The sequence below is a fragment of the Selenomonas sp. GACV-9 genome (genome assembly GCA_900116485.1).
Classification (GTDB): Bacteria; Bacillota; Negativicutes; order Selenomonadales; family Selenomonadaceae; genus Selenomonas_A; species Selenomonas_A ruminantium_G.
This window is the reverse complement of the sequence record FPAX01000001.1, coordinates 519,043-576,713: the sequence shown is the minus strand read 5'-3', so window position 1 is coordinate 576,713 and position 57,671 is coordinate 519,043. Positions and strand designations below refer to the sequence as shown.

Here is a 57,671-nt window from a genome sequence, read left to right as displayed (position 1 = left end):
AAAGGGCATCCCTGAGGCTATTGGGAAAGCAGCCCTCAACAAGGCCGCCAATCCTGAGCAGCATCTGCAGCTCATCATCACGGGGAACAAGCTCGGCAATATCAGCGAGGCGACGGAAACCTTGCGTGGCCTCGCTGGCGTCAATAACGTCTTTGTCCGCAGCACGAGCTTTGGCAATATGACCGTTGACATTGACTTTAACGGCACGGCCCATGACTTTGCGACCGTGCTGGAGGGAAATGGCTGGCAGGTTCTGGCGATGGGCGCCGAGTATATAAAAATATAAGAAGGAAAAAGAAAATCTATGTGCCAAGGAAAAATGCTTGACAGGTTATGGCTGCTTAGGTATAATAGCAATGTCAAGGAGAAAGCCTTGGCACATATTTTTGTAAAACAGGTGATAGGAATGATGGAGCAGCTTTTATATCTGTCGGCTTTGTTTGACCTGTATGGGGCGCTTTTGACTGAAAAGCAGCAGGAATGCCTGCGCATGCATCTGTTTGAAGATTTCTCTTTATCGGAGATTGGCGAAGAACTGGGGATTTCCCGGCAGGCCGTCTACGATAACATCCATCGGTCACAGAAGGCTATGGAAGCTTATGAGGAAAAGCTGGGACTGGCGCAGCGCTATCAAGAGGAGCGTCAGGAACTGGCGAAAATATATGAATCCATCGAAGGACTCAGACAGCCCAGCAACGAGGCGGCTGTCGCTGAGGTTCTCGACCGGCTCGCGCCATTCTTGGGGCGTAGTCAGGAGGTATCGCTTTGATTTTTGAGAGTTTATCCGATCGCCTGCAGGAGACATTCAAGAAGCTCCGCGGCCATGGCAAGCTGACAGAAGATGATGTCAACGAAGCCATGCGTGAGGTGCGTATGGCCCTTCTCGAGGCCGACGTCAACTTCAAGGTAGTCAAACAGTTCATAAAGACCGTCAAGGAGCGGGCTATCGGCCAGGATATCCTGGAGACGCTGACGCCGGCTCAGGTCGTTATCAAGATTGTTGATGAAGAGCTCACGAACCTCATGGGAGGTACGCAGAGCCGTATCAATATGAGCCCGAATCCGCCGACTGTCATCATGATGGTTGGTTTGCAGGGCGCCGGTAAGACGACGTCTGCCGGTAAACTCGGCCTTGCCTTGAAGAAACAGGGCAAGCGTCCGTTGCTCGTTGCCTGCGACATTTACCGTCCGGCGGCTATCAAACAGTTGCAGGTCGTCGGCAAGCAGCTCGAGCTTCCGGTATTCACGATGGAGCAGGGCACTGATGCCGTAACGATTGCCAAGAATTCGATTGCTTACTCCCAGTCCCATGCGAATGATGTCATCATCATCGATACCGCTGGCCGCCTGCAGATTGACGAAAAGCTCATGCAGGAGCTGCGTGATATCAAGGCTGAGGTCAAGCCTCATGAGATCCTGCTGGTCGTTGATGCGATGACTGGTCAGGAATCGGTCAATGTGGCGCAGGCCTTCAACGATTCTCTCGGCCTTGACGGTGTCGTCATGACGAAGCTCGACGGTGATGCCCGCGGTGGTGCGGCCCTTTCCGTCAAAGCTGTCACGAGCGTACCAATCAAGTTCGTTGGTATGGGTGAAAAGCTGGAGGCTCTGCAGCCCTTCCATCCGGATCGCATGGCATCGCGTATCCTCGGCATGGGCGATGTGCTCTCGCTGGTGGAGAAGGCACAGCAGACCTTCGACATGGAAGAGGCCAAGAAGATGGAGCGCAAGCTCCGCAAGGATGAGTTTACCCTTGATGATTTCCTCTCGCAGATGCAGCAAGTCAAGAAACTGGGCTCGCTGGAGAGTATCCTCGGCATGATTCCTGGCATGGGCGGTCTCAAGAAGCAGCTTGAAGGTCAGGATATCGATCTCGACGGCAAGGAGATGCGCCAGATTGAGGCCATCATCAAGTCGATGACGCCGGCCGAGCGTGCCAATATCGATATCATCAACGGCAGCCGCCGCAAGCGTATCGCCATGGGCTCCGGTACTCGCGTCCAGGACGTCAATAAGCTCTTGAAGCAGTTCGGCGAGATGAAGAAGATGATGAAGAAAATGAAAAAGATGCAGAAGGGCAAGAAAGGGTTCCCAGGTATGGGAGCACTTGGCGGCCTGGGCGGCGGTTTCCCAAAACTTCCGTTCATGCATTAATTTTTATAGATTTACTTTTCCTACGAAAGGTGGTGAAATTTCATGGCAGTAAAGATTCGTTTGAACCGTATGGGTGCAAAAAAGAACCCGTTCTATCGCATCGTTGTAGCTGATTCCCGTGCTCCGCGTGATGGTCGTTTCATCGAGATTCTCGGTAACTACGATCCGAACAAGCAGCCGGCAGCAGTCAGCATCGACGAGGCTAAGGTTCTTGATTGGATGAACAAAGGCGCTCAGCCGACGGATACCGTTAAAAATCTCCTCAGCAAGCAGGGCATCATGGCTAAGTTTGCTGAAGCAAAAGCTAAGAAATAATTGGGAGGCTCAACATGAAAGAACTTGTTGAAGTTATCGCCAAATCCTTAGTGGATCATCCCGAGGCCGTCCGTGTGGACGAAAGACAGGAAGATGGGCAGACCGTGCTCGAACTTCGTGTTGCTGAGGATGATATGGGTAAGGTCATCGGGCGTCAGGGTCGCATCGCGAAAGCTATGCGCACCGTGGTCAAAGCCGCGGCCACCCGGGAGAATACCAAAGTCACGGTTGAGATTATTTAGATGAAACAGCGGCAGGCTCATGATTTCATGGGCTTAGCCGCTATTTCTATGTAGGAGGAACTGTCATGGATATGATTTCACTGAAAATGCCGGTAACCATTAAGGCAAAACTTACGGAAAAGCTCAAGGCTAAGATCATCGGCGATCTCGAAGAGGGCATCAACCGCGCGGAGCTCGAAGTTCAGCAGCTCAACATCCAGGAAAAACGCGTGATGCAGGAGAACCAGCCGCAGGATGCGGAGAACCCGACGCCGGAGGAGATTCAGCGTTTGCAGTCCATCCAGGCGCATTTCGGCCAGGAGCGCCAGAAGCGCTTGCAGTACCGTGAGGAAGCACTGGCCCGCAAAGAAGAGACGGAGAAACTCGTTCTCGGTGCTGAGATCGTACAGGGAACGCTGGAGCGCCAGGTTGACGTCCATGTGGGCGATGACATGCGCGAACTCATGAATGTGGAAGTGCTGGTGGAAGATGACAAGATTATCGCCATCCGCAGCTAAGAAGCGCGTCACCATCGGCAAGGTCGGTGCGGCCCATGGCATCCATGGCGAGATGCGCATCATCCCGCTGACGGATTTCACCGAGCGTTTTGCGTCGATGAAGGAAGTCATGGTGGGCGATGAGCTGCTGCATGTGGAAAGCTGCAAGTATCATAAGCAGTACGTGCTGATGAAGTTCCGCGAGTATCCGGTCCGCGAAGACGCTATGCGCCTGACGGGGAAGCTGCTCACGGTGGACCGCAGTGAGGCGGCGCCGCTCTCTGAGGGCGAGTTCTACACCTTCGACATCATCGGCCTTACGGTCTATGACAGCGAAGGCAGGGAGCTTGGTCAAGTGGAGAATGTCCTGCGCACGGGCAGCAACGATGTGTATCAGGCGCGCCGCACCGATGGCGGGGAGCTTTTGATACCGGCGCTCAAGGCTGTTGTCAAGGAAATCGACGTGGCTGGCGGCCGCATGGTTGTCGATATGCCGGAGGAGATTTCCGATGCGCATTGATATGGTGACGATTTTTCCGGAGATGTTTGCCGGGCCATTCGGCGACAGCATCACGAAGCGTGCGGTGGACAATGGCATCCTCGACATCCACTTCACGAATTTTCGTGATTATACGGAAGACAAGCACCATCACGTCGATGACACGCCGTTTGGCGGTGGTGCGGGCATGGTCATAAAGCCTGAGCCGATGTACAAGGCTGTGCGTGATGTGCTGGCAAAGACGGAGGAGTTTGCCGCCAGCCGCCGCGTGCTGATCATGGACCCGTCGGGGCCGACCTTCACGCAGGAAAAGGCCAAGGAGCTAGCCGGTTACGATCAGCTCGTCTTTATCTGCGGCCATTACGAGGGGTTCGATGCGCGCATCTATAAGCTCGCCGATGAAGCCATCTCGATTGGCGACTTCATCCTGACGGGCGGCGAGCTGCCAGCTATGGTCATCACCGATGCGGTGTCGCGCATGCTGCCGGGCGTACTCGGTGCGCCGGATTCGGCGCCGACCGATTCGTTTTACGACGGTCTGCTGGAGTTTCCGCAGTACACGCGGCCGCGCGAATTTGAAGGCATGGCCGTACCGGAGGTGCTGCTGTCCGGCAATCATGCCAGAATCCGGCAGTGGCGCCGTGAGCAGTCGCTCTTGGTGACGAAAAAATACCGGCCGGATCTGCTGGAAAAGGCCGAGCTTAGTGAAAAAGACCGTATTTTCCTGAACCGTCAGGAAAGCGGTACAGACTGTTAGCAACAAATTCCAACCCATAGGCAATAGCGGCTGTCAGCCGCTGGCCCATGGGTTTGCTTCTTTGTGGGAAAAAGATGGAGGGGCAGAAGGAATTTTGTACATGATTGTCGTATAAAAGAGGTATCGTAGGATTATACTGGCATTTGGCCGGTGTAAGATTTGGGGTCTCGATGAAAGAATAAGGAGATGATAGGATGGAAGAACTTCTGGCACGTTTCAGTGTCAAACAGAAAATCATGGTTCTTGTTTCGGTGGTATTTGTAGCGACGATGCTGGTATTGGGCATTGTCCTCGATCGCATCATCACGAATCATGAGATGGAAAACTTTGTTGAGGAGACGGATTTGCAGGCAACGCAGGTAGATACGTCGATGGATCTTTTCCTGCGCGGTCTGCGCGATGGCCTTGTCAATATGGCCAACGATCCAATCCTCAGAAACGGTGGCGGCGTCACGGTGTATATCGATGGTGAGGCTGGCGCCGATGGCATGATTGCCATGGATCCGCAGGCCAAGGGCGGCTTTGAGTTGCAGGCCTATCAGCTGTTCCAGCGTATGGCGGAGGCCAATAAGGGCGTCATTTCCGTTGTCAGCTATGGTACGACCGATGGCGGCTACCTGCAGTATCCGGCCGTAAAGCGCAAGAAGGGCTATGATTCCCGTAAGCGTGACTGGTTCAAGGAGAGCATGGCTGACACGAATGCTGTGCGCATCACGAAGCCGTTCAAGACTTCGAAGGGTACGCCGACGGTCGGCATCTTCGCTACGGTCAAGGATATGTCGGGGCAGCCGCTTGGTGTCCTGGGCTTAAACATTGACCTGCCGGTAGTCACGGACATGATTTCGCAGATCAAGGTCGGCGAGACGGGCTATCTGATGATGCTCGATGCGGACAATGTCATCATTGCCGATCCGAAACATCCAGATGCAGCCTTCAAGAAGCTCGAAGAGTCTGAGCTTGGCGATATCGCGTCAATCAACATGAGCGCTAAAGGTTTGCAGGAAATCGAGCTGGATGGTTCGAAGAAATTTGTCAATATTTATGTATCCGATAAGACGGGCTACAAGTATCTGACGATTGTCGATAGGAGCCAGCTTATGTCGAGCGTCAACAGCATGCGCATGACGCTGGCTGTAGTGCTCGTCGTAGCGCTGGTGCTGATCTTCTTCGCGACCATGTGGATCTCGAACATCATCGTTTCGCCGCTGCGCGGCCTCGAGCAGTCGGCTGGCCGCATCGCCAATGGCGACCTGCGCCAGAATGACCTGACCATCGAGACCGATGATGAGATCGGCAACCTGGCCCGTTCGTTCCACAAGATGTCGGACGAGCTCAAGAAGCTGCTGGGCCAGATCAAGGGCAGTGCCGACGAGGTATCGAACTCCTCGGGCCAGATGTCCCATGGTGTCGAGCAGGTCGCCCAGACCATCACCCATGTGGCTGAGCGCGTCGGCGATATCGCTGAGTCGGCCAATACGCAGAATGAGACGATGACTGGTGTTGTCGGCCATATCCGCAACATGACCGAGCAGGTCACGAACATCGCGGAGGCCTCCGAGCATATCAGCAAGACTTCGAGCAAGGCTGGCACGGCTGCCTTCGAGGGCGTTGCCGCCATCGAGGACGCCGTCAACAAGATGCGCGAAGTATTCGGTACGGTCAATGAGTCGGCAGCTGCTGTCGGCGAGCTGGGCCGCCGCTCGGAAGAGATCGGCGAGATCGTCAGCACGATCCAGAGCATCGCTGAGCAGACGAACCTGCTGGCACTCAATGCTGCCATCGAGGCAGCCCGTGCTGGTGAGCAGGGCCGCGGCTTCTCGGTCGTTGCCGATGAGGTCCGCAAGCTGGCTGAGCAGTCCTCCGAGGCTGCTCAGGAGATCGCCCAGAAGATCGGCGGTGTCCAGAAGGTCACAATCCAGGCAGTCGATTCGATGAATGCCGGTACCGAGCAGGTACGGGTAGGCAGCCAGGCTGTCAAGGAAGCTGGCGACCAGTTCAAGGTCATTGCCGAGCATATCCGCATCGTCGATGAGATGGTCAAGGAGTCGGCAAGTAATGCCAACAAGGTGGCCGATGCGAGCATGTCGGTGCTCAAGGATGCCGAGAATGTCGAGGCTTCCACGAAACGCATCACCGAGAACATCTCCTCGATTTCGGCCGCCACCGAAGAGCAGTCGGCTTCGATGGAAGAGATTGCCGCTTCGAGCCAGCAGCTTTCGCGCATGGCTGACGAGCTGCAGAATGAGGCCAACCGCTTTAAATTCTGATGATTGACCGGTCTTGTGACTGGTCCGGATAGGATGCACCGCCGTGTGATACGATATCACGCGGCGGTGCATTTTCGTTTTGGGGCACTTTGTGGTACAATATACGAATGTGACATTAGGACAGGAGGGTATCACGCAGATGAAAGAATCAGCCCTGACACAGGAAATCAATGCGGCTATCACGCAGGCCGTCGATGCCTGTGAGAACAAGAATACAGAAGAGGCCGCAGCGATCCTCAAGAAGGAAATCGAGCGCATCGAGGCGCTCAATCTCTATGCGGATGGACAGGCCGATTATTACGATTTCAATACGTTGATGGAAATGGTCATGTTCCAGAGCCAGCATCCGGAAATCCAGCCGGTGGCCGATATCGAGGAGCCAGTGAACCGGCTCTATGCGATGTATGGCTCGGTGCTTCTGGAGCTCGGCGAGCTTGACAAAGCCGAGGAGGCACTGGCCATTGCTATGGACTGGAATCCGATGAGCGCCGACATCGCCTTTGAACATGCGGAAGTCTATAAGCAGAAGAAGGATATGGAGACCTTCAAGCAGCTCACCACGAAGATTTTCTCCATCTGCTACAAGCGCCGTGAGATTGCCCATTGCTATCGCAATCTCGGCTATTACTTCGTCGAAAAGCAGATGTGGGATGAGGCCGTCGGCTGCTATCTGCTCAGCATGACCTTTGCCGAGGCGGAGGGCCGCTTCCAGGCGGAGAACGAGCTCAAGTATATCTACGATGAGACAAAGGGCGAAGCAACGCGTCCTTCCCTGGGGGCGATGCGTTCCTACGGCGAGAAATACCAGTTCCCGATCGGCCCCGATGCCAAGATCATCGAGACGGCCATGCTTTACGGCAAGACCATGCTGGCGAACAAGAAGCTCCAGCATGCCTCGTATTTCCTTGACATTGCCTATAAGCTCACGGAAAGCAAGGAACTCAAGGAGCTTCTGGATGGAATCAATAAACAGCTGGGCAGTGAAATGCATTAAATTCTATTAACGGGTACGAAAAATGGCCTTCCCTTGGCGGAAAGGCCATTTTTCAGTGGTTTATATGGTACATGGCAGCTACAGCCTGGCCCAGGCAGATGCCGCCGTCGTTGGGCGGGATGAGGCTGTGGCGCAGGACGCGGAAGCCCTTGGCCGCAAGGTCCTTGGCAACCAGCGTGACCAGCAGATGATTCTGGAAGACGCCGCCCGAGAGCGCGCAGGTGGTAAGGCCCGTGTGCTTCCGCGCCTTATCGCAGGCGGCGGTGATGCAGGCGGCAAGGCCGGTATGGAAGAGGAACGCCAGCTTCTGCGGGTCGGTTCCTGCCAGCCGTTCGGTAAGGATATAGCGGAAGAGCTCGTCGGTGGCCAGGATGATTGACTGGTCAGATTTTGACAAGTCAAGCCGGTGAAGGGCAGGTGCTGACAAGTCAAGATTTATCGTCTGCGGGGCAAGGCCCTGCGCGGCAAGATAGTTTTCAGCAGCAAACTCCAGGTACATCGAGGCCTCGCCTTCGAAGGTCGAGCTGGTGCGGATGCCGAGCAGCGCACTGACTGCATCGTAGAGGCGTCCCGCACTGGTCGAGCGGATGGCATTGACCTTGTTGTCAGCCATAAAGAACTGAGCGGGCAGCTCCTTCGCTGCGCAGAGGTTTAGCCTGGCGGCAAGGGAGGCGACTTTTTCCTTGTCATGATAGAGTCCGTAGAGCATGGCGATGGCGACGCGCCAGCCTTCGGTGGCTGCCTTGTCGCCGCCGGTCTGCAGGAACGGGGCGATATGGCCGAGCCGTGTGAAGCCTGCGTAGCTGGCCCGCAGGATCTCGCCGCCCCAGATCGTGCCGTCGGTGCCATAGCCGGTGCCGTCGAAGCTCACGCCGATGACCGGTTCATCGCAGTCGTTTTCGGCCATACAGGAGAGAATGTGCGCGTAATGATGCTGGACCGGGAACAGCGGGAGCCCGAGCTCTTGGGCGATGGCCGTGGTGTTGTAGCGGGGATGCATATCGCAGGCCACGATGGCCGGTTCGTTTTCGAGCAGCTCCGTGAGCCGGCCGATGGTCTCACGCAGGGCCTGCATGGTGCGCAGGTCGCTCATATCGCCCACATAGGGCGAGGGATAGAAGAGATTGTTCGAGCCCACGCAGAAAGTGTTCTTGAGCTCGCCGCCGATGCCGAGCACCTGTCCGTGGAAGTCGTTCTTCAGCATAAAGGGCAGCGGCGCAAAGCCACGGCTGCGCCGGATCATATAGGGCTTCCCGTCAAGCCAGTCCATGACGGTATCGTCGGCGCGGATGCGGATCTTGCGGTTATGGGACAGCATCAGGTCCGTAAAGCCCGACAGCGCTTCGACAGCGCCCTTATCGTCGCGGCAGATGGGGGCACCAGCGGGATTGCCGCTGGTCATGATCAGGGCATCCGGCATCGTGATGCCGTCGGGATAGTCGAACAGCAGCATCTGCACAGGGGCGTAGGGCAGCATGACACCGACCTTGGGATTGCCCGGGGCGACGCTGTCACTGAGCTGGCCGCCAGCCCTGCGCTTCAGCAGCAGGATGGGCTTCTGGTGTCCCGTCAGCATTTCCTCCTGCCCGTCTTCGAGCTGGCACTCGCGGCGGATGGCAGCCATATCCCGCATCATGACGGCAAAGGGCTTGACGGGGCGGTGCTTTAGTGTCCGTAGACGCATGACTGCTGTCTCATTGCTGGCATCACAGGCGAGGTGGAACCCGCCGATGCCCTTGATGGCGACGATGCCGCCATCAGCGATGGTCTGGCGCGTGCGCGTGATGGCCGCAGCGCCACGGCAGTCATCCTTGCCGATGATATAGACCTCGGGGCCGCAGTGGTTACAGCAGACTGGCTGGGCGTCATAGCGGCGGGTAGCAGGACTTGTGTATTCTTTTTCGCAATCCGGGCACAGGGGAAATTCGCCCATGCTGGTGCGCTCACGGTCGTAGGGCATGGCGTCGAGAATCGTGAGCCGTGGGCCGCAGGCCGTGCAGTTGATGAACGGATGTAGATAACGGCGGTCCTGCTTGTCAAAGAGTTCGGCGCGGCATTTGTCGCAGGTGGCGATATCAGGGGAGACGAAAATATCGCCGCGCTCTTTGGCGCTCTCGATGATGGCAAAGCTCGTGTAGGTCTCAGGCACCGCGAGCCGTTCGGTGTCAAGCTTTAAGATGGTGGCTCGCTCAGGCGGCTCCTTTTCAATGGCGGAGAGGAAGGCTTGGACAGCTTCGTCTGTGCCCTGGGCGAAAATCTCGACGTAGGGGCCCTTGTTGCAGACACTGCCGAGGATATGGAACCGCGTGGCCAGCCGGTCGACAAACGGACGGAAGCCCACGCCCTGGACGATGCCGTATACTTTGCTATGGAAAAGAGACATATGCTTGCTACCTTTCGTAGATGGTTGAAACGAATCATTCTATCTATTATTATAACTTTTTTTTGCAGCTCGTGCTATACAACTCCAGGGGGAGATTAGAGATTGCTATAAGCACGCTTAAAGTTTACAGAAAAAGTGTAAAATGGAAAATTATTTCAGCAATAGGGGTACTATTTTCGATAAAAGTGTGTTATACTATCATTGTCGATAGGAATTGAACCGGATATCCCACCGGTTTGCATCGGAACCTATCGGTCTCTTCTCTGGAAACTTATCCCAGTTTCCAGTATCCCATTTCCTTACATCTTTTTAGATAGAAGCGGAGTCAGTGGAGTGACTCCGCTTCTTCGTTTCCATGAACCAGCAAACTTTGTACGCCCCGGAAAGTCTCCGGGGCTTTTCTTGTGGCAGAAATAGAGGAAGTAGGCCAAGCCGTAGCGAATACTTGCATAAAGGATTTTTGAGGAAGGGGATTGCTATGAGAAAGGTACTGTCTGTTTGGCTTGGCCTGCTGATAGTGCTGGCTGTCTTGCTGCCGGGAAGGGCTCTGGCCGAGGATGGATTGCAGCGGGTAGTCCGCGTGGGCTGGTTCGACTCGACATTCAACAGCATCGACAGTTACGGGCGGCGTACGGGCTATGCCTATGAATACCAGCGCAAGATTGCTGCCTATACGGGCTGGCAGTATGAATATGTGGAAGGCAACTGGGTCGATCTGCTGGGGAAACTGCAGCGGGGGGAGATTGACCTCCTGGCAGACGTCTCTTATAAGGAAGATCGTGTCGGTACTATGCTGCTTTCCAATTACGCCATGGGCGAGGAGGATTATTATATCTTCATTGACCCCGAAAAGAGCACCATCAATCCCGATGACCTTACGACCCTCAATGGTAAGCGGCTGGCCGTCTATAAGGGCAGCCTGCAAGCGCAGATCTTGAAGGATTGGGTGGTTGAGCATGGCTTGAAGCTCGAGATCCTGGAGTTTGAGGAGGCCTGGAAGGATGCCGATAACCTGCTGAAGTCGGGAATCATCGATGGTCTGGTCACCAGTGCGTCATACGATCAGTATGTCGATCATGCTGACCCGGTAGCCAGGATTGGCTCGTCAGATTACTTTTTTGGCATCAGCACGAAACGCCCCGAACTCAAAGAGGAAATCGACAAGGCCATGAGCCTGATCCTGAGCCAGAATATCTACTACAATCGTGATCTCAACCAGAAGTATATGAACAATACCGGCGTGCGGCGGTTCCTGACCCTCGATGAACGTGACTGGCTGACGGCCCACGGGGCGATTCGCGTGGGTTATCCCGATAACATGCTGCCCTTCTGTACCCAGGATGGTCTAGGTGGGGGGGTCCGTGGCCTTTTGCATGATTATATACAAAAGGCCGCTGGCATGAAGAATTCTACCATCCGCTTTGAGGCTGTGGCTTATCCCACCATCAATGAGGCGATGATGGCGCTGCAGTATGGCCAGGTTGACTGCGTGTTTCCTGTAGAATTCAGTGATTACGAGTCAGAAAAGCAGCAGGTACTGGTGACGACGCCGCTGGTTGATGCGATGATCATGGCAATCGTTCGCCAGCAGGATAGTACCAGCTTTTCACCGGATGCACAGCTGCGCTGTGCGGTCCTGAGCGGCAGTCCTGTGATTGATGCCCAGATCAAGGATAAATTCCCCCAATGGGAGCTGGTATACTATGCAAGCCTTGATGATTGCCTGCATGCGATAGCCCGGGGGCAGGCGGATTGCCTGCTCATGAACAATTATCGAGCCGGGAGCATGCACGAGATGCTGGAAGAGCATCAACTGACAGCCGTGCCGACCAATAAGAATATCGGTATGGCCTTTGTGCTGCGCCCCGATAATATATCCAGCTCTACGCGATTCTCGAACGGCTCAATCAGGGGATGTCGCGTACGGAGGTCAATGATTCGCTGACCAGGAATACCCATGTGGGCCATAAGGTTTCCCTGCGGGACTTCGTCAAGGCCAATCTGGGGCTGGTGTTCCTGCTGGTGGTGCTGGTGCTGGCAGTCATTGTGGCCCTCCTGCTCAAGAGCATAGCCAATGTGAAGAAAACCAAGGCGCTGAACATCGAGCTCAAGGAACGGCAGGAAGAGCTGGTGGCGGCCAAGAAACAGGCCGAAGTTGCCAGCGAGGCCAAGACCTCATTTCTGTTCAACATGTCCCATGATATCCGCACGCCGATGAATGCCATCATTGGCTTTTCGAATCTTTTGCAGCAGAATCTCGACAATAAGGAGCGAGCGCAGGACTATATCCATAAGATCCAGCAGGCCAATGATTTCTTATTGTCACTGGTCAATAATGTCCTTGAGATGGCGCGTATCGAAAGCGGCAAGATGACCGTCGATTCTGTCTATGCCGATATGCACGCCTTGATGGAGGCTACCTGCTCGGTGTTCGAGGCGCAGATGCAGGCCAAGAAGATTACCTTTGCCTATACGCTGAAGATTGAGCATCCGGACATCCTTGTCGATAAGACCAAGGTGCGGGAAATCTTTCTGAACATCCTCAGCAATGCCTGCAAATATACGCCGGAAGGCGGCTGCGTGACGCTGGAAGTCCGCGAGCTGCCAGGAGACTCGGCAGGCATTGCTGTCTATCAGACCACAGTTACCGATACGGGCATCGGCATGCCGGAGGACTTTTTGCCACAGCTCTTCGAGGCGTTTACGCGCGAGCGCAATACGACGACCAGCGGCATCATGGGCACGGGCCTTGGCATGCAGATCGTCAAGAAACTCGTGGAGCTCTTAGGTGGCACTATCACGGTGGCCAGCAAGCTGGGCAAGGGGACGACCTTCGTCGTGAGTCTGCCGCTGCAGCTGGCGGAAAAGGAACAGGGGGATGCGGCCAATAGCAAGGATGAACTCGATATCGAGGCTTACAAAGGTATGCGCATCCTTTTAGCTGAGGACAATGAGCTCAACGCTGAAATCGTCATTACACTTCTTAGCGAGCAGGGATTCTTGCTTGAGCATGCTGCCGATGGCACGGAATGTGTTGCTAAACTCGAGCAGGCAGAGCCAGGGTATTACGATTTCATCCTGATGGATGTCCAGATGCCGCATATGGATGGCTACGAGGCGGCAAGGACAATCCGCAGGCTGGATGATCCCGTCAAAGCCAGCGTTCCCATCATTGCGATGACGGCCAATGCCTTTGAAGAGGACAAACGCCGGGCCTTTGAGGCCGGGATGAACGCCCATGTCCCGAAACCCTTCAATGCTGAAAAGCTCTATGCCGCCATCCACGAAGTCCTCGGCAAATAAGCGGGAAATCTATGCCGGAAAAGTGCGTTAAGCCCTTTATTTATAGGGCTTGACGCATATCTGAAAAAAATCTGTAAAAAAGTGTTACTTTTTGCTGAAAACCTATTGCCAAGGGGGCTAAAAAGGAATATAATCAAGTCACAAATCAAGGATGTTCACAAAAGAAATTCAGTTCATTTGCACTAATATTTTTATAGGTTTTACAGGAGGAACCCAAAATGAAGAGGGCGTTGGTCATTCTTATGGCTGTCGTGTTCGTCGGTTTTACCGGCATGGATTGTGAGGCAGCAGCAAACAACTATGAGCTGATCGAGACGGTGTATACGGTCGAGCAGGGCGATACATTGAATGGTATTGCCGAGACCTATATGGCGAAAAACGATTACGGCCCGCGTGAGATCCGTGAGTTCACCTCGGGCATCAAGGAGCTCAACGATTGGCTCCTGCAGCGTGATGTCCAGGCTGGCGACGAGCTGCATATCAACTACTGGGTAAAGAAATAAAGGATAAAATAAATCCCCGGCACGGTTGGACGTGCCGGGGATTTTTCTCATATATAGTATTCGGTCCTGTCTTCGGGCTTCAGGGAGAACTCGGCAAATACGTGGTCGCGGATGCGCAGGAAGTCTGGGCTCGTGCGGTCGCGCTGGCCGTGTAGGTCCACGGGGATGATGGTCTTGATGCGGCCGGGATTCGGCGTCATGATGACGATGCGGTCGGCCAGGACCACGGCTTCGTCGATGTCGTGGGTCACGAAGATGATGGTTTTGTGCTGGCTGCGGTTGATGGCGGAGATCTCATCCTGCAGCTTCATGCGGGTCAGGGCATCGAGGGCTGCAAAGGGCTCATCCATGAAGATGATTTCGGGGTCGACGGCTAAGGCCCGGGCGATGGCGACCCGCTGCTGCATGCCGCCGGAGAGTTCAGCCGGATGGCTTTGGGAAAACTCCTTGAGCCCGACGAGCTCGAGGTATTTCTGGGCGATTTCCTGACGCTTAGCCGCCGGCACAGACAGGCTCTCCAGGCCCAGCTCCACATTCTTTTCGACGGTGCGCCAGGGCAGCAGGCCGTAGTTTTGGAAGATCGTCACATGCTTGACCGATGGCTTCGTCACCGGGGTGCCGCCTATGGTGATGGAGCCTTCTGAAACCTTGTCAAAGCCTGCCAGGATGTTTAAGAGCGTGCTCTTGCCGCAGCCGGAGGGGCCCAGCAGGCAGAGGAACTCCCCACGGTAGATCTTGAGATTTACCTGGTCCAGGGCGCGGAATGCTTGCTTCTTTTTCTGATAGGTCCGCGATACGTTTTGGATGTCGATATAGCTCATGCGTTGCTCCTTTCCGGGATGCCCCAACGGCGGTAGATGCGTTTTTCCAGCCAAGTGATGCTGCTGTCCAGCAGGAGGCCCAGCACGCCAATGGTGATGATGGCGGTCATCAGAAGGTCGGCCCGCAGATTGTTGCGGGCATCGATGATAAGAAAGCCAAGGCCTGACTGTGTGCCGACCATTTCGCCGGCGACGAGGAAGACCCAGGCGGTGCCGAGGGCCAGATGCAGGCCCGTGGCAATGCGCGGGAAAATGGCCGGGAAGATGATTTTCGTCAGCAGCTGCGGCTGGCCGATGCCGAAGTTCTGGGCAACCTTCAGGTAAACGGGCTCAATGCCTGCAACGGCGGCTACGGTTGAGAGCAGCACGGGGAAAAAGGCGGCGAGGAAAATAATGACGAGCGATGGCATATCGCCGATGCCAAAGACGAGTACGATAAATGGCAGCCAGGCAACGGGGGATATGGGACGCAGTACCTGGGCGATGGGATTGAGGAAGGCCCAGATGTTCTGGTACCAGCCGAGGATAAGTCCCAAAGCCATGGCCAGCAGGACAGATGTGGTGTAACCGAGCAGGAAGCGGTAGAGACTCGTGCCGATGTCCTTCAGCAATACGCCATCGGCCAGGATTTCGGCAAATCCCTGCAGCGTTCGGACCGGCGTGGGGAAAAGGGCTTCATTCCAGCCGCCGAGCCAGGCGATGGCCTGCCAGCTGCTGAGTACCAGGAGCAGAGCTCCGCTGAGATGAATCGCGTGTTTCATAGAGTCACAGCCTTTCGGGAAAATCTGATTATTCGTACAAACGGGGATCGACAAAGTCTTCGTAGCGCGGTGCCTTGGTCAACAGATGGCTTGCCTTCATGCGCGTGATAAGCTCATCATAGGACTTAGGCGGGATGGAAAGATCGTCATAGGAAATCCATTGGAGCGAGAGGTCGAGAATCTTATCCTTGGCCTTGAGATATTTGAGCGCTATCGTTTTTTGCGCTTCGGGATGTTCGGTAAGATAGCTGCCGGCCTGCTTGTACTGCTGGACAAACTGGCGGGCCAGCTCGTGGTTGGCCGCTAAGAAATCCCCATTGAAGACCAAAAGGCAGCAGATGCTGTCGGGCCAGAGCTCCTGCGCTGGGAGGAGTTCGTGCCCATTGCCCAGCACCACGGATTTTGCGCCGAAGGGCTCAGCCACGCAGTAGCCAGCAATCTGTTTGGCCGCAAGCGCCGCGGGCATCTCGGGCGGTGACATTTCGACGACGGTCAGGTCCGTTTCGGTCAGGCCATTCCTTTTGAGCAGCTGATCCAGCAGCAGTTTATGGGAGGACTGCTTGTGGGGGATAGCAAAGACCTTGCCCTTGAGGTCAGCAGGCGTTTCGATGTCGTTGCTGACGATTATGGCGTTGCCATCGCGATGGCCAAGGGCGGCGGCCTTCACGTCGATGCCCTGCTCTTTGGCTTTGACGGCCAGCTCTGCCAGTACCGAGGCGCCGTCGACTTTGCCGGTGTTCAAGGCGTCCATGAGCTCGGGCCAGGAGCCGTATTTTATGAGCTCGATTTTTACCGGGCTTTCTGCTGTTTCCAGTTCCTTGGCGGCAAATAAAGGCAGAGCATGGGTTATCGGAAGGTAGGCGATGCGGATGGTTTTTACGCCATCCTTTTCGGCCTGCGGTGCAGCAGGTGACTGGCCACAGCCAGCAGCCGCCAATAGTGTCAGCAGGATGGTCAGGATAAACAGGATTCGTTTCATAGGCAGTCTCCTTTCACTGGCTAGCTTAGTACCAGCCAAGTTTTTGCCGCTGGGCTTCGATGTCAGCGACAATCTGCGCAGCTAGTGCTTTAGGGTCGGTATTGACATGCATGACGGCGCCGAGGGTGGCTTTCGTATCGTGCTTCAGGAAGCGTTCGACGTTGACAGAGCCCTGAACCGGCGGCTCTACGCAGTGATAGGAGTCAATGCCAAAGAGCCGGAAGGCCAGCGAGGCGTCAAGTCCTTTTTCGTTGGACCATTCGGGGCTGGCAAAGGCATAAGGCATGTCCTTGATATCCTTTTGGCTGGCAGCGGCAATGCCGCCGAATACCGTCGAAGCGCGCGTGTTGTCGATGCATTCGCCCATATGCCAGACCGGCGGCAGTTCGTGGGCGGATAGAAACTCCTGCAGGGACTTGCCGGCTTTTGCGGTGCCAGCCTTGCTGCAGAAGCCGAGCTTTAAGAGCGGGAAGGACGCGCAGCCATTGGTGAAAATCAAGATGTTGTTCTTGAGCAATTCTTCAGCTACATCGACGGTGGCTCGTTCATAGACGACGCGGGGATTGCTGCAGCCGACCATGTTGACGATGCCGCGAATCTGTCCCGCCTCGAGGGCGCGGGCCAAGGCATGGTAGCCGGGGAACTGCTCGGCGATGTTTTCGGCCGTAAAGCCGACATCGGCCGTGACTTCGTAGGCGGGGATGAATACCGGGACATCCCGGCGGGCGGCAAAGCTTTCGATGGCGCGGCTGACAATCTTGCGGGCGAGCTTTTCGGTGTCGCCGATATTGGTGTGATGATGGTCGTAGGCATAGTGCTCAGCACCTGGCAGCCGTGCCGAATCACTGGTGGTCACCACCGTGGTCTTGAAGCATTTGGCAACGTCCATGATGGAGGGGAAGACATCCTGTACATCGGCAACCCAGAGGTCAAGGGCACCGGTGCCGAGAACGAGCTCGGCACCGACCGCATTCGAAAGCGGGATGACCCCCTCGTAGCGGTACATCGCCGACAGGCAGGAGCAGCAGATGCCGTAGAACTGGATGCCTTTGGCCCCGCTCTTTTGGGCGAGCTCGATGAATTCCTGCGTGTGGCCGATGCGCACGATTTCGCTGACAAGCGTCGGCAGATGACCGTGGACGGCGATGTTGACATAGCCTTTTTTGAGCGCACCGATATTGACCTTGGAGGTAGCCCGGTGGCCTGTGCCGAACATGGCATCGGTGCCGATGTTGGAGGCGACGACACCCGTAAAGCAGAAGGCCAGGCCGCAGCGCAGGAATTGCTTCATGATGCTCTGCCAGTCGCCGTCGGTGCCGACGCCCGTGCGATGATAGGCATCAAAGACTTCGTTATAGGCGCTGATGGGCAGGATATCCAGCTCCTGCCAGACTTTCTGCCGCTCGGCCGGGGCCAGGGCCTTGATGGTTTCATAGTCATCGGGCAGAGCCCGGGAGAGGTCCGCCAGCAGTACATCGGCGAGCTTGCCTGCCAGGCGCTTGACGCTTTGGCCCCGCGTTTCGATGCCGAAAGCCTTGCAGACTGCGCGCAGTTTCTTTTCGCCGAGCAAGGGAAGATTGAGCTTGCCTTCGGCAATGAATTTCAGTGATAAGAGAATCTCCCGCGCATGGACGCCATGCTGGGCCACGCCGGCCGCAGCGCTGCGCAAAAGATTGCGGGCGACGATGAGGTCGGCATCGGCACCGCAGACGCCGCGCGGGCTCTTCGGCGTAATCTTACAGGGGCCCATGTTGCAAATCTTGCAGCAGACACCGCCAAGGCCAAACGAACACTGCGGCTTCTGCTGGTCAAAGCGGTCAAACACCGTATCGTGGCCGAGCTGCTCCAGGCGCAGCATCATCTCACGCACCGCAGGGTCCGGCGTCTGCTCTAAGACATCCTGCTTGGAGGCAAAGGTCTTGCGGTACTCGGCAACGGCTTTCATATAGTCGTTGACACCACCATGCACATGCGGATGCTGTGGATCGTGGTCATGGGTATGCCAGTCGGCATGTTCATGGACGGTATCGTACTCGTGCGGATGGTTGTGTGGATGCTGGTGATGATGATTCGTTGACATGTTGACCGCTCCTTTTGACATTTGACATTTGACGGTTGACAATGGATTACAACAAAAAGTAAACATATAGAATAAGTATGAATAAAGGAATTGCTTTATATATTACTGTAAACTTGTAAAGCTGTCAATATAAAACATATAAAAAATATCGGAAAACATACAAACTGACTGGTCAATTCGGGCAGGAAATCGGTGCAGCATGCAGAAGTTATATCCTATAGGAGGTCTTTGCCATCCAATTTGCTTTATTGAGGGAGTTTTTTGATGAACCATGTTGTTATTGCCATTGATTCTTTCAAGGGGAGTTTATCGTCGCTGGCGGCCGGGCAGGTAGCCCGTGATGCGGTGCGGGCGGTCTTTCCGCAGGCGCATGTCGAGATTTTCCCTTTGGCCGATGGCGGTGAGGGGACGGTCGATACCTTGGTCGAGGGCCTGCAGGGACAAATCGTGCCGGCGGTGGTGACAGGGCCGCTGAAATCACCGGTTAGGAGCCGCTATGGGGTCGTAGCGGAAAGAAAGCTTGCCGTCATTGAGATGGCTGATGCCGCAGGCCTTCCCATGGTGCCGGAGGAAAAGCGCAATCCGCTGCAGACGACGACCTATGGGCTTGGCGAGCTTATCCTGCAGGCGATCGATGCTGGCTGCCGGGAATTTATCATCGGCATTGGCGGCAGTGCGACCAATGATTGCGGATTGGGGATGCTTACGGCATTAGGCTGGAAATTCCTCAAGGGCGATGGCACAGCTGCCGGTATCTGCGGCGGCGATCTGTCGGAGGTGGCAGCTATCGACGGGAGCCAGGCCGATGTGCGGCTTAAAGAATGCCGGTTCCGCATCGCCTGTGATGTGACCAATCCGCTTTATGGCCCTAATGGCTGCTCGGCGATATTTGGCCCGCAGAAGGGCGCGACACCAAAGATGGTCAAAGCGCTCGATGCGGCGGTACATCATTTTGCGGACTTGGCAGAAAAGGAGCTGGGGGTGTTGGGCGCAACTGTGCCGGGAGCCGGGGCTGCTGGCGGGTTAGGATTTGCCTTCCAGACATTTTTAGGCGGCGAGCTGACGCCAGGCACGGAACTGTGCCTCGAGACCATCGGTATCCATCAGGCGTTGGAAAAAGCAGACCTATTGCTTACCGGCGAGGGCCGCATGGACCGGCAGACGGCGATGGGCAAGGGGCCAGCCGGCGTAGCCCGCTTGGCCCATGCGCTCAATGCGAAAATAAAAACCGTCGCCGTCTGCGGCTGTGCCCTTCCTGATGCCGAACTTGTCAACCGATATGGCATCGATGCCTATTTTCCCATCCTGCACATGCCGATGACAGCCGCCGAGGCCATGGCAGAAAAAAATACGCGCCAGAATCTCAGACAAACGGTAATGCAGATTATGCGGCTGGTAAAATAAAAATGACATCTGACCGGTTCTGTTGGAACTTGTCAGATGTCATTTTTATTATTCTGCCAGCATCTTGGATTCGCATGTTATGAGCCATACGATTTTCGCATTCTTCATGTTATCCAACCGTTGCAACTGCTGCTTATCCAATCCCTTTTCGCTGTAAAGTGTTGTCGGCTGGCTGAACAGCGGTATTCGCTGCACCTTTAACCCTTGTGCGGTAATGAATCTCGTGGCTTCTTCATCATTGGCAAAAAACTTCTCATCGAAATCTGCATCCGCAATATCTTCATAAACCTTGGCCGATTCACGATAGACTTTACGGGCATCTTTCTCCCCATAAACCACTTTGGACGCGTCCATGACAAAATCGCGGGCAGAAAAGTCCGTAGTAATATAGCAGCCACCATGTTTCTGCAAAATAGCCTTGATATTCTGCAAGACGCTGGCCTGCTGTTCATGGGTCAGATACATCATCAGGCCGTCCATAGTAATGCAGACAGGGCCTGGCATCAAATCTGCCGCCGCCATCAGCTGCTCCTTATCGGTTGCATCTGCGGCTTCATACGAAGCCAGCTTCCGTTCAGCGGGCGTTAGACATTTTTTCAGATAGTTGTTGCCATAGGCTGCCACAGCCGGGAACTCTGCCCCAACAAAACGAATCCCATGCCGGGCCATATAAAGCCCACGGGAGGAAAAACCACAGGCAATGTCCAGGACATTCGTATAGCCATTTTGCTGGATATACTGATTGAGCGCGGCATAGCGCATCTCATGATAAAGCATATTCACCGGCTGTAACGTATAGAAATTCTTTATCTTGCCCGTCAATAAAAGATCCTGCTTGCCCGTGGCCCTGGCATATTCAGCCGCTTCCGGCACGCCGGCCTCCTTCAGCCAGAACAGCGACGTATAAGCCGTATAAGAAACCGGCTCAAATTCTGCGGCCCAGCTTTTTCCGCTAAACAGCAGGAATAAGCCTAAAACCAAAACAGACAGCCATCTGACTGGCAATCGTTTATCCATGTTTACCACATCCTTCCCCAGATGCAACAAATAAAATAACTCTTGGAGTAATTCCCCAAGATGTTGCGATTTCCTGCAATAAATACATATAGCAAAAAATAATCCGTCACCAAAAAAAGACCTGCAAGCAAGTCCATTAGAACTTACTTGCAGGTCTTTTACGCTTTGGCTAAGCGGCTTGCAACAAATTATTTGTTGATGAGCGCAAGGATTTCCGGTGCACGGCCGTCGGAACCGAGAACCTCTTTGATCTTGTGCTCAACGAGCTCTTTGATGTAGGAGCGGCCATCAGCAACATACTGACGCGGATCGAAGTGCTCCGGATGAGCCATGAAGTGCTCACGGATACCAGCCGTAAGAGCCAGGCGCAGGTCGGAGTCGATGTTGATTTTGCAAACTGCGGATTTAGCAGCCTTGCGGAGCTGATCCTCAGGAATACCAACAGCATCATCGAGTTTGCCGCCGTTGTCGTTGATGATCTTGACGTACTTCGGAATAACGGAAGAAGCACCATGGAGAACAATCGGGAACTCAGGAATCTTCTTCTCGATTTCAGCCAGGATGTCGAAACGGAGCTCAGGCGGTACGAGAACGCCATCAGCATTGCGCGTGCACTGCTCCGGTTTGAATTTGAATGCGCCATGGGACGTACCGATAGCGATTGCGAGGGAGTCAACGCCAGTCTCTTTGACGAATTCCTCAACCTCTTCCGGCTGCGTGTAAGCTGCCTCGTGAGCAGCAACCTTTACATCATCCTCGATACCAGCAAGTTTGCCGAGCTCAGCCTCGACGCAAACGCCATGCTCATGAGCGTAAGCAACAACTTCCTGCGTGCGTTTGATGTTCTCTTTGAAATCATAGTGAGAACCATCGAACATGACAGACGTGAAACCGTCATCGATGCAAGCTTTGCAAGTCTCGAAGTCTGCGCCGTGATCGAGGTGCAGAGCAACAGGGATATCATTGACCTCCAGAGCAGCCTCAACGAGGTGACGGAGATACGGGCCCTTTGCATATTTACGAGCGCCAGCGGAAGCCTGAAGGATAACCGGGGAATTCAGCTCTGCAGCTGCTTCCGTGATACCCTGAACGATTTCCATGTTGTTGACGTTGAAAGCACCGATAGCGTAGCCGCCCTCGTAAGCTTTCTTGAACATTTCTTTAGTACCGACTAATGGCATTTTTCATTACCCCCTAATGAATTTGTTCATTGAATGAACTCGAACTAGACTCATTATATCATAGAAAAGAGTTATGGTGTATAGTTTGCTGGTAAATTTTTGAAAATTCTTCAAAACTGATACAAAGCAATAACAACTATATAATAGTGCTTAGAAAGCCGAAACAATCCGCTGCATGTCAGCAGGCAGCGGCGCCGTGACGACGATGGCCTCGCCGGTCATCGGATGGGTAAAGCTCAGCCGGCAGGCGTGCAAGGCCTGCCTGTTTATGAGCTCGCGCGTGCCGCCGTAGAGGTCGTCGCCTAAAAGGGGATGGCCAAGATGGGCCATATGGACGCGGATCTGGTGGGTGCGCCCGGTCTCAAGGGTCAGATGCACCAGGGAGCGCTCATGGTTCGTGCGGATGGTTTCGTAATGGGTGCGGGCAAACTGCCCGTCGGGAGCTACCTTGCGCAGGATGATGCTCGGCAGCGCGCGGGCAATCGGCGCGTCGACAGTGCCTGCTGGTGGTGTGAGCTCGCCCGGAATCAGCGCCAGATATTCTCTATGGAAGGTTTTGACGCCTTTAGGCGACAGCTTGTACTGGATTTGCGGCTGCTTGGCAATCAGCACGAGGCCGCTTGTCTCGCGGTCGAGCCGGTGCACGGGATGATAGGCATGAGCCTCGCCTTGCTGTTCATAATGGAAGAGAACGGCGTTGGCAAGGGTGCCGTGGGCCTCCTGTGTCGTCGGGTGGACGAGCTGGCCGGCGGGCTTGTTGATGACGAGCAGCCACTCATCTTCGTAGTGGATGTCAAGGGGCAGGTCTTCGGCTGTGATATTGCTTGGGCGCAGGATATCGTAGGTCACGATATCGCCGTTTTTCAGTTCGGTTCTTGCGGCGTTGACGAGCTCGCCGTTGACGCGGAAGGTGCCCGAGTGCTTGATGCGTTTCCAGATGGTATTCGATATGCCTTGGTTTTGCGCTAAAAAAGCTCTGGCGGGCATAGACGCCAGAGCTTCGGGAAGCGCCACTTCAATGCGTGGCATTCTTTTAGCTGAGTTTTTCGCCGCGCAGCGAGGCGATGATGCGGAAAGCAATCGACAGGATGATGGCAACGACGGTTGCAAGGCTCATCCCCTTGAGGGCAATCGTGCCGATCGTGATGCTGGCCGTCGAGACGCCCAGGCCCAGGACGATGGAGGTCAGCATGAGGTTGATGGGCTTGTTGTAGTCAATCTTGCTTTCAACGAGTACGCGGATACCGGAGGCAGCGATGACACCGAACAGCAACATCGAGACACCGCCCATGACCGGCGTCGGGATGCTCTGGATGATGGCGGCAAGCTTGCCAAGGCACGAAAGGGCGATGGCGAAGACTGCCGCACCGCCGATGACCCAGGTGGAAAATACCTTGGAGATGGCGAGGACGCCGATGTTCTCGCCATAGGTCGTGTTCGGCGTCGAGCCGAAGAAGCCCGAGATGATCGTCGAGATGCCGTTGCCGAGGATTGACCGGTCAAGTCCCGGGTCCTTCGTGAGGTCAGCGCCGACGATGTTGCCCGTGACGATCAGATGGCCGACATGCTCGGCGATGACGACAAGCGCTGCTGGCAGGATGATGCAGATGGCATCGAAGTTGAAGACCGGCGTGTAGATGGTCGGCAGTGCGAACCACGGGGCGTTCTCGACGAGCGTCCAGTCGACCATGCCGCAGCAGGCGGCGATGATGTAGCCGCCCACAACGCCGAGGAGAATCGGGATGATGGCGAGGAACCCGCGGAAGGCTACCGAGGCAAAGACCGTGATGGCAAGCGTCGTAAGTGAAACGAAAATCGTGGTGCCATCAGCCGGTTTGTCGCCCGTAAGGCCAGCCATGGCAGCGGCCGTCGGCATGAGCTCGAGGCCGATGACAGCGACGATAGCGCCCATAGCTGCCGGCGGGAAGATGATGTCAATCCATTTCGTGCCGACAGCGCGGACCAGCAGGCCGACGAGGCAGAAGACGATGCCGACGGCGATGAAACCGCCAAGCGCTGCCTCGTAGCTGTACTGGCCCAGCACCAAGAAGACCGGGGAGAGGAAGGCAAAGCTCGAGCCAAGGTAGGCCGGGATGCGGCCTTTGCAGAGCACGAGGTAGAGAATGGTGCCAATACCATTGAAGAGCAGTACCGTCGCCGGATTGACTTTGAACAGGATCGGGACCAGCACGGTCGAGCCGAACATGGCAAACAGGTGCTGCAGGGATAAGGGGATGGTCTCGAGAAGCGGCAGCTTCTCGTCCACACCGATGGAACGATTACGCAAGTGAAAACACTCCTTCTTTTCTTATAAAACGAATTATGCCTAAAACAATCTACCATATTATGGGACGTATGTCCACTTTTTTACATCAGGCATGTTCGGGTAAATCTGCGGGAAGGTTTAGCAATTTGATTGGTAAAATGCTGAAAATCAGGCCAAAATGTAACAGTAAATCTTAATCTTGTTTCTTGCAAACGAACAATTTTACACAAATTTGCGCTTTTGGGTAGACATGTGATTTTTTTTCCTGTATAATATGTTTCGATTAAGCAGAAAAATAAAGCAAGACCGTGGCGCCTTTGTTAAGGGTGGCTGCGTATTGTATTTAGGGGGAGAATCATGGCACTTATTGTAAAGAAGTTCGGCGGCAGTTCTGTGGCTACCACGGAAAAGATCCTGAATGTTGCCAAGAGGGTCCTGGGCGAGAAACAGCCGGGGGATCAGATCGTCATGGTCGTATCCGCTATGGGCGATACGACGGATGACCTTATCGCGCTGGCTGAGGGCATCACCAAGAATCCGTATCAGTACACGCGCGAGATGGATATGCTGCTGACGACGGGTGAGCAGCAGTCGATAGCTCTCTTGGCGATGGCTTTCAAGGCCCTCGGTCAGCCGGCTGTATCGCTGACTGGACCGATGGCTGGCATGAAGACGAACTCGGTGCATACCAAGGGCCGTATTGTGGACATCACGCCGGAGCGCGTGCATCAGGAGCTCGACAAGGGCAATATCGTAGTCGTTGCTGGTTTCCAGGGTGCCAATGAGTTTGGCGACCCGGTAACGCTGGGCCGCGGCGGCTCCGATACGTCGGCTGTTGCCTTAGCTGGTGCCTTGAAGGCCGATACTTGTGAGATCTTCACCGATGTTGACGGCGTCTATTCAGCTGACCCGCGCATTGTCAAGGGCGCACGTAAGATGAAGGAAATCACTTATCATGAGATGCTCGAGATGGCACGCCTGGGTGCTGGCGTCATGCAGCCGCGCTCGGTGGAGATGGGTGAGTATTTTCATATCCCCATTCACGTCCGTTCGACATTCACGACTACGCCAGGCACAATCATTAGGGAGGATTATACGATGGAAGATAAAGATTTTGTTATCCGGGGCGTTGCCCATGACGAGAAGGTTGCCAAGATTGCCGTACTCGGCATTCCGAATACGCCGGGTATTGCCCATGAGATTTTCTCGGCCCTGGCTGATGCCAACATCGATGTCGATATGATCGTCCAGAGCATCCGCAACATCGAAAAGAACGTTACCGATATGGTCTTCACGGTTGCGGCTACGGATCTTGCTGAGGCCAAGAAGGTCGTTGATGGCGTCGCTGACAAGCTCAGTGCTGTCGCTGTCCTCATCGAGGAAGATGTGGCCAAGGTTTCCATCGTCGGCGCTGGCATGCTCGGCAATCCGGGCACGGCTGCTCGCATGTTTGGTGCGCTCTCCAAGGCTGGCATCAACATCGATATCATCAGCACGTCGGAAATCAGCATTTCCTGCCTCGTCAAGGGCTCGCAGCTCAAAGAGGCTGTCAATGCGATTCATGATGAATTCTTTCCGGTAAAATAAGGAATCTGTGCTCTGTGCATGCCAGCAGTTCCTGCAGGTATGGCAGAGCCTTTTTATGCCCATTTTGACTTGTCAATTGACCGGTCAAATCTGACAAGTCAATCTGACTGGTCAAAAATATTGTATACATACAGCTGTGCGGGTAGACAGGACAGCGAAGAACAGTTAATATAGTAATTGTACGATTTATAGTGCTTATTGCGAAAAAAAGTAATGGCACATAATAGTAACCGAAAGCTTTATGATTTGAAAGGGGAACTTTCCAATGACGACGAGTATGGCAGCTACTCATGCTGCAAGCAAGAGACTGAAAGATGCAATCTTTGGTGCCAGCGCAGCCTGCGCTGAGGCCGCAAAGAAACACGGCGCTGACAAGGTTACCAATGCTACGATGGGCGTCATGATGGATGATGAGGGGAAACTTGCCAGCATTCCGACGATGGAGCGCGTTTTCCGTTCCCTTTCTGTTGAGGATTATGTGCGTTATGCACCAATCCCGGGCCTGCCGGACTATCTCGATGCCGTCATCGACCTGACCTTTGCTGACCAGAAACCGGAGGGCTATACGGCTGCCATCGCTACGGCTGGCGGCACGGGGGCTATCCATCACGCCGTGGCTAACTATGCCGAGCGCGGCGATAAGGTGCTGACGTCGGACTGGTTCTGGGGCACGTACAACGTCATCTGCAACGAGTGCGGCTGCCAGCTCACGAACTACGCGCTGTTCGATGAGAACAACAACTTCAACATCGCCGACTACACGGCAAAAGTCGACGAAATCATGAAGACGCAGGACAGCCTGCTGGTCATCATAAACACGCCGGCACACAATCCGACGGGCTTCAGCCTGACTGAAGAGGATTGGGATAAGGTCCTTGACCTCACGAAGAAATATGCTGCCCAGGGCAAGAAGATGAGCATCCTCGTCGATATCGCCTACATCGACTATGCTGGCGAGAAGAACGAGACCCGCAAGTTCATGAAGAAGTTCGGCAACCTGCCGGCAAACATCTTCGTCATGTTCGCGTTCTCGATGTCGAAGGGCTACACGGCCTATGGCCAGCGCACGGGCGCTCTCGTCGCTGTTTCCTCCAGCGAGGAAGTCATCACGGAGTTCAAGGAAATCAACAAGTACACGAGCCGTGCTACCTGGTCCAACATCAACCGCGGTGCCATGACGCTTTTGGCAAAGATTTCCGCTGACAAGGAGACGCTCGCGCAGTTCGAGAAGGAGCGCGACGAGTTCTATCAGATGATCCAGGAACGCGGCATGCTGTTCATGAAGGAAGCCAAAGAGTGCGGCCTCAACGCCCTGCCCTATAAAGGCGGTTTCTTCCTCTCCGTGCCGGCTAAAGACCCGCAGGCAGTCTGCGACAAGCTCCATGATGACCTGATTTTCGCTGTACCGCTCAAGATGGGTGTCCGTATCGCAGCTTGCTCGGTATCGGCAGCCAAGATGAAGGGCATTGCTGCCAAGGTCCTCAAGGCCTTGAAGGCTGTAGAAGGCTGACACGACAAAGTGTATATAACGAAATAAAATATTTTCGAAAAACCAATTCATTCTATTTAATAGAAGGAATTGGTTTTTTTGTGCATCATTGATGAAATTATTAGTTGAATCGTGGGGAGAATGATGATATAGTAAAAATTGTGTATGTGATATTTCGTTCGGGGGAGGACTCAGAACAGTATGTTTAAATTCAAAAAGAAAGACAGCGAATTCTTTGACCTGTTCGTCGAAAGTGCGAATTATTTTTACAAGGGCGCGCTCATGATGGATGAGGTCATGCTGGATTACAGCAAGGCGGTCGACAAGGTAAAGGAAATCAATGATCTCGAGCATGAGGCCGATAAGGTCAATGACAAGATCATCGACAAGCTCAACTTGACCTTTATCACTCCGATTGACCGTGAAGACATCTATGCACTGGCAAACGGCCTTGACGACGGCGTGGATTACCTGCAGGGCACGTTGCAGCGCATTGTGATGTATCGCACTGGCAAGGCCATGAGCGGTGCTGTAGCCATGACCAAGCTGTTGATTGAAGCGACTGAGCAGACGATTCGCGCGTTTAACTTGCTCAAAGATATCCGCAAGAATCAGGCTGAAATCCTCGACGCTACGCACAAGATCGCCCAGATCGAAAGTGAGGGCGACCGCGTTTACCGGCATGAGATTGCATACCTCTTCGACAAAGAAAAAGATCCGATTGAGCTCATCAAATGGAAAGATATCCTGGAGAAGCTCGAGGATACGCTGGATCACTGTGAGAAACTGTCTGACATGATCCGGGGAGTGGTAATGAAATATGCATGAAGTACAGATGCTTATCTTTACGGTCATAGCCTTGGCGTTGCTGTTTGATTTCATCAACGGTTTCCATGATACCGCTAATGCAATTGCCACAGCAGTCTCGACGCGGGCACTGCATCCGAGCCATGCCATCATGATGGCGGCGGTGCTGAACTTCCTTGGTGCCATGTATAGTACCGGTGTTGCCAAGACCATCGGTACCGATATCGTCAAATCGGCCCAGCATGTTGATGAACACATCATCGTGGCGGCGCTGGTGGGCGCCGTGCTCTGGAATATCATCACCTGGTATTTTGCCGTTCCCTCCAGTTCCTCGCACGCACTGGTCGGCGGCATCATCGGTGCGGTTCTCGTATCGGTGGGCAGCGACGGCCTGAACTTCTACGGCATTGGCAAGATTATCCTGTCGCTGATTGGTTCGCCGCTTTTGGGTATCGTCTCCGGCTATATCGTGATGACGCTGCTGTTCCGCCTATTCGGCCGGTTCAGTCCCTCGGCCATCAATCATCGGTTCAAGAAGATGCAGGTGCTGTCAGCAGCGATGATGGCCTTCTCCCATGGTTCCAATGATGCACAGAAATCAATGGGTATCATCACGCTGGCCCTGCTTTCCGGCGGCTATATCGAGGTCTTTGAGGTACCGACCTATGTCAAGGTCCTGGCCGCAACGGCGATGGCTTGCGGTACGGCAGTCGGCGGCTGGCGCATCATCAAGACGATTGGCGGCAAGATCTTCAAGCTTGAGCCGATTTCGGGCTTTGCTGCTGACCTCAACTCGTCGACGGTCATCTTCACGGCGACCCTCTTGCATCTGCCAGTCAGTACGACTCACGTCGTATCAGGCTCGATCATGGGTGTCGGCACGGCCAAGCGCGTCAATGCTGTCCGCTGGGGTGTGGCGCAGCAGATGGTCATGGCCTGGGTCCTGACGATTCCCTGCACGGCCATGATGGGTGCCGTTGCTTATATGGGCGTTTGTGCCATCTTTAAATAATAGAATTTTAACAGTCGTAGTGTTACAATAATAGTAATACTACGGCTTTTTTATTGTCAGGGAAATGATGGGAGGGATTGACATGGATGTAGTACCAGGAATGACCTTGATGGAAATGGCCAGGAAGGCACAGGAGGAGTTTGCAAGTCCAATCGTGGCGGCCAGGCTCGATGGTGCGGTGCATGATTTGCAGAACGACATCAGCGGAGTGCAGACGGTGCAGTTCATACCGCTAGACAGCAAGATGGGCTGGCAGGTTTACCGGCGCAGCGTGCTGTTCCTGCTGATTACGGCGGTCTATGAGCTGTACCCTGAGGCTGAGGTTGTCACGCAGTTTACGGCCAACAAGGGGCTGTTCTGTGAAATCCGCCAGTCAGAGGACTATGGCGATGAGGGCGTCGATGTGCAGCAAATCGAGCAGAAGATGCGCAGGATCGTGGCGGAGAACCGGCCCATCTGCAAGGAGTTCTGGCGCCGGGAAGAGGCGGTGCAGTTTTTCCGGGAGGCCAAGCAGGAGGAGAAGGCCGCCTTGATTGAGTCGCTGCAGCGTCCGGTGGTCAGCCTCTATCGCTGCGGATCGTTCTATGACTATCTCTATGGGCCGATGCTCTATGAGACCGGGAGCCTGGACAAGTTCGCGCTGGACTTTGAGCCGCCCGGAATCCTCTTGCGACTGCCCGATGAGCGGACAAACGGCAAGATTCGCGAGCGGGTGCCGCAGCCGAAACTCAGCCAGATCCTCTATGAGGCCAAAAGCTGGGCGAAGATTCTGCACTGCAACTATGTGACGGACCTCAATCGCGCCAATCGCGACGGGCAGATTGGCGATGTCATCCGCGTGTCGGAGGCCTTGCAGGAAAAGCGCATTGCTCAGATAGCCGACTATATCACGCAGCATCGCGACGGCGCCCGGCTCGTGATGATTGCCGGGCCATCTTCTTCGGGAAAGACTTCCTTTGCCCAGCGCCTGCGCATCCAGCTGCGGGTCAATGGTCTCGAGCCTGTGTCGATATCTCTTGATGATTACTTCCTGTCCCGCAAGGATACGCCGCGCAATGAACGCGGTGAATACGACTTCGAGTGCCTTGAGGCTCTCGATACGGAGCTTTTCAACCGCGATATGGTGGCGCTGCTGGCAGGCAAAGAAGTCCAGCTGCCGCGCTATAATTTCCTGACGGGCTGCCGGGAATGGCCCAAGATACCGCCACTGCAAGTCACGTCGGACCAGCCCATCATCATCGAGGGTATCCACGGGTTAAATGAGAAGCTCAGTGCGGCTGTCCCGCGGGCCCAGAAATTCAAGATCTATATCAGTGCCCTGACCCAGCTCAATATCGACGCCCATAACCGCATCCCGACGACGGATGCGCGCCTCCTGCGCCGTCTCGTGCGTGACTATCAGACCCGCGGCGCCCATGCCTTAAAGACCCTCAAGCAGTGGCCCGACGTGCGGGAGGGCGAGGAAAAGAACATCTTCCCATATCAGGAAGAGGCCGATGTGATGTTCAACTCGGCACTGATTTACGAGCTGGGCGTGCTGAAAAAATACGCTGAGCCGCTCTTAGAGACGATTTCACCCGAAGTGCCTGAATACGCCGAAGCCCGCCGTCTGCTGGATTTCTGTGCCTACTTTGACAACATCACCGCCGAAGATGAAATCCCAAATAACTCCCTGCTGCGAGAATTCATCGGTAAGTCGGTGTTCTTTAAGTGATGCACAAAAGAGGAATGTAAACGCATGCGTAAATTTCCTGAGGACTTTTTATGGGGCGGCGCCACAGCCGCCAATCAATTGGAAGGCGGCTGGAATCTGGGGGGCAAGGGCATATCCGTGTCCGACTGTGCCCGCATGAAACTGGACGTGGACGTGAAGGACTATGCCAAGCAGAATGAATAATCCGTCATCCCTATACCACCGGCGGGCTGGTCAAAGACCGCTTCCCGGGTAAGAACTTCCAGGAAGTCTGCTATCAGGCCATGCACCATCAGTTCGTAGCCAGCGCCCTGGCTACCAAGATCTGCCACGAGATTATCCCGGGCTCTAAAGTGGGTTGCATGATTACCAAGCTGGAATTCTACCCGCTGACTTGCAAGCCCGAAGATGTATTGGCCACCCAAAAACGCATGCGCAGTGTCTATGCCTTTTCCGATACCCAGGTCTTTGGCGAATATCCCCGTTTCCTGTTGAAATACTATGAGAACAACAACATCCATATCGTCACGGAGTCTGGAGATGCGGAAGTGATGAAAGCCCATCCCGTGGATTTCGTGTCCTTCAGCTACTATATGTCCAGCTGTGTGGCCGATGACGAGGAGAACAAGGAAAAGACTGCTGGCAATACGGTGATGGCCCTCAAGAATCCCTATCTTCCTGCCAGCGAATGGGGCTGGCAGATCGATCCCGTCGGCCTGCGCATTTCCCTGGTGGAGCTTTACGACCGCTATCGTAAGCCGCTTTTCATTGTGGAAAACGGCTTAGGGGCTAAAGATGAGCTGGTGGATGGCAAAGTCCATGATGACTACCGCATTGCCTACCTCAAAGAGCATTTCCAGTGCATGCTGGATGCCATCGAGGAAGATGGCGTGGAACTCATGGGCTATACATCCTGGGGCTGCATCGATCTGATCAGCGAATCCACCAAGCAGATGTCCAAACGCTATGGCTTTATCTATGTAGATGCTGATGACTATGGCCACGGAGGGTATAATCGGTATAGGAAAGACTCCTTCTACTGGTATCAGAAGGTAATCGCAAATAACAGTGTCGATTTTGATTGAATGCAAAGGCACTTTCTGAGTTCATCGTGCTGGGCAAGGGGATTGGAGACGGCCGCAAAGAACATAATCAAGCAGAATAAGGCTCCCCCTATGCGAGACAAAGGGGGAGCCTTTATGTTGCAAAACGCTTTGGATATATGTATCACTTGCTTAAAAATGTGATATAATATGTCTAACGACCAATAATTTTGTGATTTTATAGCTATTAAAGCCGTGAAAAATGTGATATAAGAGCTGGATATGTGGAGATTTTTGTGATGGATAGATTAAAACGTAAGATAGATGACCGGTTGGTACGATGGTCGAAAGAACCTGACCGGCTGCCGTTGATTATTAAGGGGGCGCGCCAGATTGGCAAGACGGAAGCCATCAAAAACTTTGCTGAGCAGAACTATGAGAACGTAATTGAGATAAATTTTGTTCTGCAGAAGGAGTATCGGACTATCTTTGAAGATGGCTACGAGGTTGATACGATTCTCCAGAATATTACATTCTTGAATCCCTCCTTGCGCGTAGAACCAGGCAAAACGCTTGTATTTTTTGATGAGCTGCAGGCTTGCCCTGCGTGTGCTACGAGTCTCAAATCCTTTAAGCTGGATGGAAGATATGATGTCATTTGTTCGGGCTCTCTCATGGGAATCAGCTATCAGGAGATTGAATCCAATAGCGTAGGTTATAAAGAAGATATTACGATGTATCCGCTGGATTTTGAGGAATATTTATGGGCGAAAGGTTATAAAGCGGAACAGATTGACATTTTCTATCAGCATATGGTTGAGCTGAAACCGCTGTCTAGTGCAGCGTTGCCAGCTTTGCGTGAGGCGTTCCGGGAATATCTGGTTCTTGGGGGAATGCCAGCGGTAGTTTGGTCCTTTATACAGAAAGGAAACTACAGCGGTACGCTGAATCTCCAGAAACAGTTACTGCTGGACTATGAAGAAGATATCACGAAGTATGCACAAGGCCTCGACCAGACGAAAATATTGAATGTCTATCGGAAAATACCGGTATTTCTAGGGAAAGACAATAAAAAATTTCAAATTTCCAAGGTGGCGCATGGTGCACGCAGCCGGGAGTACGTGGGGGTGACTGATTGGTTGGCCAACGCGGGCATCGTAAATATCTGTTATTGCCTCGAGCATCCGGAACTACCGCTGAAGGGAAATTATGATCCGGATAATTATCGGATTTACTACGGAGATACGGGGCTGCTGATTGCGTCACTGGATGATGAGGCACAGGAAGACCTCCGCCAGAATAAGAATTTTGGTGTCTATAAAGGTGCGCTATTTGAGAATGTGGTGGCGCAGATGCTGGCAGCACAGGGCTATGGCCTGTACTTCTTCCGCAATCGGACAGCAACGCTGGAGATGGACTTCTTTATTCGCGATGCGGATTCGCTGATTCCAGTCGAAGTCAAGGCCAAGAATGGGGCAACAAAATCGTTAAATGCTTTGATTGCCCAAGAAGACTACCCAGATATCCGGCGTGGAATCAAGCTGGGAGATACGAATATCGGCAGGAATGAACGCTTCGTAACGTTCCCTTATGCGCTTACCTTTTTACTGAAGCGATGGATTATGCAACAAATAAAAGATAAGAATTAAAAAGAGAAAATGACAGCTTATTAGCATTATCCACAGTAAAATGTTAATAAAATGATACCAAAAGTGTTGATATTATACGGAGGAGAATATATGCCGAATATTTTTGATGGATTTAATAATGTGGATGATCAAGGGATACGTGAACAGATTGCTGTATTGGAAACTGTAACGATAGGTAATGTACTGGGAGTCTATGGTCAAAAAGCATACAAAGGAGTAACAAGTGCGATAAACTTCATTGGAAGTTTTTTTGATAAAAAAGTTATTAAAGAACCTACGATTAAAGAAATAGACGAACAAATAGCAGATTGTGTTAAATCTATGGAGTGTTTTGGGAGAGCCACATTAAATCAACGCTTAAGACAGGCTTTGGCTGATAGAACCAATTATAAAAATTCTTCGCTGACATTTAATGATGGAACTGCAGCACTCCCTCAATGGTGCGATGATGAAAAGTTATCAATTGCTGTTGTAGATGGAGCAGCAAAATTATTGGATGTAGATTTAGAGCTAACTCCGGCGGAGAAAATAGAAATTGTAAATCAACGATATGCTGAACGCATGTTAACTCAAATGCGAAAGAAAATCAAAGAAAAAGGGCCGGCAGAAGAGCGGAGACTTGCCGCACAATTAGATAAAGATATAGCAAAGCTTTCTACTGAAGAAAGAGAAGCTATGAGAAGGTCTCTTAAAATTGATGATATATCTGGCGAAACAATACAAAAGCTCATTATGACCACAGGGGGAACAACTTTAGTAATGACTGTCATGTCATCTATGGGTGGTTATATAGCAATGACGACAATCATGCATGCATTGTTTACTACAGCATTAGGGATCACTTTACCTTTTGCAGCCTATACCGGTGCAGCATCAATTGCTGGGTTTTTAACTGGTCCAGTAGGATGGGCTATTCTTGCGGGAGTTGGGATTTGGCAATTTACTAGCGGTTCTAGCAAAGTAGATGGTGAAGTCCTTGCTCAGTCGGTTTTCCTTGCCCGGACAGAATATAGAAGACCGTTTACTGCATTGGATGAAGAATTACCAAGTTGGATTTCTCCAAGCGATAACCCCGAAGCGTATAAGTTGCGTCAGGAACAGGAAGAAGAAATTGCTCGATTACAAGCTGATCTTGAAATAAAAAGTGAACGCTTGGCTAAAGAAGAAAGATTGCGTAGGGAAACCGAAGAAGTATGTCATCAAGCAGAGCAAAAAAAATCTCAAGCTGAAAAAAATGAGAAAATTGCTCGTGAAAAGTTAAAGGAAATGCCAAGATTACTTCAAGAGGCTAATGATGAACTTAATGAGTATGAACTAAGGCTGAAAGCTGAGTCTAACAAGGTCGTCCAAAATGAACAGGCAAAACGTGAGCAGGAGAATGTTGTACGACAGCTTAGAATGCAGCTAAGAATGAGAGAAAAAAATCTAGAGGATTTACGCAACACTGAAGAAACTATGAGTGCAATGCTTGATGAAGCTGCAGCACAGCAAGAAGAATCATCGAATATAATAACTCAATTAACTGTTAAAATTGAAGAGCTGAGTAAAAGCTGTGAACTTTTACAGATAGAGAAAAATAAAGCAACGGAGATTGCTAATAAAAAGATTGATAAGAGAAAAGAAGAATTGGCCAACCAATTGAATATTTTCTTTACATCCGATGAGCGTAATATTCGGATTGATGATGAATTTTTGCGTAAACTTGCTAAATTGGATTCAAAACTATTATATGATGTAGAACGGAAGATGAAAGAAATTTATGATGCTGAAAATCCTGAAGTCATTGGACTAATGGATCGTGGTAAAATGAATACGAAACAGGGAACATTGCATTGTAAAATAAGGAAAAGTTATCGTTTACATTATTTATGGAAAAAGGAAAGAAAATGTGTAGTTTTTGTTGGCTTTTTTAGTCATAATGAACAGGATAAAAAGTTTTGATTGAGCTGACGCGATTATCCTTAATTTATTTCTAAGGGGAACTAGATGAATTTCCGCCTCCATGGTTCGAGTGATATGGAATGCTGCCATAGACATACCTCTTGTTTCCTAGCTGTATTCTATGACTTTGCCTATGAAAAGGCAAGATTATCCGGCAAATAATATGCTTGTCCTGGAAGGGATTGCACTGAGTTGATTTACTAAAAACGGCAGAGCTATCGGATTGGATAGCTCTGCCGTTTTCTATTGCAATGATTATTTATCAACGCCCCAGGCATGGATGCCGGTTTCGTCGCCGAGGATGGCTGGGTCGAAGACTGGTTCTTTGATGCCGCGGCGTTTCTGGTCGAGGTAGTCGTTCAGCGTGATGCTGACGCGCTTGGCCAGGCGGGCAACGGCGTAGAGGTTCGTCAGGCACAGGAAGCCCATGAAGAGGTCAGCCAGGTTCCAGACCAGCGAAAGTTCAGCCACGCTGCCGAAGAAGACCATGGCGACAACGAAGAGGCGGAACAGCGTCATGAAGCGCTTGCTCTTACCCTCGAAGAAGGCGATGTTGATTTCGCCGTAGTAGTAGTTGCCGCAGATGGAGCTGAAGGCAAACATCATGATCATGAAGGAAACAGCTGCCGGAGCCAGAGCTCCGAAGATGCTGGCCAGTGATGCCTGCGCGAGGGCAACGCCCGTGACTTCGCCACCAATCGTGTACTGACCGGTCAACAGGACGATGAAAGCCGTAGCCGAGCAGACGAGCCAGGTATCGACGTAGACGCCGAAGGCCTGCACAAGACCCTGCTTGACCGGATGGGTGACATCGGCCGTAGCGGCAGCGTTCGGTACCGAACCTTCACCGGCCTCGTTGGAGAACAGGCCGCGTTTGACACCCGTAAGGATAGCTGAGCCGAGACCACCGCCGACAGCAGCCTGCGGGGAGAAGGCATCGTGGATGATCAGAGCGAACATATCCGGTACCATGCCGATGTTGAGGATGATGATGACGATGGCCGTCAGGATGTAGAGGCCAGCCATGATCGGTACGAGGAACTCGGTGAATTTTGCGATGCGCGTGACGCCGCCGAAGATGACGAGCGCCGTGAGAACGCAGAGGATAGCAGCTGTGATGATCGGCTCGATGCCGAAGGCGCTTTTGACCGACAGGGCAATAGTATTGGCCTGTACCGAGTTGTAGATAAGGCCGAAGGTCACAGCAATCAGGACGGCAAAGAGCTTGGCAACGCCAGGTTGCTTGAGTGCGTTCTGGATGTAGTAAGCCGGGCCGCCGTGGAAGGCGTTGTTGCCCCGGGGCAGTTTGTAAATCTGGGCGAGGGTGCTCTCTACAAAGCCTGTAGCGCAGCCGATGAAAGCGATGACCCACATCCAAAAGACAGCACCCGGGCCGCCGGTAACGATTGCGATAGCCACACCAGCAATGTTGCCGACACCGACACGGGAGGCCGTGCTGACACAGAAAGCCTGGAAGGAGCTTATGGCCTTGCCTTCCGTCTTCTTGCCGATACCTTCGGTCAGCAGGCGAATCATCTCGGGCAGCATGCGCAGCTGGACGAATTTCGTCGACAGCGTGAACCAGAGGCCGCAGCCGACGAGTACCGCAATGAGTACATACGACCAGAGGACGTTGTTGACCTCATTGACAACAGTGTTTAATAGATCCATGAATAATACCTCTTTTCCAATAAAATAAGCCTTTTGTTCCTACCACAAGAAAAGCACACGTCACCCATGTACCGGATAGTTGCAAAAGGCGCCATTGCCTTGAAAATATAATAAATTTTACATATCTATTATATCGGCAAGGATTAGTAACTGTCAAGTTTGTGTTAGTTTGTATACAAAAAAACAGCCCCGCAAATCGGCGGGGCTGTTGACTTATGAGATAACAGGAGGTACCAGCAATATCAAGCTTTCTTGTAAGCCGTAATCTTCTGGTAGTGGCTCTGGAAGAACTCCTCAGCAACCTGTGGGAACAGGGCATAGGAGAGGACGTCCTCCTCAGACGGATTCAGATAGCCTTTCTCCTTGAGCTCGGCCTCGAACTCAGCGAAGGTCTTAGCCTTAGCGTCCTCAATCGAGCAATCCTCGATGATGTCTTCCGGAGCGATGCCAAGGGTCTTCGTGAGGAAGTCGCGGTCGATGGCAACTGGCGTACGGCCGAATTTGCCGCGGGCCAGGTCCTTGAACTCTTTCGGGACCATCTTATAGCGCTCGCCGCTCATGACGTTGAAGGTGGCCATCGTGCCGACAATCTGGGAGGACGGCGTGACAAGCGGCGGATAGCCGAGGTCTTTGCGGACGCGCGGCATCTCGTCGAGCAGATCCTGATATTTGTCTTCCATGCCAGCCTCTTTGAGCTGGTTAGCAAGATTCGAAAGCATGCCGCCCGGGATCTGGAAGTCGAGGACGTTCGGGTTGATATCGAAATAACCTTTGAGGTTGAATTCGTTGATGACGCGTTTCTTGACGGAGAGGAAGTGCTGGGAAATAGGCGTGAGTTTTTGGACGTCGATGCCCGTATCGTACTCCGTGCCTTCGAGGGCGCGGACCATCGTCTCGGTGCATGGCTGAGACGTGTCAGAGGAGAATGGAGCAAGGGCCGTATCGATGATGTCGACACCAGCTTCGATAGCCTTGAGGTACGTGGCATGGCCGAAACCAGAAGTGCAGTGGGTATGGAGCTCGACAGGGATGTCAAGGGCAGCCTTGAGTTTCTTGACGAGGTCTTCAGCGACATACGGTTTCAGCAGGCCGGACATATCCTTGATGCAGACGGAATGGCAGCCCATATCCTGGAGTTCTTTCGCGAGCTCGACGAATTTCTCATTCGTGTGCACCGGGCTGATGGTGTAGACGAGACAGCCCTGGACTTCCGGTTTTTCCGGGCAGTTCAGCGCTGCGTTGATGGCAACTTTGAGGTTGCGGACATCGTTGAGGGCATCGAAGATGCGGAAGACGCCGATGCCGTGCTGAGCGGCTTTCTGGACGAATTTCTCAACAACATCATTGGAGTAGTGGTTATAGCCCAGGAGATTCTGGCCGCGCAGCAGCATCTGGATTGGCGTATTGAGGTTTTTCTTCAGCGTGTCCAGACGCTCCCAGGGATCCTCGCCAAGGAATCGCAGGCACGTGTCAAACGTCGCGCCGCCCCAGGCTTCCAGCGCTTTATAGCCTACGGCATCAAGAGCTTCGAGCTGCGGGAGCATATCTTCGATACGCATGCGCGTTGCACATAAGGACTGGTGACCGTCGCGCAGGACCGTCTCCATAATCTGTACTGGTTTCTTTGCCATAATCAACACTCTCCTCTGAGTTATTAATACATAAGCATAGCTTATGGATGTTTTGACGCTGCCAAGCGTTGCATCAGGACGAATATAGTGGTTAAAGCCTTGATAACACTAGCTTTGAAGCTTATCGGTCAATTTAACATCACAAGAATAGTATAGGTACTAAAAAGTCCTTTGTCAATGGAAATGTGATTATTTTCTCAAGCTATAACTAATTTGAATCATAGATTATGATTATCGTGTTATAGATAACCTTTTGGGATAGTGAATTCAAAATAAGCGCAGTGTGAATTCGGAACTGGACAAACAGGGCTTAGGTGCGGTACTATGTTACAAGAAATTCTTTTGCATACTATATAGATAGGAAGACGAATAGATGGAAGATCGCGTATCGAAGATTCAAGTATTGGTTATGGTGTTGGTAATGACAGCGGCGATTGGACTCGTGGCTTTTTTTGGCGCGGTGGAATATTCCAAGCAGCAGCTCTTAGATGACAGCCTGGCCAAGGGCAAGGCGATGCTGGCTGAGCAGGACTACCAATCGGCTCGTGTGTATCTGTCGTTGTTTGATGAGAAGGGCAAGACGGAGACTGGCTACAATCTCTATGGCTTTACGGCAGCCATGATCGCTTACCAGACCTATCTTGGCACTGGCGATATCAACCAGCTGCAGGTGGCTAGCGACTATCTGTCTGGTATCAATATGGGCAATCTGGCTGGCTATACGGGGAAAGCCCAGGAGCTCAAGGGCAAGGTGGATGAATGCCTGGCCTCCTATCAGGAGCAGGTCGAGGCCCAGCAGCAGGCTGAGGCTGCTGCCGCTGCAGCCGAAGAGGAGCGCAAGAATCCCAAGACTGCTGGCAAGGCAGAAAAGCAAGACCAACCGGCTGACGCTGTGAAAACGCCGAAGAAAGCAGAGCCGGCAAAATCTGCCACAGCCAAGACCCAAAAGCCCGCCCCAGCAGAAAATCCAGGCAAACCAGCGGCCCCAAAGGACGCGAAGTGAGCGAACTCTGGACGGCCCTATACAGGATAGTCAGAAAAAAGTGCTCCAAGCAGCACTTTTTTTATATTTATGCAGAAATGCTTGCAATTTTTTACAAATACGGTATGATAGATAAGTAAAATTTATGAAAGAAGGGCTCGAATGGAACGGACAACAGGATTCGGGACAAAAATGGCAAAGGGGCAGGCTGGCAGGGCAAAGCTGAAGTTCTTGCTATGTTCGGCGTTTGGCTGTTTTATGTTCCTGTTTCCACTCAATAATACAGATAGTGATTTCAATACGGCACTCAGCATGCTGACCGAGATGCTTGACAAGTCAATCCAGGCAAATCTGCCTTGGCTGCTTACGGTGTTTGTCATCATTTCATCGCTCGGGGCTTTGCTCGGGCAGTTCTGGCGGCCGGCGGTCATCCGCAGGATTCCGTGGCTGGAGGATTTGTTGTTTGTCTCGCGGCCATATGCGTTGACGCGTCTTGTTGCCTTGCTGGTTACGGTCTGCGTGGTCTGGGGCGTAGGGCCGGAGGCCGTGCGCAGTGATGATGTGGGCGGCAGCATGATTTCCTTGTCGCAGACCCTCATAGCGATTGCCGTGACGCTGAGTTTCGTGCTGCCGTTCTTGACCGATTGTGGTATCATGGAGTTTACGGGCATCTTGCTGAAACCGTTGATCCGCCCGCTGTTCCGCGTGCCAGGAAGGGCGTCGGTAGATCTTATCGCCTCGTGGCTGGCCTCGTCCAATACGGCCGTGCTGATTACGGGTAACCAGTACAACAGCGGTTTTTACAGTAAGCGCGAGGCCGCATCGATCATGACGAATTTCTCGCTGGTGTCGATTCCATTCTGCATGGTCGTAGCCGAAACCTTGCATGTGACCCAGCACTTCCTGCTGCTGTATGCGTCAGTCACGGCAATTGGCTTGCTGCTGGCGGTCATCGGCGTGCGCATCCGTCCGCTAGCGTCCATTCCGGACAGCTATTGCGGTGAGAAGAAAATCAATGAGGATGTGCCGCAGGATGTTTCGCTGGTGGGTTGGGCCTGGTCGGCAGCGCTTGAGCGTGCTGCGCAGTTCAACCTGCGCGTGGCACTTCATGCCGCCATCAAGATGACTGTCGGCATCATCCTTGACCTCATTCCGATTGTCATCGCTTGGGGAACCATCGGAACACTGCTGGTCAACGAGACAGCTGTCATGCAGTGGATCTCGTATCCGATGGGTCTTTATCTGAGTCTTTTCGGCGTCGAGGGTGCCTTTGCGATTGCGCCGGCGACGTTGGTGGGTTTTATCGACATGTTCATTCCGGCGCTGATTACCAGTCAGGATTTGCCGGTGTCTACGCGGTTCCTGGTGGCAGGTCTGTCACTGGTGCAGATCATCTATCTGACGGAAGTCGGCAGCATCATCGTCAAATCAAACGTTGGCCTTGACTTCAAGCGTTTGTTCATGATTTTCCTTGAGCGTACGATCGTGGCCATTCCGCTACTGGTGCTGGTTTCGCATCTGCTTTGACAAGTCAAGATTGACTTGTCAGATTTGACTTGTCAATCTTGACGGGGCAACGGAAAATGTATATAATAACTAATTAGAAAGCTAACTAAATGTGGAGGCGTTGAAGTGAAACGAGAAGTGATACCGACTTGGGAAGAGTTGGAACGCCATAAACGCATTATTCCTGAAATCAATCCGGCAGCCGTGATTGCGATGCTGGGCATCAAGATGGCTGCCGAGGAGATCCAGCAGTCAATCCTCGATGTCCTGCTGAAGAAGTACAATCTGTCAGAGGGCAAGTTTTGTGCTTTGGTGGTCTTGCATCAGCATGGCGCAGATGGCATTGCGCCGTCGGCGTTGGCAGCAAAGATCGGGGTGACTCGGGCGACCATCAGCAATATGCTGCAGCGCCTGGAGCGTGATGGTCTGATTACCGTCCGTCCCGCTGCCAGCGATGGGCGTGGCAAGATTGTCATCTTGACAGATGAAGGGGCGGATTTCATGGAGCAGATCCTGCCGCCGCATTATCTGCGCGTTACCAAGCTGATGGAGAAACTTTCCGAGTCTGAGCAGAAAGAGCTTATAGGACTGCTCAAAAAGCTGACCCTCTAAGCGTCAGCTTTTTGAGCGCAGGGATATATAGGCAGGGAAGGCAGAGCCTTCTCTGCCTGTTCTTTGCCAATATAGTTAGCTATCAAACTAATTAAAGGAGAATTTGAGATGAATGCAAAACAAAAAGCAACGCGGACTGGCATCGTGTTTATTGCGCTGCTGATCATTGGTGGGCTTATCCTGATGTATAAAGGAAATGATGCACTGGCACTGGCAACGGAGCGAAAGGAAGGCATACTGACAGCTGAGCAGATCAAGATGTCCTTCGACTCGGTCAGCGGACGGCTGGTAAAAGAGTCTGTAAAAGAAGGCGATTATGTAAAGAAGGGCGATGTCATCATGGAGCTTGACTCTACCGATACGGACTTGTCCATCGAAAAGCTCAAGGCGCAGATTGCGCAGATGGAGGCGCAGATCCGCTCGACGAGCGGCACGCAGGGCATCAATTTCCAGAAAGCCGATAATGATGCCAGCCAGAGCAGCCGGCAGATCGATCAGCAGTATGCAGCCGTTTCGTCGGCCTCGGCAACACTGAAGAATTCGCAGCTCGATTACAGCCGCAAGTCGGCGCTGTTTGATGCAGGCGCCATTTCCCGGAGCCAGCTTGACGATGCGGAACTTGCCTTGCAGGTAGCACAGTCGAATCTCGAGCAGCAGCGCCAGCTCCTGCAGAAATTGCAGGCCGGCTACAATGGCGGTGCATCGGATATGATTGGCCAGCAGCGTCAGGCAGCTGCCAATATGAGTAACGATGTCGAGTCGCTGGAGCAGCAGAAACACGCGCTGGAAGTCCAGCTGAAGGAACTTGAGGTAGCCAAAGAGCGTTTGACGTTGCGGGCACCTGAGGATGGCAAGGTGTTGAAGGTGCTGGCAAAGGAGGGCGAGATGATAGCGCCGTCGACGCCAGTGGTACTGCTTGAGAGCAATCGCAGCTATTACGATATCTATGTCAGTGAGAAACAGGCGGCAAATCTTGCGGAAGGCCAGCTCATCAAGGGTAGGACTGTTGCTGGCGAGCGTGAGGTGACGGGCACGATCCGGCTGCTCTCGCAGGCGCCGGGCTTTGCTGACCTGAAGTCGACCCGTGAGAAGGGGCAGGCAGATCTTTCGGCCTTTCAGGTCCGCATCTATATTGACCCGCAGGATGGCATCATCCCGGGCATGACCATTGAGGTGAAAGATAGTGAATTCACTAAGAGATGAAATACGATTCCTGTTTTCCGGGCAGGGCATGCCCTATGAAAAAGTCTGCATCATGGTGGCGATGGTCATCACGCTATTTATGTCGGTTATCCTGAATGGGAATTTTGCCAAGGATGCCAAGGTGGTCATCATCGATCTGGATAACTCGGCGTATACGCGTGAGCTGACCAATCGCATCGAGGCTACGGAATACATGAAGGTGGCAGCGGTCATAAATACGGCAGTGGACCCGAAAGAACTGTTCTATCAGGACCGTGCCGTCGCTGTTGTCTATTTCCCGCGCGGGCTGGAGAAAGACCGTTATACAGGGGTAGCGACGAACATCGGCGTGTTCTATGACAATACGAATACGGCGCAGACCAGCAACATCAAGGAGGCCTTGAATGAGATTGTCGGCCTCGACAATGCAGCGGCGCAGGGCGATGTCGGCAGCACGAATGACACGATTCGCGGACAATTGAGCCTTGCCTCACGCAATCTGTTCAATCCGCATGACTCCAAGGATAATGGCGAGACGTTGGGCTTTCTGTTCTTCTTTGGTTCGATGTTCTTTACCTTTGCGACGATCGGCATGATTCCGCGGCTGCGGCTCTCGCACCAGCTGGACAAGATACTGCTGGAAGGGACACCCTGGGATCTCGTGGTGCGCATCCTGCCCTATGGCGGCTGCCTGCTGGTATCTTGGGTGCTGGGCCTTGCGGTACTGCGTGTCTGGGGCGACTTGAGTTTTTCGGGCAGTTTCCTGACGTTCCTGTTCATCCAGGTGTTCTATATCCTGGTGACGGGCATGCTCAGTCTGTTCTTTGGCTGGACGGCGGCAAATCCTGGCATTGCCTCGAGCCGGATGATCCTCTTCATTCCGGGCGGTTTTATCCTGGGCGGCATGACGGGCCCGACGACTTTCCTGGCTTCCTGGGTCGTGAGCCTTAGCCATATTTTCCCGCTGACCTGGGAGTATCATTTCCAGCGCGATATCATTGCGCGTGGCGCCGGGCTTGGCGATATTGCCCAGACTTTTGGCGCATTCCTCGTCTATATCGGCATCGTAGCCATCCTGTTCTGCGCTCGATTCTATGCCTCGCGCAAGGCGCTACCCCGCAAGCAGCGGCTCGAAAAGCAGAAGCAGGAGCAGCTGGCAAAACTTGCTGCATCTGCAGCAGAATCCGTTCAGTAAGGAGGATGAGGGGATGTCAACCGTAGAACTCATAGAAGAAATCAAGACAAGGCCGCGGACTGCGATTCGCTGTGCGCGTATCCTGGTGCCGGTCGATGGGTCGGGGCAGTCTTTTGCGGCTGTGTCTATGGCTGTTCGCCTGGCAGCTGCCGCTGGGGCTGAGCTTACGCTGTTTATGGCCGTTGATTACGACAAGGAGGTAGCGGCTTTCGAACAGGTCAGCCTCAGCGGCTATGTGCCAGCAGAACTGAAGGCTGCAGCCTATCGCTTGCTGGCAGATCTCATGCATGTGATTCCGCCAGAAGTCAAGGCTCATACACGCGTGGAGGCCGGAGACTCTGGGGAAGTCATAGTCGAGACAGCTGCGCAGGAAGAAAGCGATCTGATTGTCATGGGATCGCGTGGCCTCGGGGCGATTCACGGCCTATTGATGGGCAGTGTTTCCAGTTATGTACTGGAGCATGCTAGCTGTCCGGTTCTGCTGTGCAAGGATGTACCGGAAGATTGGGGCGGGGACGCTGCCTATAGCGAAACCACAGAAATGAAATAAGAAAGACTGATGCTGTTCAAGATTTGGACAGCATTAATTTTTGCTTAATTATAGTTGATTCATATAATTTTTTAAGGAAATCATTCGATAATATATGTGTAGGGCTAATTAGCCTGCTAACCGAAAGGAGGTGAAAATGATGAGCATCAGTGCAATCAGTGCCAGCAGTAGTCTTTCGTTTGACAATCAGTCCGCAAATACCATGTCATCTTCGCATAAGACGGCGGCGACTGCATCCTTTAGCGATATCTTGGCGAGCCTGACTGGAACGTTCTCGGGATCAGCTGACAGTGCTGAGGCTACCGTGACGATTACCAAGGTTTTGCCCGATGGTTCGTTGGTTATCGTCAAGATGCAGGGGAATCAAGTAGTTTCTGAGTCAAAACTCAGTGGGGCAAGTGTCCAGCAGCAACAGAATCTATTGGGGCTGTCGTCTATGCTGCCACAGGAGTATGCGGCGAAAGATTCCGCTGTATCAGGGTCACTATTCAGCGCGTCAATTTGATGAGAGGATTCGTCAACTGATTGCTAAAGGATGGATTTAGGATAATGGAATATCGGATGAATAACAAAACGGCTCGTACCTAGATGGTAACGAGCCGTTTTGTTATGTCTGCTAGTCAGTCGCGGAAGGCGGCAGCTAGATGTTCCAGGCCGTCTTTCAGTGTGGCCCAGGGGCAGGCGATATTGATGCGTTGATAGCCTTCGCCGGCGGGGCCGAAGATATGGCCGCTGTCGAGCCAGAGATTGGCCTTGTGGATGATGCGGTCATCGAGCTCCTTTGCGGATAGGCCATAGGCCGAAAAGTCGAGCCAGAGCAGATAGGTGCCTTCGGGTTCAATCAAGCGTACCAGTGGAAGTTCCTGTTGCAGGAACTTCTTTGTTTTTTGATAGTTATCTTCCAGATAGGCGCGCAGCTTACAGAGCCATTCCTCGCCATGCTCGTAGGCAGCCTGGGCAGCAAATAGGCCTAGGCAGTTGGGCTGGCTGTAGCCAGTAGCGGCAAGTTCGTGCTTGAATTTGCGGCGCAGGGAGTCGTTTTCGATGAAGATGTTCGAGAGCTGCAGGCCTGCAAGGTTGAAGGTCTTGCTCGGTGCCGTGCAGGTGATGACGCGGTTGGCGATTTGCAGGGACAGCGATGCGAGCACGGTATGATGATAGCCGGCCCGGACGAATTCGTGATGGATTTCGTCGGCCACGATGAGGACCTCGTGACGCGTGCAGATGTCAGCAATCTTTAAAAGCTCCGCTTTGGTCCAGACGCGGCCTACCGGATTGTGGGGACTGCAGAGCAGGAAGAGTTTGACATTTCCCGTTCGGATCTTATGCTCGAAGTCCGCGAAATCGATGGAATAGTGACCGCCTTTTTCGACTAAGGGGCTGTTGACAAGCTGGCGTCCATTATCGACGATGGATTCTGTGAAGGGATAATAGACGGGCTGCTGGATGAGGACGCCGTCGCCTGGCTGCGTGAAGGCGCGGATGGCCGTGCAGAGCGCAAAGACGACGCCTGGGGTTACGACCAGGGATTCGGCTGAGGGCGTCCAGTTGTGATGGGTGCGGAACCAATTCAGCAGGACGTCTTTGTAAGTATCTTTGGGATCGGTATAGCCGAATATGCCGTGCGCCACGCGGCGCGAGAGTTCATCAAGGATAGGCTGCGGCGCACGGAAATCCATGTCGGCAACCCAAAAGGGCAGGATGTCCTGCGGATAGCCGCGTTCAGCGGCAAAGTCGTATTTGAGACAGGAGGTGCCACGGCGGTCGATGATTTCGTCAAAATTGGTGGGCATGGGAAACGCTCCTTTCGGTGGGGTCAGCCCTGCAGGGCCTGGCCAAGGTCGGCAATGATGTCGTCAGCATCTTCGATACCGACAGACAGGCGCAGCAGGCGGTCATCAAGGCCGGTGCGGGCCAGAAGCTCTGCGGGCATTTCGGCATGGGTTTGTGCCAATGGATAGGTCAGCAGTGTCTCCACGCCGCCGAGGCTTTCGGCAAAGCAGATAAGGTGCAGCTTTCCAAGTGCCGCTTTTGCCAATTCGGTCGTCTTGACTTTGAAAGAGATCATGCTGCCGTTGCCTGAGGCCTGACATCGCTGCAATTCGTAGCCAGGATGGCCGGGAAGGCCTACGTAATAGACATCCGTGACAGCTGGATGGCCTTGCAGCCACTGGGCGATTTTTAGGGCATTGGCAGCTTGCCGCTCGACGCGCAGGCCAAGCGTCTTGATGCTGCGGAGCAGCAGCCAGGAATCCAGCGGCGAAAGGTTCGGGCCTTCGGATTTGATGAACAGCTCCAGCTGCTGGGCGTAGTCGGCTTTTGCCTCGCGGACGACAAGGATGCCGGCGATGATGTCGTTATGGCCGCAGAGGTATTTGGTGGCGCTGTGCAAAACGATATCGGCACCAAGGGTCAGTGGTTTTTGGAAATGCGGTGATAGGAAGGTATTGTCAACGATGAGCAGGGCATCGTTGTCGTGTGCCAGCCTGGCCAGCGCTTGGATATCGCTGATGCGCATCATGGGATTGGAGGGCGTTTCGATAAATATGCCTTTAGTAGCCGGCTTTATATGGGCGGCGGTCAGTTCGAGATCGGCCGTATCTACATATTCGAATTGGATGTTGTAGCGTGTGTAGATGTCGTTAGCCAGACGGACGGTGCCACCATAAAGGTCCTCGGATAGCAGGACATGGTCGCCGGGCCGGAAGAGGTGCAGTACCATATTGATGGCAGCCATGCCGGAGGACAGCGCCCAGCTGCGCTCGCCTTGCTCTAGCAGTGCCATGGTCTTTTCAAGCTCATCGCGGGTCGGATTGGCGACGCGGCCATAATCGTAGCCGGTGCTCTGCTGGAAAGCAGGATGGCGATAGGTGGCAGAGGTATAGATGGGGGCGCTGATAGCACCCGTGGAATCGAATGTATGTGTACCGTGAACTTCGAGCGAAAAGTCGTGCATAGGAATTCCTCCTTGTATAGGTATATCATATTTCTTTGGTATGTTAAATATGATATACGGAAAGAATGTTGCTGTCAATGTTTTTTCGTTTATATATATATATTAGTTAGATTTTGCCAGTGGAAAAATAAGTTTACAAAATTACAAATACATACTTGACATATATGATAATTTGAATTATGATAGCTACAACGATTAGATAAAACATACATGTTAACTATGAAATACAAGACAGAGGTGGATGTTTATGACAATCAACAGAAAACAACTGGTACTCGATGCTTTAGATGGAAAAGGCGTGGAACGGATCCCGTCAGGATTCTGGTTTCACTTTCTTGATGATGAGATTGGTTCGGATGCCTTTGCTCATCCAGAACTGAGTCAGAAAGTACTGGCAAAACAGATTGAGTATATCGATTCGTTCCGGCCCGATTACGTCAAGATCATGACGGATGGTTTCTTCCATTACAATCATCCACAGGTTGCGGCGGCTCAGCGTGTAGAAGACCTCAAGGATCTGCAACCGCTGGCAGAGGATGATCCCTGGTTCACCCGGCAGATTGAGTATGCGCGGCAGCTGGTGCAGCGCTACGGTAATGAGATTGCATTGTTCTACAATGTCTTTGGTGCCAACACAACATTTCGTTTCATGCAGTCCCATTGGGAGAAGGGCGAAGAGAAACTCGTTTCCTTTATCCGCGAAGACAAAGAAACGGTCCGTGAGGCCTTCGATGTGATCTCTTCCGATTTGGCGAAATTGGCCAAACGGCTAATCACGGAGGCACATGTTACAGGTATCTATTTCAGCGTGCAGAACCTGCTCGGCGATGGCATTACCCGTGAAATCTACGAGGATGTGCTGGCACCGGGCGAGAAGAAGATCCTGGCGGCAGCGAACAGCGTCAGTGACTACAATATCCTGCATGTCTGCGGCTATGCCGGTCACCACAACCGCCTCGAGTGGTATGAGGACTACGAGGTCAAAGCCGTCAACTGGGCGGTTTCCGTTGAGCATGTATCATTGGAAGAAGGCCAGCAGATCTTCGACGGACGCACGGTCATCGGCGGATTTGGCAACCTTACTTCTGATGTGCTCTACAGTGGCAGTAAAGAGGAAATCCAGCAGGAAACGCGCCGGCTCATCGCCAAGGCTGGCCGCCGCGGCTTTATCCTCGGAGCTGACTGCACGGTGCCGAGAGATATTGACTGGCAACATCTTGAATGGGTGCGCGAGGCCGCTGTCTGAAGACGTATAGATGCTGTGGGTAGGATGATAGATTTTTATTAGGAGGAATTCATGATGAATATTCGCAAGATAGGGAAACTCATTACGGCAGGTCTTTTGGCAGGTGTGCTCACGGTGGCAGCTGGCTGCGGCGGCAATAAAGCGGCAGAGAAACCGGCCGATGGCAAGAAGGTCATCACCGTGGCGCATACCAATTATTATGTACCGTATGATTATGTCAATGAACAGGGCGAATCCGATGGCTTTGAGGTCGCTGTCATGAAGGAAGTGGCCAAGAAACTGCCACAGTATGAATTCAAATTCGTACCGACGTCCGATGATGATCTGCTCATCGGTGTGGAGTCTGGCAAGTATAACGTGGGGACGAAGGGCATTTGGATTACGGATGCGCGCAAGAAAAAATATGTATTCCCGAAAAACAATATCGGTGCCAGCGTAATTGGACTGGTCATCCGCAAAGATACGGCCAATGAGATCAAGGACTTGCCGTCCTTTGCACAGTTCAGCGGCAAGCTCGTACCGATTGCGCCGCAGGATGCACGCTACATGGTCATCGATTCGTACAACAAAGAGCATCAGGAGAAGCCCATCAAGCTCGTCTCGTCGGAGGCTTTCCAGATTGCCGATGCCTATAGCTGGGTAATGGAAGGCCGCTACGATGGCTATCTGGAGGTAGAGCTCAGCTATAAGAACAACATCCAGAAAGAGGATGCACCGTATCATCAGTTCGACGATAAGCTGACGTATATCCGTTATAAGGGCATTCCGACGTATCCAATTTTCAACAAGAATGAGCAGCAGTTTGCCGATGAATACGATAAGGCCATTGAGGAGCTGCGCAGTGAAGGCAAGATTGCTGAGTTGGAGCAGAAGTATTTCGGGGAAAGCTTGTCTTCCTATCTGAAATAATCGAGACAGAAAGAAGGGGTTGCCATGGATACCAGAGCTTTTGATCCGGCCATGATTTTTACAGTCATGCCGAATCTGCTGGAATATCTTGATGTAACGCTGCTGGTAGGCGCTGGCAGTATCATAGGGGGATCGCTGCTGGGGATGCTGCTGGCCTGGGCGAAAATAGGCGGCACGCGCGGATTGCGCTGGCTGGCGCAGGGGTACACTTATGTCATGCGGTGCACACCGTCCATCGTCCTGCTGTTCATCGTGTTCTATGGGCTGCCTCAACTGATGGATGCACTGTTCTCATATAATATCAATCAGATGAATCGGGCGGTATTTGCTATTCTCACATTTGTGCTACTGTTTGGCGCCTATATATCGGAGGTGTTCCGGTCAGCATATCTGGCTGTACCACAGGGACAGTACGAGGCTGCGGTGAGCATCGGCATCCCGCCGATAAAGGCCTTTTTCCTGGTTATGCTGCCTCAGGCGGCCGTGGTTGCCCTGCCGAACTTTGCCAACTCGACCATCAATCTGTTGAAGGAAGGGGCGCTGGCTTATACCATTGGTTTGATTGACATGATAGGACAGGGGAATCTTATCATTGCTCAGAATTTCGGGGCCTATGGTATTGAGGTCTACACAGCCTGCATGCTGATCTATTGGGGGATGACTTTGCTGCTGGAACGAGTCTTTGACTGGCTGGAAACACGTCTGGATAAGGGGCAGACGCTGGCTATCCGCAGCAAAGACGCGACGGGGAAAGAGAAGAATGGTTGGAAAGAGTGGCTGAAAGGAGGGGAAGCGCATGGAATTGGATTATGAGTTCATGGCCAGGACCTTTGGCGAAGTCTGGAAGGGGGTAGGTGTGACCTTGTCCTTGACGGCGCTGTCTCTGCTGCTGGCCTTCCTGCCGGCCTTCTATCTGGCAGTCTTGAGGATTCGGGGGAACTCCTCGAGCAGCCGGCTGGCGGCGCTTTATGTTTCCTTTGTGCGCGGTACGCCAATCATCCTGCAGATCCTGCTGCTATACAGTCTGTTGCCGAGCCTTATCCATGCGGTGCTCAAAGCGGCTGGTAGCAGCATCAACATTTTTGAGACAATCGATCCGTTCTGGTATGCAGTGGTTGTATTTGCTTTAAATACGACAGCCCTGCTGACGGAGGTCTTTCGCTCGGCACTGCTGAGTATACCGAAGGGCCAGATTGAAGCAGGCCTGTCGATAGGCCTTTCGGAAGTCCAGACATATTTGCGCGTGATCATTCCGCAGGCACTGGTGGTGGCTCTGCCAGCTATCTGCAATATCACGGTCAATCTGATAAAGGGAACATCGCTTGCCTTCCTGATGACGGTCAAGGATGTCATGGCATTGGGCAAGATCGCAGCTTCGTATGGGTATAACTATATCGAAGCGTATCTGGATGTATTTCTGGTGTATCTGGTACTTTGCACGCTTGTCCAGTGGTCGTACCATTTTGCTGAGCGTCGTTTGGGAGCATTCCGCGGGAATGCATGATAGAAAGTGGGTGGTTGCATGTTGATGCAGATTCGTGGTGTACGTAAATCCTTTCAAGATAATACAGTCCTTCGTGATGTGAATATGGATCTGGACCGCGGCGATGTGGTCGTTATCCTGGGGCCTTCTGGCTCGGGCAAAACGACGTTTCTTCGCTGTCTCAATTTCCTTGAGCAGGCTGATGCGGGGAGCATGGAGCTTGATGGGGTAAAACTTGACTTGTCAAAAGCGTCCTCCAAAGAGATTGCTGGAGTGCGCAAGAAGACGGCTTTTGTGTTCCAGAATTACAATCTCTTTGCCAATAAGACGGCGCTAGAGAATGTGACACTGGGGCTCACGGCAGGTCGTGGCATGGGGAAGGATGAAGCGCGGGAAATCGGCCTGCGCGCCTTGCGCAAGGTCGGTTTAGCCGAGCGGGCGGATTACTATCCGGCCCAGCTTTCCGGCGGACAGCAGCAGCGCGTGGGAATCGCGCGGGCGATTGCGGTTCGCCCGGATGTGGTCCTTTTCGATGAGCCGACTTCAGCCCTTGACCCGGAGCTTGTCGGCGAGGTGCTGCAGGTCATGCGGAGCCTGGCTGAGGAAGGCATGACCATGATAGTGGTCACGCACGAGATGAAATTTGCCCGTGATGTAGCGTCGCATGTCATTTTCATGGCTGATGGTGTGGTCGTGGAAGAGGGAACGAGTGAAGAGTTCTTTACGAATCCGCAGCAGGAAAGGACCAAGAAATTCCTCAAGCGGATACTACCGGAAACATATGAAGATCCGGCTGTGCGAATTTAAGGGAAGAAGGCTTTGTTATGAGTTTGTCAGGAAAGACCGCACTGGTAAGCGGGGGAAATCGCGGCATTGGCCGGGCCATCGTGGAACGGTTGGCCCGCGAGGGAAGTAAAGTATTGTTCCTGGGCCGCAATGAAAGGGAAAACCGGCAGGTGGAGGCAGAAATCAACCGCCTTTATCCAGACGCTGTCCGTGGCTTTGCTGTAGACGTTGCCGATGAGGCGGCGGTCAATGACTGGTTCGCCGCGGTAGCGGAGCAATATGACTCGCTCGATATCCTCGTGAATAATGCTGGTATCTGTCAGCTCAGCAAGAGTTTCACGGAAGTCTCCGATGCTGACTGGGCGGCGACGCTTGGGGTCAATCTATATGGCGTGATCCATTTGACCCGTCAAATCATACCGTGGCTGAAGAAACAGAAAAGCGGCAAGATTGTCCATGTGGCCTCGCTGGCAGCGGAGGTGGGCGGTATTGCCACGGCTGCTGATTATGTAGGCAGCAAGGCGGCAGTGATTGGCCTTACCAAATCGCTGGCAAGGGAGCTGGCACCGTATCAGATCAATGTGAATGCGGTAGCGCCAGGATTCGTGCGCACGCAGATGACCGAAGCGATGGCTGTGGACGAGTCAATCATCCCACTGGGGCGTATGGCAGAACCTGAGGATATTGCGAGCGCGGTATATTTCCTGGTATCGGAAGAGTCCCGTTGCATCACAGGAACTACCCTTGATGTCAATGGTGGCCTTTTTATGAAATGAACATATCTTAAGAACCGGGCAGCGAGGAATAGGCCCGGTTTTTTGTCCAGCTATTGACACTGGCAGAGGCTATGGGTAAGATGGAGATTGTATCATTGCGATTGAAAAAAGGTCAGGGGGTTCCGTGGCTATAAGAAAGGGTCTGTTTTATGAAAAATCCGTTGCGCTATCAGATTTCTGAATACGATTGCGGCCCGACGTCTCTGCTGAATGCGTTAAGCTTTCTGTTCGAGCGGGAGGAGATATCACCAGAGCTTATCCGTAACATCATGCTGTACTCCTTGGACTGCTATGAACGTGGCGGTGTGCTCGGCCAGCGGGGAACCTCGCGCATGGCAATGATGTTTCTCTCGAATTGGCTCGATGGCGTGGGCAAGACTGGTGTGCTGCCGATTGAGAGCCGGTACCTGGCAGGAAAAGACGTATATATGGGCGAAAACAGCCTCGTCGTCGATGCCTTGCGGCGTCAAGGGGCAGCTGTGGTGCGCTTGAATCTGGATGGCGACCACTATGTGCTGCTGACAGGCGTAGACGGAGAGCGGATCTATTTGTTCGACCCGTATCTGCTGGAGCAGGCGCTGGCTGACAAGTCAATCGAATCCACGGAAGCACATCCGAAAGCCTACAACCGTATCGTGCCCTTTGCGTATTTCAACCGTGAAGAACAGGGGTTATATGCACTGGGCCCTGCCGAGGAGCGTGAGGCGGTGCTGTTCTTCAACCAGAATACGAAGCTTACCGCCGAGAAGACCATCGAGTACTTCATCTGATGGCACAGAGGAGAAAAACAACATAAGCAGATGACTGAGCAGCGGTCAGAAAAAACGTGTAGTTGGTTACGTACATGATTTTTCCTGGCCGCTGTTTTTGTTGTTTCTATAATTGACAGATTATCATTATCAATATATAATGATAATCATTACTGTGGAGACATAAACAGAAAGGATATGAATGATTTGCGTTGGTTATATTGGACTGTGGGGATTGCTGGGGTGATTTTCACTGCGGGGCTTGCTGTCTCGGTGGGGGTTGTGGCGATTCCCTGGTCAGAGACAGTGTCGGTGCTGGCTGGGACCATAGGGCTGCCAGTGGAGGCAGCGGTTCCTCAGGGGCATTACGATATCATCTGGGAATTGAGAATGCCGCGGGTCATGCTGGCGGCATTGGCGGGAGCCGGGCTGGCACTTTGTGGCATGGTCATGCAGGCGCTGGTACAGAATCCGCTGGCTGAGCCGTATATCCTGGGGGTAGCCTCGGGGGCCTCGCTGGGAGCTGTCATGGTCATCATGCTGGGCGGAAGTGCTGTGCTGGTGGGCATGGGCGTGCCTGCCGGTGCCTTTGCCGGAGCGGTGGCAGCGACTGCCTTTGTGGTGCTGCTGGCTGGCCGGGAACGAAGTGCTTCGGCGGTGCGGCTGATCCTGGCTGGTGCTGTGGTGAGTGCCTTGTTTTCGGCGCTGGCCAATCTGGTAGTGTATCTGGCGAACGATGCGGAAGGGATGCGCAGTGCAGCTTTCTGGACGATGGGATCGCTGGCAGGCGCGCGCTGGGATAACCTGTGGCTGCCAGGCGTGGCGGTATTGGCAGCCGGGGGGTTCTTTGCCCTGCGTCTGCGTGAGCTCAATGCGATGCTGCTCGGGGAGGAGACAGCAATGACCTTGGGCGTAGATCTGGCGCGTGAGCGCCGTAGATATCTGGCACTCACGGCATTGCTGACCGGGATCATTGTCTCGGCCTGCGGGATCTTCGGCTTTGTCGGTCTTATCGTCCCCCATGGCGTGCGGATGCTCCTGGGAGCCGATCATCGCCGGGTGCTGCCCGGGGTAATGCTTGCCGGGGCGGTTTTCCTGATGCTGGCCGATATGCTGTGCCGTGTATTGCTGCCGAGCGGAGAACTGCCGATCGGGATTGTGACCGCCTTGGTGGGAGCGCCGCTTTTCATGCGGCTGCTCTTCCGTGCTGAAGGTGGACTGCGTTGCTGAAAGGGGCGTATATGCTGGATTTAGAAGTAAGAGATCTCTCGTTTTCGCTGCGGGGCAGGAAAATCTTGCAGGATATTTCGCTGTCGGTGAAGCGCGGTGAGTTTGTGGGCATCATCGGTCCTAATGGCAGTGGGAAATCGACACTGCTCAAGCATGTGTATCGCGTCCTGCGGCCGGAACGGGGCGAAATTGTCCTGCTGGGGCGGCGGCTGGCGGATATGCCGCTGGCGGTGTCGGCACAGCAGATGGCTGTCGTGGGCCAGTTCCATACGGTGGCCTTTGACTTTTCGGTTTACGATATGGTGATGATGGGGCGGATTCCCCAGCAGCGCCATGGCGGCAGGATAACCCGGCAGGACAAGGCGGCGGTTGAGCGGGCCCTGCAGCTGGTTGGCATGGCCGGTATGGCCAGCCGCCGCTTCCAGTCCTTGTCGGGCGGGGAGCAGCAGCGGGTGGTGATGGCCCGGGCGTTGGCGCAGGAGCCGCGCTTCCTGCTGCTGGATGAACCGACGAACCATTTGGATATCCGCTACCAGATGCAGCTGCTGGAGCTGGCGGCCGGCCTGGGCATCGGTGTCCTGGCGGTGCTGCATGATCTGAATCTGGCGGCTATGTACTGCCAGCGTTTATATGTTCTGAAGGGCGGGCGGCTTACTGCCGCGGGAGAGCCGCGGGAGATATTGACACCAGAGCTCGTGCGGCAGGTATATGGGGTGACCTGCGAAGTGCTCCGTGGGCAGGCAGAGCGGCCTGTCATCGTATTTGGCCGGGAGGCCGTGGTGATATGAGGAGGTACCTGCTGGTTTTATTGACAGGCCTCAGCGTGTTCTTCGTCGGCTGCGGCCGGGACGGTGAGCAGGCAGCGGCTGGCCAGGTGATTCAGAATTTTGACGCAAATGGCTATGCCCGCCGGACGGTGCTGCATGGTGTGCCGCAGCGCGTGCTCATCTTATATCCTGGGGCAGCGGAGGCCATGCTGGAGCTGGGGCTTGATGAACATATCCTGCAGACCGTCGGGGCCTATGGCAGTGAGCCGCCGGAGCTGGCAGCCCGCTTTGCGGAGCTTCCCAAGGTGAGAGCTGCCTTTGTGCCGGCCCAGGAGGAGGTATTCGCCCTGCAGCCGGATCTCATCATCGGCTGGGCGCATAATTTCTCGTCACAGGAGCTGGGGGCAGCACAGACCTGGCAGGCGCGGGGAATCGGTGCGTATATCGTGCCGGCGACGCTGCCGGGCCGCTCGCTGACGCTGGAGGATGCGGTCTATCCGTTCCTGCGGGATCTGGGGCAGATGTTTGGCGTCGAGCAGCGCGCGGAGGCGTATATCGCCTCATGCCGCCGCCAAGAAGAAAGGGCGATGAGCCAGGTAGCGGACTTGCCGGTGGCAACCGCTGTGGTCCTGCAGGATCATGGCCGCTCGACGTATTCGCTCTACGATGCCAGCTATCTGATCGACGATGTGCTCGCAAAGGCTGGCTTTGCGAATCTGGTGCGCCGCAAGACTTCCATGGTCGGCCCCGAGCGGATATTGGCTTATGATCCGGATTATCTGGTCTATGTCTCGCTGCCAGGAAAGGATGGCAGCGACCTCAGCGAGGAAGACGCGCTTGGTCTGGTCAACGCGAATCCGGATCTTAAGCGGCTGCGGGCGGTGCAGCAGGGACATGTCATCGTCATCCCGTTTGCAGAGGTGAACAGCGGCAATGGCCGTGCAATTGATGCGCTAAATCGCCTGGTGACAGGCAGAATTAGAAATAGATAAAAATCTTCTACGATTTGCAGAAAGGATTTAGGAACTGTATGAAAAAGTATTCGGAGAAAAAATTGCTGGCGGCATTGATCTGTGGAGCCATTTCGCTGGGCGGAGCAAATTATGCGGCAGCTGAGCAGGCTGCAGATGCCCCGCTGGAGGAATTCTCGCTCGATGATTATGTGGTGACGGCCAATCGCATGAAGGTGCGGGAGAAGGCCGTGGCGGCAGATGTCACGGTGGTGACGGCTGAGGAGATTGCGAAGGGGAATTTCGCGACGGTGACGGATGCCCTGCGGGATAAGGGCGTCAACGTCAAGACGAATACGACGGGCAGCTATGTCGAACTCAATGGCGACAGCCGCGTGCTGCTGATGGTGAATGGACGCCGTACCAACTGGAACCATGGGCCGCTGATCAGTGGCGTGAATACGGGCCTTGTCGATCTTGATTCGTTCCAGATTGACGACATCGAGCGAATCGAAGTGGTGCATGGCCCGAACTCCTCCCTTTATGGCAATGCAGCCATGGGCGGCGCCATCAATATCATCACGAAGCGTCCCGAGCCGGGGCAGCATCTGAAGGTGCGCAGTGAGGCCGGCACGCAGGGGCAGTTCCGCGGTGCCCTGCGGGTGGAAGGTGGCGACGACAATGTCACCTACGCGCTGTCCGCGAGCCGCGAGGTACGCGGGGATATCGAGTACAATTCCCCGGATCGTGGCAGCCTGACCATCCCCGACACGGGGATGAACCGCACCAGTGAGGCGCTGACGCTGGACAAGAAATTCAAGAATGGCGATCTGCTGAGCTTTGCGTTTGAGAACACCGATGCCAATA

Annotated in this window: 54 protein-coding genes (2 of these 54 only partly in view); 41 read left to right on the top strand and 13 right to left on the bottom strand. The window is 53.4% G+C overall.

Going from position 1 to position 57,671, the window contains the following annotated elements:
- The 10 genes from BM322_RS02710 to BM322_RS02665 form a co-directional block, all read left to right on the top strand.
- Positions 1 to 286, top strand: partial view of a hypothetical protein gene (locus tag BM322_RS02710; RefSeq protein ID WP_075428330.1) — the final stretch only. The gene continues 797 nt to the left of window position 1, outside the view; only the last 286 of its 1,083 coding nucleotides appear in the window; its start codon lies off the left edge, out of view; its stop codon occupies positions 284 to 286.
- A 120-nt stretch (positions 287 to 406) separates the two neighbouring features.
- Positions 407 to 769: a YlxM family DNA-binding protein gene (gene ylxM / locus BM322_RS02705; RefSeq protein WP_075428470.1), complete on the top strand. Its 363-nt coding sequence runs from the start codon at positions 407 to 409 to the stop codon at positions 767 to 769.
- On the top strand, positions 766 to 2,154 hold the full coding sequence (gene ffh / locus BM322_RS02700; RefSeq protein ID WP_075428329.1) for a signal recognition particle protein: 1,389 nt from the start codon (positions 766 to 768) through the stop codon (positions 2,152 to 2,154). The genes ylxM and ffh overlap by 4 nt, the downstream gene beginning before the upstream one ends.
- 42 nt (positions 2,155 to 2,196) lie before the next feature.
- Entirely contained in the window at positions 2,197 to 2,469 is a 273-nt protein-coding gene (gene rpsP / locus BM322_RS02695) for a 30S ribosomal protein S16 (RefSeq protein ID WP_075428328.1), read from the top strand.
- Between the two features lie 14 nt (positions 2,470 to 2,483).
- Entirely contained in the window at positions 2,484 to 2,711 is a 228-nt protein-coding gene (locus tag BM322_RS02690) for a KH domain-containing protein (RefSeq protein ID WP_075428327.1), read from the top strand.
- 65 nt (positions 2,712 to 2,776) lie between these two features.
- A complete protein-coding gene (locus BM322_RS02685) occupies positions 2,777 to 3,208 on the top strand; it encodes a YlqD family protein (protein WP_075428326.1) in 432 nt (143 codons plus the stop codon).
- On the top strand, positions 3,180 to 3,707 hold the full coding sequence (gene rimM / locus BM322_RS02680) for a ribosome maturation factor RimM (RefSeq protein WP_075428325.1): 528 nt from the start codon (positions 3,180 to 3,182) through the stop codon (positions 3,705 to 3,707). Before BM322_RS02685 ends, rimM begins: the two co-directional genes overlap by 29 nt.
- Complete coding sequence (gene trmD, locus BM322_RS02675) at positions 3,697 to 4,443, top strand: tRNA (guanosine(37)-N1)-methyltransferase TrmD (protein ID WP_075428324.1); 747 nt, start codon at positions 3,697 to 3,699, stop codon at positions 4,441 to 4,443. The genes rimM and trmD overlap by 11 nt, the downstream gene beginning before the upstream one ends.
- A 194-nt stretch (positions 4,444 to 4,637) precedes the next feature.
- Positions 4,638 to 6,710 (top strand): methyl-accepting chemotaxis protein, encoded by a 2,073-nt coding sequence (locus tag BM322_RS02670; RefSeq protein ID WP_075428323.1) that lies wholly within the window; start codon positions 4,638 to 4,640, stop codon positions 6,708 to 6,710.
- Positions 6,711 to 6,849: 139 nt separating this feature from the next.
- On the top strand, positions 6,850 to 7,704 hold the full coding sequence (locus tag BM322_RS02665; protein WP_075428322.1) for a hypothetical protein: 855 nt from the start codon (positions 6,850 to 6,852) through the stop codon (positions 7,702 to 7,704).
- Between the two features lie 52 nt (positions 7,705 to 7,756).
- Here the strand turns inward: BM322_RS02665 and hypF are convergent, their stop codons facing one another.
- Entirely contained in the window at positions 7,757 to 10,087 is a 2,331-nt protein-coding gene (gene hypF, locus BM322_RS02660; RefSeq protein ID WP_075428321.1) for a carbamoyltransferase HypF, read from the bottom strand.
- Positions 10,088 to 10,565: 478 nt separating this feature from the next.
- Between hypF and BM322_RS02655 the strand changes: the two genes are divergently transcribed.
- The 3 genes from BM322_RS02655 (at position 10,566) to BM322_RS02645 (ending at position 13,893) form a co-directional block, all read left to right on the top strand.
- A complete protein-coding gene (locus BM322_RS02655) occupies positions 10,566 to 12,032 on the top strand; it encodes a transporter substrate-binding domain-containing protein (protein WP_075428320.1) in 1,467 nt (488 codons plus the stop codon).
- Complete coding sequence (locus tag BM322_RS02650; RefSeq protein WP_075428319.1) at positions 12,002 to 13,390, top strand: ATP-binding protein; 1,389 nt, start codon at positions 12,002 to 12,004, stop codon at positions 13,388 to 13,390. Before BM322_RS02655 ends, BM322_RS02650 begins: the two co-directional genes overlap by 31 nt.
- Before the next feature lie 218 nt (positions 13,391 to 13,608).
- Positions 13,609 to 13,893 carry a LysM peptidoglycan-binding domain-containing protein gene (locus tag BM322_RS02645; RefSeq protein ID WP_075428318.1) on the top strand — a complete coding sequence of 95 codons (285 nt, stop codon included), beginning with the start codon at positions 13,609 to 13,611 and terminating at the stop codon, positions 13,891 to 13,893.
- Positions 13,894 to 13,940: 47 nt separating this feature from the next.
- Here the strand turns inward: BM322_RS02645 and BM322_RS02640 are convergent, their stop codons facing one another.
- From BM322_RS02640 to cooS, 4 genes are read right to left on the bottom strand one after another with little or no spacing between them, the layout of a single operon-like run.
- Positions 13,941 to 14,714, bottom strand: a complete 774-nt coding sequence (locus BM322_RS02640; protein ID WP_075428317.1) for an ABC transporter ATP-binding protein — start codon at positions 14,712 to 14,714, stop codon at positions 13,941 to 13,943.
- Complete coding sequence (locus BM322_RS02635) at positions 14,711 to 15,475, bottom strand: ABC transporter permease (RefSeq protein ID WP_075428316.1); 765 nt, start codon at positions 15,473 to 15,475, stop codon at positions 14,711 to 14,713. The genes BM322_RS02640 and BM322_RS02635 overlap by 4 nt, the downstream gene beginning before the upstream one ends.
- A gap of 28 nt (positions 15,476 to 15,503) precedes the next feature.
- Positions 15,504 to 16,454 carry an ABC transporter substrate-binding protein gene (locus tag BM322_RS02630; RefSeq protein WP_075428315.1) on the bottom strand — a complete coding sequence of 317 codons (951 nt, stop codon included), beginning with the start codon at positions 16,452 to 16,454 and terminating at the stop codon, positions 15,504 to 15,506.
- A gap of 25 nt (positions 16,455 to 16,479) precedes the next feature.
- Positions 16,480 to 18,534, bottom strand: a complete 2,055-nt coding sequence (gene cooS, locus BM322_RS02625) for an anaerobic carbon-monoxide dehydrogenase catalytic subunit (protein WP_082334320.1) — start codon at positions 18,532 to 18,534, stop codon at positions 16,480 to 16,482.
- Positions 18,535 to 18,798: 264 nt separating this feature from the next.
- Here cooS and BM322_RS02620 point away from each other — a divergent pair, with 264 nt between their 5' ends.
- Complete coding sequence (locus BM322_RS02620) at positions 18,799 to 19,938, top strand: glycerate kinase (RefSeq protein ID WP_075428314.1); 1,140 nt, start codon at positions 18,799 to 18,801, stop codon at positions 19,936 to 19,938.
- 48 nt (positions 19,939 to 19,986) lie between these two features.
- On the opposite strand, the gene BM322_RS02615 is transcribed toward BM322_RS02620, so the two are convergent.
- From BM322_RS02615 to uraA, 4 genes are all read right to left on the bottom strand, one after another.
- Positions 19,987 to 20,955: a hypothetical protein gene (locus BM322_RS02615; RefSeq protein WP_075428313.1), complete on the bottom strand. Its 969-nt coding sequence runs from the start codon at positions 20,953 to 20,955 to the stop codon at positions 19,987 to 19,989.
- 188 nt (positions 20,956 to 21,143) lie between these two features.
- Positions 21,144 to 22,136, bottom strand: a complete 993-nt coding sequence (gene fba / locus BM322_RS02610; RefSeq protein ID WP_074514112.1) for a class II fructose-1,6-bisphosphate aldolase — start codon at positions 22,134 to 22,136, stop codon at positions 21,144 to 21,146.
- Between the two features lie 150 nt (positions 22,137 to 22,286).
- Positions 22,287 to 23,165 (bottom strand): RluA family pseudouridine synthase, encoded by an 879-nt coding sequence (locus BM322_RS02605; RefSeq protein WP_075428312.1) that lies wholly within the window; start codon positions 23,163 to 23,165, stop codon positions 22,287 to 22,289.
- Positions 23,166 to 23,169: 4 nt separating this feature from the next.
- On the bottom strand, positions 23,170 to 24,423 hold the full coding sequence (gene uraA / locus BM322_RS02600; protein WP_075428311.1) for a uracil permease: 1,254 nt from the start codon (positions 24,421 to 24,423) through the stop codon (positions 23,170 to 23,172).
- 336 nt (positions 24,424 to 24,759) lie between these two features.
- On the opposite strand from uraA, the gene BM322_RS02595 reads away from it, so the two are divergent.
- From BM322_RS02595 to BM322_RS02560, 9 genes are all read left to right on the top strand, one after another.
- Positions 24,760 to 25,989: an aspartate kinase gene (locus BM322_RS02595; RefSeq protein ID WP_075428310.1), complete on the top strand. Its 1,230-nt coding sequence runs from the start codon at positions 24,760 to 24,762 to the stop codon at positions 25,987 to 25,989.
- Between the two features lie 265 nt (positions 25,990 to 26,254).
- The gene (locus BM322_RS02590) at positions 26,255 to 27,499 is read left to right on the top strand and encodes an aminotransferase class I/II-fold pyridoxal phosphate-dependent enzyme (RefSeq protein ID WP_075428309.1); all 1,245 of its coding nucleotides are present in this window, start codon (positions 26,255 to 26,257) and stop codon (positions 27,497 to 27,499) included.
- A 180-nt stretch (positions 27,500 to 27,679) separates the two neighbouring features.
- Entirely contained in the window at positions 27,680 to 28,306 is a 627-nt protein-coding gene (locus tag BM322_RS02585) for a DUF47 domain-containing protein (RefSeq protein ID WP_075428308.1), read from the top strand.
- Positions 28,299 to 29,297, top strand: a complete 999-nt coding sequence (locus tag BM322_RS02580; RefSeq protein ID WP_075428307.1) for an inorganic phosphate transporter — start codon at positions 28,299 to 28,301, stop codon at positions 29,295 to 29,297. The genes BM322_RS02585 and BM322_RS02580 overlap by 8 nt, the downstream gene beginning before the upstream one ends.
- Positions 29,298 to 29,379: 82 nt before the next feature.
- Positions 29,380 to 31,011: a nucleoside kinase gene (locus BM322_RS02575; RefSeq protein WP_318254501.1), complete on the top strand. Its 1,632-nt coding sequence runs from the start codon at positions 29,380 to 29,382 to the stop codon at positions 31,009 to 31,011.
- Between the two features lie 24 nt (positions 31,012 to 31,035).
- The gene (locus BM322_RS13660; RefSeq protein WP_218154595.1) at positions 31,036 to 31,194 is read left to right on the top strand and encodes a family 1 glycosylhydrolase; all 159 of its coding nucleotides are present in this window, start codon (positions 31,036 to 31,038) and stop codon (positions 31,192 to 31,194) included.
- 80 nt (positions 31,195 to 31,274) lie between these two features.
- Positions 31,275 to 32,075 (top strand): family 1 glycosylhydrolase, encoded by an 801-nt coding sequence (locus BM322_RS02570; protein ID WP_218154594.1) that lies wholly within the window; start codon positions 31,275 to 31,277, stop codon positions 32,073 to 32,075.
- 257 nt (positions 32,076 to 32,332) lie between these two features.
- Positions 32,333 to 33,682, top strand: a complete 1,350-nt coding sequence (locus BM322_RS02565) for an ATP-binding protein (protein WP_075428306.1) — start codon at positions 32,333 to 32,335, stop codon at positions 33,680 to 33,682.
- Between the two features lie 90 nt (positions 33,683 to 33,772).
- Positions 33,773 to 35,623, top strand: a complete 1,851-nt coding sequence (locus BM322_RS02560; protein ID WP_075428305.1) for a hypothetical protein — start codon at positions 33,773 to 33,775, stop codon at positions 35,621 to 35,623.
- A gap of 255 nt (positions 35,624 to 35,878) precedes the next feature.
- Here the strand turns inward: BM322_RS02560 and BM322_RS02555 are convergent, their stop codons facing one another.
- A complete protein-coding gene (locus BM322_RS02555) occupies positions 35,879 to 37,294 on the bottom strand; it encodes a sodium:alanine symporter family protein (protein WP_075428304.1) in 1,416 nt (471 codons plus the stop codon).
- Between the two features lie 242 nt (positions 37,295 to 37,536).
- Positions 37,537 to 38,925: a pyruvate carboxylase subunit B gene (locus tag BM322_RS02550; RefSeq protein ID WP_075428303.1), complete on the bottom strand. Its 1,389-nt coding sequence runs from the start codon at positions 38,923 to 38,925 to the stop codon at positions 37,537 to 37,539.
- Positions 38,926 to 39,298: 373 nt separating this feature from the next.
- On the opposite strand from BM322_RS02550, the gene BM322_RS02545 reads away from it, so the two are divergent.
- From BM322_RS02545 to BM322_RS02515, 7 genes are all read left to right on the top strand, one after another.
- Positions 39,299 to 39,928: a hypothetical protein gene (locus BM322_RS02545; protein ID WP_075428302.1), complete on the top strand. Its 630-nt coding sequence runs from the start codon at positions 39,299 to 39,301 to the stop codon at positions 39,926 to 39,928.
- Positions 39,929 to 40,069: 141 nt separating this feature from the next.
- Positions 40,070 to 41,434 (top strand): YjiH family protein, encoded by a 1,365-nt coding sequence (locus BM322_RS02540; protein WP_075428301.1) that lies wholly within the window; start codon positions 40,070 to 40,072, stop codon positions 41,432 to 41,434.
- 105 nt (positions 41,435 to 41,539) lie between these two features.
- The gene (locus tag BM322_RS02535; RefSeq protein WP_075428300.1) at positions 41,540 to 42,025 is read left to right on the top strand and encodes a MarR family winged helix-turn-helix transcriptional regulator; all 486 of its coding nucleotides are present in this window, start codon (positions 41,540 to 41,542) and stop codon (positions 42,023 to 42,025) included.
- A 108-nt stretch (positions 42,026 to 42,133) separates the two neighbouring features.
- Entirely contained in the window at positions 42,134 to 43,228 is a 1,095-nt protein-coding gene (locus BM322_RS02530; protein ID WP_075428299.1) for an HlyD family secretion protein, read from the top strand.
- Positions 43,209 to 44,402, top strand: coding sequence for an ABC transporter permease (locus BM322_RS02525; RefSeq protein ID WP_082334318.1), 1,194 nt, complete (start codon positions 43,209 to 43,211; stop codon positions 44,400 to 44,402). The genes BM322_RS02530 and BM322_RS02525 overlap by 20 nt, the downstream gene beginning before the upstream one ends.
- A 13-nt stretch (positions 44,403 to 44,415) precedes the next feature.
- Positions 44,416 to 44,952, top strand: a complete 537-nt coding sequence (locus tag BM322_RS02520) for a universal stress protein (RefSeq protein WP_082334316.1) — start codon at positions 44,416 to 44,418, stop codon at positions 44,950 to 44,952.
- Positions 44,953 to 45,088: 136 nt separating this feature from the next.
- Complete coding sequence (locus BM322_RS02515; protein WP_177220800.1) at positions 45,089 to 45,457, top strand: hypothetical protein; 369 nt, start codon at positions 45,089 to 45,091, stop codon at positions 45,455 to 45,457.
- A 115-nt stretch (positions 45,458 to 45,572) separates the two neighbouring features.
- Here the strand turns inward: BM322_RS02515 and BM322_RS02510 are convergent, their stop codons facing one another.
- Together BM322_RS02510 and BM322_RS02505 are read right to left on the bottom strand one after the other, a co-directional pair.
- Positions 45,573 to 46,745 (bottom strand): MalY/PatB family protein, encoded by a 1,173-nt coding sequence (locus BM322_RS02510; RefSeq protein WP_075428296.1) that lies wholly within the window; start codon positions 46,743 to 46,745, stop codon positions 45,573 to 45,575.
- 23 nt (positions 46,746 to 46,768) lie between these two features.
- Positions 46,769 to 47,908: a PLP-dependent aspartate aminotransferase family protein gene (locus tag BM322_RS02505; protein WP_075428295.1), complete on the bottom strand. Its 1,140-nt coding sequence runs from the start codon at positions 47,906 to 47,908 to the stop codon at positions 46,769 to 46,771.
- 247 nt (positions 47,909 to 48,155) lie between these two features.
- Here BM322_RS02505 and BM322_RS02500 point away from each other — a divergent pair, with 247 nt between their 5' ends.
- The 11 genes from BM322_RS02500 to BM322_RS02450 form a co-directional block, all read left to right on the top strand.
- Positions 48,156 to 49,154, top strand: coding sequence for a uroporphyrinogen decarboxylase family protein (locus BM322_RS02500; protein WP_075428294.1), 999 nt, complete (start codon positions 48,156 to 48,158; stop codon positions 49,152 to 49,154).
- 54 nt (positions 49,155 to 49,208) lie between these two features.
- Positions 49,209 to 50,063: a transporter substrate-binding domain-containing protein gene (locus BM322_RS02495; protein ID WP_075428293.1), complete on the top strand. Its 855-nt coding sequence runs from the start codon at positions 49,209 to 49,211 to the stop codon at positions 50,061 to 50,063.
- Between the two features lie 24 nt (positions 50,064 to 50,087).
- Positions 50,088 to 50,876 (top strand): amino acid ABC transporter permease, encoded by a 789-nt coding sequence (locus BM322_RS02490; protein WP_075428292.1) that lies wholly within the window; start codon positions 50,088 to 50,090, stop codon positions 50,874 to 50,876.
- Entirely contained in the window at positions 50,860 to 51,567 is a 708-nt protein-coding gene (locus tag BM322_RS02485; protein ID WP_075428291.1) for an amino acid ABC transporter permease, read from the top strand. The genes BM322_RS02490 and BM322_RS02485 overlap by 17 nt, the downstream gene beginning before the upstream one ends.
- Before the next feature lie 18 nt (positions 51,568 to 51,585).
- A complete protein-coding gene (locus BM322_RS02480; protein WP_075428290.1) occupies positions 51,586 to 52,353 on the top strand; it encodes an amino acid ABC transporter ATP-binding protein in 768 nt (255 codons plus the stop codon).
- Positions 52,354 to 52,370: 17 nt separating this feature from the next.
- Positions 52,371 to 53,108, top strand: a complete 738-nt coding sequence (locus BM322_RS02475; RefSeq protein WP_075428289.1) for an SDR family NAD(P)-dependent oxidoreductase — start codon at positions 52,371 to 52,373, stop codon at positions 53,106 to 53,108.
- Positions 53,109 to 53,257: 149 nt separating this feature from the next.
- Positions 53,258 to 53,878: a peptidase C39 gene (locus tag BM322_RS02470; RefSeq protein WP_075428288.1), complete on the top strand. Its 621-nt coding sequence runs from the start codon at positions 53,258 to 53,260 to the stop codon at positions 53,876 to 53,878.
- A 186-nt stretch (positions 53,879 to 54,064) separates the two neighbouring features.
- Complete coding sequence (locus BM322_RS02465) at positions 54,065 to 55,087, top strand: iron ABC transporter permease (RefSeq protein WP_318254500.1); 1,023 nt, start codon at positions 54,065 to 54,067, stop codon at positions 55,085 to 55,087.
- Between the two features lie 11 nt (positions 55,088 to 55,098).
- Complete coding sequence (locus BM322_RS02460) at positions 55,099 to 55,875, top strand: ABC transporter ATP-binding protein (RefSeq protein ID WP_218154593.1); 777 nt, start codon at positions 55,099 to 55,101, stop codon at positions 55,873 to 55,875.
- Positions 55,872 to 56,846, top strand: a complete 975-nt coding sequence (locus BM322_RS02455) for an ABC transporter substrate-binding protein (RefSeq protein WP_075428286.1) — start codon at positions 55,872 to 55,874, stop codon at positions 56,844 to 56,846. The genes BM322_RS02460 and BM322_RS02455 overlap by 4 nt, the downstream gene beginning before the upstream one ends.
- Before the next feature lie 38 nt (positions 56,847 to 56,884).
- On the top strand, positions 56,885 to 57,671 hold the start of the coding sequence (locus BM322_RS02450; RefSeq protein ID WP_075428285.1) for a TonB-dependent siderophore receptor. Its footprint extends 1,136 nt past the window's final position; only the first 787 of its 1,923 coding nucleotides appear in the window; it begins with the start codon at positions 56,885 to 56,887; its stop codon lies beyond the right edge, outside the window.

Excerpts from the sequence above, each read along its gene's own strand:
- BM322_RS02565 (WP_075428306.1), top strand. The coding sequence starts at position 32,333 with ATGGATAGATTAAAACGTAAGATAGATGACCGGTTGGTACGATGGTCG.
- BM322_RS02485 (WP_075428291.1), top strand. The coding sequence starts at position 50,860 with ATGGAATTGGATTATGAGTTCATGGCCAGGACCTTTGGCGAAGTCTGG.
- BM322_RS02560 (WP_075428305.1), top strand. The coding sequence starts at position 33,773 with ATGCCGAATATTTTTGATGGATTTAATAATGTGGATGATCAAGGGATA.
- BM322_RS02505 (WP_075428295.1), bottom strand. The coding sequence starts at position 47,908 with ATGCACGACTTTTCGCTCGAAGTTCACGGTACACATACATTCGATTCC.
- BM322_RS02585 (WP_075428308.1), top strand. The coding sequence starts at position 27,680 with ATGTTTAAATTCAAAAAGAAAGACAGCGAATTCTTTGACCTGTTCGTC.
- BM322_RS02580 (WP_075428307.1), top strand. The coding sequence starts at position 28,299 with ATGCATGAAGTACAGATGCTTATCTTTACGGTCATAGCCTTGGCGTTG.
- BM322_RS02590 (WP_075428309.1), top strand. The coding sequence starts at position 26,255 with ATGACGACGAGTATGGCAGCTACTCATGCTGCAAGCAAGAGACTGAAA.
- BM322_RS02515 (WP_177220800.1), top strand. The coding sequence starts at position 45,089 with ATGATGAGCATCAGTGCAATCAGTGCCAGCAGTAGTCTTTCGTTTGAC.
- BM322_RS02690 (WP_075428327.1), top strand. The coding sequence starts at position 2,484 with ATGAAAGAACTTGTTGAAGTTATCGCCAAATCCTTAGTGGATCATCCC.
- BM322_RS02620 (WP_075428314.1), top strand. The coding sequence starts at position 18,799 with ATGAACCATGTTGTTATTGCCATTGATTCTTTCAAGGGGAGTTTATCG.
- BM322_RS02460 (WP_218154593.1), top strand. The coding sequence starts at position 55,099 with ATGCTGGATTTAGAAGTAAGAGATCTCTCGTTTTCGCTGCGGGGCAGG.
- BM322_RS02495 (WP_075428293.1), top strand. The coding sequence starts at position 49,209 with ATGAATATTCGCAAGATAGGGAAACTCATTACGGCAGGTCTTTTGGCA.
- BM322_RS02455 (WP_075428286.1), top strand. The coding sequence starts at position 55,872 with ATGAGGAGGTACCTGCTGGTTTTATTGACAGGCCTCAGCGTGTTCTTC.
- BM322_RS02550 (WP_075428303.1), bottom strand. The coding sequence starts at position 38,925 with ATGGCAAAGAAACCAGTACAGATTATGGAGACGGTCCTGCGCGACGGT.
- BM322_RS13660 (WP_218154595.1), top strand. The coding sequence starts at position 31,036 with ATGCGTAAATTTCCTGAGGACTTTTTATGGGGCGGCGCCACAGCCGCC.
- hypF (WP_075428321.1), bottom strand. The coding sequence starts at position 10,087 with ATGTCTCTTTTCCATAGCAAAGTATACGGCATCGTCCAGGGCGTGGGC.
- BM322_RS02555 (WP_075428304.1), bottom strand. The coding sequence starts at position 37,294 with ATGGATCTATTAAACACTGTTGTCAATGAGGTCAACAACGTCCTCTGG.
- BM322_RS02575 (WP_318254501.1), top strand. The coding sequence starts at position 29,380 with ATGGATGTAGTACCAGGAATGACCTTGATGGAAATGGCCAGGAAGGCA.
- BM322_RS02615 (WP_075428313.1), bottom strand. The coding sequence starts at position 20,955 with ATGGATAAACGATTGCCAGTCAGATGGCTGTCTGTTTTGGTTTTAGGC.
- BM322_RS02540 (WP_075428301.1), top strand. The coding sequence starts at position 40,070 with ATGGAACGGACAACAGGATTCGGGACAAAAATGGCAAAGGGGCAGGCT.
- BM322_RS02605 (WP_075428312.1), bottom strand. The coding sequence starts at position 23,165 with ATGCCACGCATTGAAGTGGCGCTTCCCGAAGCTCTGGCGTCTATGCCC.
- BM322_RS02685 (WP_075428326.1), top strand. The coding sequence starts at position 2,777 with ATGGATATGATTTCACTGAAAATGCCGGTAACCATTAAGGCAAAACTT.
- cooS (WP_082334320.1), bottom strand. The coding sequence starts at position 18,534 with ATGTCAACGAATCATCATCACCAGCATCCACACAACCATCCGCACGAG.
- ylxM (WP_075428470.1), top strand. The coding sequence starts at position 407 with ATGATGGAGCAGCTTTTATATCTGTCGGCTTTGTTTGACCTGTATGGG.
- rpsP (WP_075428328.1), top strand. The coding sequence starts at position 2,197 with ATGGCAGTAAAGATTCGTTTGAACCGTATGGGTGCAAAAAAGAACCCG.
- BM322_RS02635 (WP_075428316.1), bottom strand. The coding sequence starts at position 15,475 with ATGAAACACGCGATTCATCTCAGCGGAGCTCTGCTCCTGGTACTCAGC.
- BM322_RS02640 (WP_075428317.1), bottom strand. The coding sequence starts at position 14,714 with ATGAGCTATATCGACATCCAAAACGTATCGCGGACCTATCAGAAAAAG.
- trmD (WP_075428324.1), top strand. The coding sequence starts at position 3,697 with ATGCGCATTGATATGGTGACGATTTTTCCGGAGATGTTTGCCGGGCCA.
- BM322_RS02490 (WP_075428292.1), top strand. The coding sequence starts at position 50,088 with ATGGATACCAGAGCTTTTGATCCGGCCATGATTTTTACAGTCATGCCG.
- BM322_RS02545 (WP_075428302.1), top strand. The coding sequence starts at position 39,299 with ATGGAAGATCGCGTATCGAAGATTCAAGTATTGGTTATGGTGTTGGTA.
- BM322_RS02630 (WP_075428315.1), bottom strand. The coding sequence starts at position 16,454 with ATGAAACGAATCCTGTTTATCCTGACCATCCTGCTGACACTATTGGCG.
- BM322_RS02475 (WP_075428289.1), top strand. The coding sequence starts at position 52,371 with ATGAGTTTGTCAGGAAAGACCGCACTGGTAAGCGGGGGAAATCGCGGC.
- BM322_RS02595 (WP_075428310.1), top strand. The coding sequence starts at position 24,760 with ATGGCACTTATTGTAAAGAAGTTCGGCGGCAGTTCTGTGGCTACCACG.
- BM322_RS02510 (WP_075428296.1), bottom strand. The coding sequence starts at position 46,745 with ATGCCCACCAATTTTGACGAAATCATCGACCGCCGTGGCACCTCCTGT.
- BM322_RS02530 (WP_075428299.1), top strand. The coding sequence starts at position 42,134 with ATGAATGCAAAACAAAAAGCAACGCGGACTGGCATCGTGTTTATTGCG.
- BM322_RS02570 (WP_218154594.1), top strand. The coding sequence starts at position 31,275 with ATGCACCATCAGTTCGTAGCCAGCGCCCTGGCTACCAAGATCTGCCAC.
- BM322_RS02665 (WP_075428322.1), top strand. The coding sequence starts at position 6,850 with ATGAAAGAATCAGCCCTGACACAGGAAATCAATGCGGCTATCACGCAG.
- fba (WP_074514112.1), bottom strand. The coding sequence starts at position 22,136 with ATGCCATTAGTCGGTACTAAAGAAATGTTCAAGAAAGCTTACGAGGGC.
- BM322_RS02500 (WP_075428294.1), top strand. The coding sequence starts at position 48,156 with ATGACAATCAACAGAAAACAACTGGTACTCGATGCTTTAGATGGAAAA.
- BM322_RS02655 (WP_075428320.1), top strand. The coding sequence starts at position 10,566 with ATGAGAAAGGTACTGTCTGTTTGGCTTGGCCTGCTGATAGTGCTGGCT.
- BM322_RS02470 (WP_075428288.1), top strand. The coding sequence starts at position 53,258 with ATGAAAAATCCGTTGCGCTATCAGATTTCTGAATACGATTGCGGCCCG.
- BM322_RS02520 (WP_082334316.1), top strand. The coding sequence starts at position 44,416 with ATGTCAACCGTAGAACTCATAGAAGAAATCAAGACAAGGCCGCGGACT.
- rimM (WP_075428325.1), top strand. The coding sequence starts at position 3,180 with ATGACAAGATTATCGCCATCCGCAGCTAAGAAGCGCGTCACCATCGGC.
- BM322_RS02670 (WP_075428323.1), top strand. The coding sequence starts at position 4,638 with ATGGAAGAACTTCTGGCACGTTTCAGTGTCAAACAGAAAATCATGGTT.
- BM322_RS02650 (WP_075428319.1), top strand. The coding sequence starts at position 12,002 with ATGTCGCGTACGGAGGTCAATGATTCGCTGACCAGGAATACCCATGTG.
- BM322_RS02645 (WP_075428318.1), top strand. The coding sequence starts at position 13,609 with ATGAAGAGGGCGTTGGTCATTCTTATGGCTGTCGTGTTCGTCGGTTTT.
- BM322_RS02480 (WP_075428290.1), top strand. The coding sequence starts at position 51,586 with ATGTTGATGCAGATTCGTGGTGTACGTAAATCCTTTCAAGATAATACA.